At 30.7% G+C, this 52,207-nt stretch carries 56 protein-coding genes and 2 riboswitches; of the genes, 26 read left to right on the top strand and 30 right to left on the bottom strand.

Annotated features, from left to right (window positions below; genetic code table 11):
* Window positions 1-25: 25 nt before the first annotated feature.
* The 3 genes from DP68_RS07505 to DP68_RS07495 form a co-directional block, all read right to left on the bottom strand.
* Entirely contained in the window at window positions 26-1,198 is a 1,173-nt protein-coding gene (locus DP68_RS07505; protein ID WP_291547891.1) for a transglutaminase-like domain-containing protein, read from the bottom strand.
* Between the two features lie 82 nt (window positions 1,199-1,280).
* Window positions 1,281-1,925, bottom strand: coding sequence for a recombination regulator RecX (gene recX / locus DP68_RS07500; protein WP_035308025.1), 645 nt, complete (start codon window positions 1,923-1,925; stop codon window positions 1,281-1,283).
* 46 nt (window positions 1,926-1,971) lie between these two features.
* Window positions 1,972-3,204: a pitrilysin family protein gene (locus tag DP68_RS07495; protein ID WP_035308023.1), complete on the bottom strand. Its 1,233-nt coding sequence runs from the start codon at window positions 3,202-3,204 to the stop codon at window positions 1,972-1,974.
* 265 nt (window positions 3,205-3,469) lie between these two features.
* On the opposite strand from DP68_RS07495, the gene modA reads away from it, so the two are divergent.
* Complete coding sequence (gene modA / locus DP68_RS07490) at window positions 3,470-4,249, top strand: molybdate ABC transporter substrate-binding protein (RefSeq protein ID WP_035308021.1); 780 nt, start codon at window positions 3,470-3,472, stop codon at window positions 4,247-4,249.
* A gap of 65 nt (window positions 4,250-4,314) precedes the next feature.
* A complete protein-coding gene (gene modB / locus DP68_RS07485; protein ID WP_035308020.1) occupies window positions 4,315-4,971 on the top strand; it encodes a molybdate ABC transporter permease subunit in 657 nt (218 codons plus the stop codon).
* 111 nt (window positions 4,972-5,082) lie between these two features.
* On the opposite strand, the gene DP68_RS07480 is transcribed toward modB, so the two are convergent.
* Both DP68_RS07480 and DP68_RS19195 read right to left on the bottom strand, forming a co-directional pair.
* Entirely contained in the window at window positions 5,083-5,970 is an 888-nt protein-coding gene (locus DP68_RS07480; RefSeq protein ID WP_052085702.1) for a CAP domain-containing protein, read from the bottom strand.
* A 182-nt stretch (window positions 5,971-6,152) separates the two neighbouring features.
* The gene (locus DP68_RS19195; RefSeq protein ID WP_081957121.1) at window positions 6,153-7,124 is read right to left on the bottom strand and encodes a CAP domain-containing protein; all 972 of its coding nucleotides are present in this window, start codon (window positions 7,122-7,124) and stop codon (window positions 6,153-6,155) included.
* 398 nt (window positions 7,125-7,522) lie between these two features.
* Here DP68_RS19195 and DP68_RS07470 point away from each other — a divergent pair, with 398 nt between their 5' ends.
* The 6 genes from DP68_RS07470 (at window position 7,523) to DP68_RS07445 (ending at window position 14,407) form a co-directional block, all read left to right on the top strand.
* On the top strand, window positions 7,523-9,007 hold the full coding sequence (locus DP68_RS07470) for an SPFH domain-containing protein (RefSeq protein WP_052085701.1): 1,485 nt from the start codon (window positions 7,523-7,525) through the stop codon (window positions 9,005-9,007).
* A gap of 263 nt (window positions 9,008-9,270) precedes the next feature.
* Entirely contained in the window at window positions 9,271-9,939 is a 669-nt protein-coding gene (locus DP68_RS07465) for a response regulator transcription factor (protein ID WP_035308019.1), read from the top strand.
* The gene (locus DP68_RS07460; RefSeq protein WP_035308018.1) at window positions 9,936-10,949 is read left to right on the top strand and encodes a sensor histidine kinase; all 1,014 of its coding nucleotides are present in this window, start codon (window positions 9,936-9,938) and stop codon (window positions 10,947-10,949) included. The genes DP68_RS07465 and DP68_RS07460 overlap by 4 nt, the downstream gene beginning before the upstream one ends.
* A gap of 195 nt (window positions 10,950-11,144) precedes the next feature.
* A complete protein-coding gene (locus DP68_RS07455; protein WP_035308017.1) occupies window positions 11,145-11,564 on the top strand; it encodes a hypothetical protein in 420 nt (139 codons plus the stop codon).
* 61 nt (window positions 11,565-11,625) lie between these two features.
* Window positions 11,626-12,393: an ABC transporter ATP-binding protein gene (locus DP68_RS07450; protein ID WP_035308016.1), complete on the top strand. Its 768-nt coding sequence runs from the start codon at window positions 11,626-11,628 to the stop codon at window positions 12,391-12,393.
* A complete protein-coding gene (locus DP68_RS07445) occupies window positions 12,383-14,407 on the top strand; it encodes an FtsX-like permease family protein (protein ID WP_035308015.1) in 2,025 nt (674 codons plus the stop codon). The genes DP68_RS07450 and DP68_RS07445 overlap by 11 nt, the downstream gene beginning before the upstream one ends.
* 75 nt (window positions 14,408-14,482) lie before the next feature.
* On the opposite strand, the gene DP68_RS07440 is transcribed toward DP68_RS07445, so the two are convergent.
* Complete coding sequence (locus DP68_RS07440) at window positions 14,483-15,061, bottom strand: flavin reductase family protein (protein WP_035308014.1); 579 nt, start codon at window positions 15,059-15,061, stop codon at window positions 14,483-14,485.
* A gap of 328 nt (window positions 15,062-15,389) precedes the next feature.
* Here DP68_RS07440 and DP68_RS07435 point away from each other — a divergent pair, with 328 nt between their 5' ends.
* Together DP68_RS07435 and DP68_RS07430 are read left to right on the top strand one after the other, a co-directional pair.
* Window positions 15,390-15,770: a DUF4912 domain-containing protein gene (locus DP68_RS07435; RefSeq protein ID WP_035308041.1), complete on the top strand. Its 381-nt coding sequence runs from the start codon at window positions 15,390-15,392 to the stop codon at window positions 15,768-15,770.
* A 5-nt stretch (window positions 15,771-15,775) separates the two neighbouring features.
* Entirely contained in the window at window positions 15,776-17,359 is a 1,584-nt protein-coding gene (locus tag DP68_RS07430) for a 1,4-alpha-glucan branching protein domain-containing protein (protein ID WP_035308013.1), read from the top strand.
* Window positions 17,360-17,459: 100 nt separating this feature from the next.
* On the opposite strand, the gene DP68_RS07425 is transcribed toward DP68_RS07430, so the two are convergent.
* Window positions 17,460-17,957: a QueT transporter family protein gene (locus DP68_RS07425; RefSeq protein ID WP_035308012.1), complete on the bottom strand. Its 498-nt coding sequence runs from the start codon at window positions 17,955-17,957 to the stop codon at window positions 17,460-17,462.
* 234 nt (window positions 17,958-18,191) lie between these two features.
* On the opposite strand from DP68_RS07425, the gene DP68_RS19500 reads away from it, so the two are divergent.
* From DP68_RS19500 to DP68_RS07415, 3 genes are all read left to right on the top strand, one after another.
* A complete protein-coding gene (locus DP68_RS19500) occupies window positions 18,192-18,347 on the top strand; it encodes a hypothetical protein (RefSeq protein WP_291547882.1) in 156 nt (51 codons plus the stop codon).
* 40 nt (window positions 18,348-18,387) lie between these two features.
* Complete coding sequence (locus DP68_RS07420) at window positions 18,388-18,816, top strand: DMT family transporter (RefSeq protein ID WP_052085700.1); 429 nt, start codon at window positions 18,388-18,390, stop codon at window positions 18,814-18,816.
* A 307-nt stretch (window positions 18,817-19,123) separates the two neighbouring features.
* Window positions 19,124-20,509: an MATE family efflux transporter gene (locus DP68_RS07415; RefSeq protein ID WP_035308011.1), complete on the top strand. Its 1,386-nt coding sequence runs from the start codon at window positions 19,124-19,126 to the stop codon at window positions 20,507-20,509.
* Between the two features lie 260 nt (window positions 20,510-20,769).
* Here the strand turns inward: DP68_RS07415 and DP68_RS07410 are convergent, their stop codons facing one another.
* Together DP68_RS07410 and DP68_RS07405 are read right to left on the bottom strand one after the other, a co-directional pair.
* Window positions 20,770-21,966 carry a flavodoxin domain-containing protein gene (locus DP68_RS07410; RefSeq protein WP_035308010.1) on the bottom strand — a complete coding sequence of 399 codons (1,197 nt, stop codon included), beginning with the start codon at window positions 21,964-21,966 and terminating at the stop codon, window positions 20,770-20,772.
* A 29-nt stretch (window positions 21,967-21,995) separates the two neighbouring features.
* Entirely contained in the window at window positions 21,996-22,502 is a 507-nt protein-coding gene (locus tag DP68_RS07405) for a GNAT family N-acetyltransferase (protein WP_291547879.1), read from the bottom strand.
* 109 nt (window positions 22,503-22,611) lie between these two features.
* Here DP68_RS07405 and DP68_RS19495 point away from each other — a divergent pair, with 109 nt between their 5' ends.
* Window positions 22,612-23,409, top strand: a complete 798-nt coding sequence (locus tag DP68_RS19495) for a ferritin family protein (protein ID WP_291547878.1) — start codon at window positions 22,612-22,614, stop codon at window positions 23,407-23,409.
* A 178-nt stretch (window positions 23,410-23,587) separates the two neighbouring features.
* Here the strand turns inward: DP68_RS19495 and DP68_RS07395 are convergent, their stop codons facing one another.
* Window positions 23,588-24,070: a hypothetical protein gene (locus DP68_RS07395; protein ID WP_035308009.1), complete on the bottom strand. Its 483-nt coding sequence runs from the start codon at window positions 24,068-24,070 to the stop codon at window positions 23,588-23,590.
* Between the two features lie 175 nt (window positions 24,071-24,245).
* A complete protein-coding gene (locus DP68_RS07390; RefSeq protein ID WP_035308008.1) occupies window positions 24,246-25,160 on the bottom strand; it encodes a hypothetical protein in 915 nt (304 codons plus the stop codon).
* Between the two features lie 164 nt (window positions 25,161-25,324).
* Between DP68_RS07390 and DP68_RS07385 the strand changes: the two genes are divergently transcribed.
* Together DP68_RS07385 and DP68_RS07380 are read left to right on the top strand one after the other, a co-directional pair.
* Window positions 25,325-25,537 (top strand): hypothetical protein, encoded by a 213-nt coding sequence (locus DP68_RS07385; RefSeq protein WP_035308007.1) that lies wholly within the window; start codon window positions 25,325-25,327, stop codon window positions 25,535-25,537.
* Between the two features lies 1 nt (window position 25,538).
* Window positions 25,539-25,838 (top strand): spore coat protein, encoded by a 300-nt coding sequence (locus DP68_RS07380; RefSeq protein ID WP_035308006.1) that lies wholly within the window; start codon window positions 25,539-25,541, stop codon window positions 25,836-25,838.
* 127 nt (window positions 25,839-25,965) lie between these two features.
* Here DP68_RS07380 and DP68_RS07375 read toward each other — a convergent pair whose 3' ends face one another.
* A complete protein-coding gene (locus DP68_RS07375; protein ID WP_035308005.1) occupies window positions 25,966-26,643 on the bottom strand; it encodes a hypothetical protein in 678 nt (225 codons plus the stop codon).
* A 164-nt stretch (window positions 26,644-26,807) separates the two neighbouring features.
* Here DP68_RS07375 and DP68_RS07370 point away from each other — a divergent pair, with 164 nt between their 5' ends.
* Window positions 26,808-27,047 carry a GIY-YIG nuclease family protein gene (locus DP68_RS07370; RefSeq protein ID WP_035308004.1) on the top strand — a complete coding sequence of 80 codons (240 nt, stop codon included), beginning with the start codon at window positions 26,808-26,810 and terminating at the stop codon, window positions 27,045-27,047.
* Between the two features lie 57 nt (window positions 27,048-27,104).
* Here the strand turns inward: DP68_RS07370 and DP68_RS07365 are convergent, their stop codons facing one another.
* Window positions 27,105-27,674 carry a DNA-3-methyladenine glycosylase I gene (locus tag DP68_RS07365; protein WP_035308003.1) on the bottom strand — a complete coding sequence of 190 codons (570 nt, stop codon included), beginning with the start codon at window positions 27,672-27,674 and terminating at the stop codon, window positions 27,105-27,107.
* A gap of 269 nt (window positions 27,675-27,943) precedes the next feature.
* On the opposite strand from DP68_RS07365, the gene DP68_RS07360 reads away from it, so the two are divergent.
* A complete protein-coding gene (locus DP68_RS07360) occupies window positions 27,944-28,501 on the top strand; it encodes a DUF2953 domain-containing protein (RefSeq protein WP_035308001.1) in 558 nt (185 codons plus the stop codon).
* Between the two features lie 15 nt (window positions 28,502-28,516).
* Window positions 28,517-28,984: a spore germination protein GerW family protein gene (locus DP68_RS07355; RefSeq protein WP_035307999.1), complete on the top strand. Its 468-nt coding sequence runs from the start codon at window positions 28,517-28,519 to the stop codon at window positions 28,982-28,984.
* A 111-nt stretch (window positions 28,985-29,095) separates the two neighbouring features.
* On the opposite strand, the gene DP68_RS07350 is transcribed toward DP68_RS07355, so the two are convergent.
* Together DP68_RS07350 and DP68_RS07345 are read right to left on the bottom strand one after the other, a co-directional pair.
* On the bottom strand, window positions 29,096-29,434 hold the full coding sequence (locus DP68_RS07350) for an arsenate reductase family protein (RefSeq protein WP_035307997.1): 339 nt from the start codon (window positions 29,432-29,434) through the stop codon (window positions 29,096-29,098).
* An 88-nt stretch (window positions 29,435-29,522) separates the two neighbouring features.
* On the bottom strand, window positions 29,523-29,912 hold the full coding sequence (locus DP68_RS07345; RefSeq protein ID WP_035307995.1) for an ACT domain-containing protein: 390 nt from the start codon (window positions 29,910-29,912) through the stop codon (window positions 29,523-29,525).
* A gap of 177 nt (window positions 29,913-30,089) precedes the next feature.
* Here DP68_RS07345 and DP68_RS07340 point away from each other — a divergent pair, with 177 nt between their 5' ends.
* Window positions 30,090-31,298, top strand: coding sequence for a DHHA1 domain-containing protein (locus DP68_RS07340; protein WP_035307993.1), 1,209 nt, complete (start codon window positions 30,090-30,092; stop codon window positions 31,296-31,298).
* 96 nt (window positions 31,299-31,394) lie between these two features.
* Here the strand turns inward: DP68_RS07340 and infC are convergent, their stop codons facing one another.
* From infC to DP68_RS07320, 4 genes are all read right to left on the bottom strand, one after another.
* Window positions 31,395-31,883: a translation initiation factor IF-3 gene (gene infC, locus DP68_RS07335; RefSeq protein ID WP_035307991.1), complete on the bottom strand. Its 489-nt coding sequence runs from the start codon at window positions 31,881-31,883 to the stop codon at window positions 31,395-31,397.
* 110 nt (window positions 31,884-31,993) lie between these two features.
* Window positions 31,994-32,809 (bottom strand): MetQ/NlpA family ABC transporter substrate-binding protein, encoded by an 816-nt coding sequence (locus tag DP68_RS07330; protein WP_035307989.1) that lies wholly within the window; start codon window positions 32,807-32,809, stop codon window positions 31,994-31,996.
* 31 nt (window positions 32,810-32,840) lie between these two features.
* On the bottom strand, window positions 32,841-33,482 hold the full coding sequence (locus DP68_RS07325; RefSeq protein ID WP_035307986.1) for a methionine ABC transporter permease: 642 nt from the start codon (window positions 33,480-33,482) through the stop codon (window positions 32,841-32,843).
* A gap of 3 nt (window positions 33,483-33,485) precedes the next feature.
* Entirely contained in the window at window positions 33,486-34,442 is a 957-nt protein-coding gene (locus DP68_RS07320) for a methionine ABC transporter ATP-binding protein (RefSeq protein ID WP_035307983.1), read from the bottom strand.
* A gap of 73 nt (window positions 34,443-34,515) precedes the next feature.
* Window positions 34,516-34,626, bottom strand: a riboswitch (SAM riboswitch).
* A 246-nt stretch (window positions 34,627-34,872) separates the two neighbouring features.
* Between DP68_RS07320 and DP68_RS07315 the strand changes: the two genes are divergently transcribed.
* A complete protein-coding gene (locus DP68_RS07315; RefSeq protein WP_052085698.1) occupies window positions 34,873-36,294 on the top strand; it encodes a hypothetical protein in 1,422 nt (473 codons plus the stop codon).
* A gap of 583 nt (window positions 36,295-36,877) precedes the next feature.
* Window positions 36,878-37,816, top strand: a complete 939-nt coding sequence (locus DP68_RS07310; protein WP_035307979.1) for a DUF2935 domain-containing protein — start codon at window positions 36,878-36,880, stop codon at window positions 37,814-37,816.
* Between the two features lie 194 nt (window positions 37,817-38,010).
* Here DP68_RS07310 and DP68_RS07305 read toward each other — a convergent pair whose 3' ends face one another.
* Both DP68_RS07305 and DP68_RS07300 read right to left on the bottom strand, forming a co-directional pair.
* Entirely contained in the window at window positions 38,011-38,475 is a 465-nt protein-coding gene (locus DP68_RS07305; protein WP_035307976.1) for a pyridoxamine 5'-phosphate oxidase family protein, read from the bottom strand.
* A 17-nt stretch (window positions 38,476-38,492) separates the two neighbouring features.
* Window positions 38,493-39,482, bottom strand: coding sequence for a hypothetical protein (locus DP68_RS07300; RefSeq protein WP_052085697.1), 990 nt, complete (start codon window positions 39,480-39,482; stop codon window positions 38,493-38,495).
* A 232-nt stretch (window positions 39,483-39,714) separates the two neighbouring features.
* Between DP68_RS07300 and DP68_RS07295 the strand changes: the two genes are divergently transcribed.
* Window positions 39,715-40,170, top strand: coding sequence for a DUF2892 domain-containing protein (locus DP68_RS07295; protein WP_052085696.1), 456 nt, complete (start codon window positions 39,715-39,717; stop codon window positions 40,168-40,170).
* 125 nt (window positions 40,171-40,295) lie between these two features.
* Here DP68_RS07295 and DP68_RS07290 read toward each other — a convergent pair whose 3' ends face one another.
* Together DP68_RS07290 and DP68_RS07285 are read right to left on the bottom strand one after the other, a co-directional pair.
* The gene (locus DP68_RS07290) at window positions 40,296-40,769 is read right to left on the bottom strand and encodes a methylated-DNA--[protein]-cysteine S-methyltransferase (RefSeq protein WP_035307974.1); all 474 of its coding nucleotides are present in this window, start codon (window positions 40,767-40,769) and stop codon (window positions 40,296-40,298) included.
* Between the two features lie 13 nt (window positions 40,770-40,782).
* Complete coding sequence (locus DP68_RS07285) at window positions 40,783-41,997, bottom strand: voltage-gated chloride channel family protein (RefSeq protein WP_081957122.1); 1,215 nt, start codon at window positions 41,995-41,997, stop codon at window positions 40,783-40,785.
* 266 nt (window positions 41,998-42,263) lie between these two features.
* Here DP68_RS07285 and DP68_RS07280 point away from each other — a divergent pair, with 266 nt between their 5' ends.
* Window positions 42,264-42,449: a DUF6440 family protein gene (locus DP68_RS07280; RefSeq protein ID WP_035307972.1), complete on the top strand. Its 186-nt coding sequence runs from the start codon at window positions 42,264-42,266 to the stop codon at window positions 42,447-42,449.
* Between the two features lie 33 nt (window positions 42,450-42,482).
* Complete coding sequence (locus DP68_RS07275) at window positions 42,483-43,244, top strand: CPBP family intramembrane glutamic endopeptidase (protein WP_035307970.1); 762 nt, start codon at window positions 42,483-42,485, stop codon at window positions 43,242-43,244.
* Between the two features lie 117 nt (window positions 43,245-43,361).
* Here the strand turns inward: DP68_RS07275 and DP68_RS07270 are convergent, their stop codons facing one another.
* The 7 genes from DP68_RS07270 to DP68_RS07240 all read right to left on the bottom strand — a co-directional run bounded on the left by DP68_RS07270 (window position 43,362) and on the right by DP68_RS07240 (window position 51,389).
* Window positions 43,362-44,609 (bottom strand): Nramp family divalent metal transporter, encoded by a 1,248-nt coding sequence (locus tag DP68_RS07270; protein WP_035307968.1) that lies wholly within the window; start codon window positions 44,607-44,609, stop codon window positions 43,362-43,364.
* A gap of 195 nt (window positions 44,610-44,804) precedes the next feature.
* Window positions 44,805-44,970, bottom strand: a riboswitch (M-box (ykoK) riboswitch).
* 276 nt (window positions 44,971-45,246) lie between these two features.
* On the bottom strand, window positions 45,247-45,681 hold the full coding sequence (locus DP68_RS07265; RefSeq protein ID WP_035307966.1) for a hypothetical protein: 435 nt from the start codon (window positions 45,679-45,681) through the stop codon (window positions 45,247-45,249).
* A 148-nt stretch (window positions 45,682-45,829) separates the two neighbouring features.
* Complete coding sequence (asrC, locus tag DP68_RS07260; protein ID WP_035307964.1) at window positions 45,830-46,798, bottom strand: sulfite reductase subunit C; 969 nt, start codon at window positions 46,796-46,798, stop codon at window positions 45,830-45,832.
* A 14-nt stretch (window positions 46,799-46,812) separates the two neighbouring features.
* Complete coding sequence (gene asrB, locus DP68_RS07255; RefSeq protein WP_035307962.1) at window positions 46,813-47,610, bottom strand: anaerobic sulfite reductase subunit AsrB; 798 nt, start codon at window positions 47,608-47,610, stop codon at window positions 46,813-46,815.
* Window positions 47,603-48,628 carry an anaerobic sulfite reductase subunit AsrA gene (asrA, locus tag DP68_RS07250; RefSeq protein WP_035307960.1) on the bottom strand — a complete coding sequence of 342 codons (1,026 nt, stop codon included), beginning with the start codon at window positions 48,626-48,628 and terminating at the stop codon, window positions 47,603-47,605. Before asrA ends, asrB begins: the two co-directional genes overlap by 8 nt.
* 12 nt (window positions 48,629-48,640) lie before the next feature.
* The gene (locus DP68_RS07245; protein WP_035307958.1) at window positions 48,641-49,411 is read right to left on the bottom strand and encodes a formate/nitrite transporter family protein; all 771 of its coding nucleotides are present in this window, start codon (window positions 49,409-49,411) and stop codon (window positions 48,641-48,643) included.
* A 280-nt stretch (window positions 49,412-49,691) separates the two neighbouring features.
* Window positions 49,692-51,389, bottom strand: a complete 1,698-nt coding sequence (locus tag DP68_RS07240) for a methyl-accepting chemotaxis protein (RefSeq protein WP_035307957.1) — start codon at window positions 51,387-51,389, stop codon at window positions 49,692-49,694.
* A 259-nt stretch (window positions 51,390-51,648) separates the two neighbouring features.
* On the opposite strand from DP68_RS07240, the gene DP68_RS07235 reads away from it, so the two are divergent.
* Entirely contained in the window at window positions 51,649-52,149 is a 501-nt protein-coding gene (locus tag DP68_RS07235; protein ID WP_035307956.1) for a TspO/MBR family protein, read from the top strand.
* The last annotated feature ends 58 nt before the right edge of the window (window positions 52,150-52,207 follow it).

Genomic DNA, 52,207 nt, shown 5'->3' with positions numbered 1-52,207 from the left:
TTTCAATATTGAAAACGCCCTATTTCTACCACTCACCTGCGATATTTGCATCTTTATGATCTAGATCAAATCTTTTGCTATTAAAATAATTTCCACCCTTATAAAATGTAGGGTCCACATTTATCCACTTATCTTCCTCAGCAATATATATCTGATTCCAAGCATGACTTACCCAGCTTACTCCGTTAAATCCTTGTCCTGTAACTAACCTTACTGGTATATCATTTGCTCTAGCCATGGCCACATAAAGACATGCATAATCAAAACATATTCCTTCCCGAGTTTCAAATGTTGGTACTGCACCTGATTCTACTTGAAAATTGTTATTTAAAACCTTATATGCTTTATCATAATCATACTCTACATTTTTGCCAACCCAAGTATATAATGTTTTTGCCTTATCTTTACTTGTTTTGTCTTTAGCTACAAGTTCTTTTGCAAAGTTATCTATTTGCTTATTAGACTTTATTCCTTCATTTAAAGTTACACCGTTATAATATACAACAGTTCTCTTTGCTTGATTTGTTATATTTGTTGAATTACTTGATTCTTTTACAACTATTTTAAATGAATTGTTTATGACTTCTGGAAGCTTCTTTGCAAGGTTTGAATTTGTTACAGGAATTATTGTAGTTTTACATACATAATTATAAACCTTAGAATTTTCCAAATACTTATTAAAAGAATCATTTGTATAAAATATTGATGCTATATTTAATGCTAAAGTAAGAAATAAAATATAGGATATAGCCTTAGGAAACTGAAATACTCCTCCTATTATACTTTTAAAGAAACCATTTTTTTGCCTTAAGTAACTTTCTATTCCATCTAGAAGAGGATAGGATGTTATGCTATTTAATGCATTAAGTATAAATAACGCTATCCTATATATAATCATCATGATTGCAGGTATTATAAATATATATATTATAAAAGGTTTTCCTTCTATATAGTCTAATATATTAGGAGGTATTGATTCATACAGCCTTTTATATACTCCTGTATCATGCTGAATAAAGAGTTTTTTTCCGTAAACTATACCTAGAAGCAGCGATATAATAAAGGATATACTTTTGTTCATTTCTTGTATGTCAAATTTTAAACTTTTAGATGAGAACTTAAATACAAATCCCTTAACTATTGGATATATAAACACCAAAATCAAAGCTAAAGTAATTGGATTTACACTTTTCAACATGCTATCCCTCCCTTGCATAATTTGCAGAAATCTTTGATTGCGTCGCAAATTAGCACATCTCAACTAATTTCAAATGTTTCCTTTAATCTAATTGAGATGCTTCCTTTAAAGTACGATTTAAAAAGGACTTTACATCATCCCAAGGGTACCCCCTTCGCATAAGATAGTCCCCTAATTTTTTATATATTTTACGAGTATCTTCTTCTCTTTTTATAAGCTGCTGGTACTTTAACACACCTATTCTTTCTAGAGAATCTCCTTCTTTTTCCTTATCTATGCTTTGAAGCTTTTCTTTAATTAAAGACTCATCTAATCCCTTTTGCATTAAAGAATATTTTATTTTATTTCTTCCCTGACTTAACAATTTCTCTTTTACATACATATCAGCAAATTTACTATCATCTAAAAAGTTATATTCTCTTAAAAATAAAATTGCCTTTTCTATGGTTGATTTTTCATACCCCTTTGCTAAAAGCTTTTGCACAACTTGTTTTTCTGTCTTATAGGCCCTTTCTATACTATGCAAAGCGTCATTTTTGCACTTTATATAATTATCTTCTTCAATTATGGCTTTTATCTTATCTATATCTATTTTCTCTCCAGATTTAAGTCCATAATTATAAATTATTTCTGCACTACATGCAAATAAAAAATCTTCATTTACATAAACATTAACTCTATTTTTATTTCTCTTTTGTACTTCAATCTTTGTTATAATGTGTTCCAAAACATCCTCCTCGTAGCTACAATCAATACCTAATAATCATTAACTATTATTTACTACTTTTTAAAATATGAATAGTTGGATTTGAAAGTACAGTATGCGCTATTTTATATATATCTTCTTCCTTAATTTCTTCAATCTTTTTCATATCATCTAAAAATGCCTGTATACTTTCTCCGTCAATCATTTGATGTATTACATAATTACTTAAGTCGGTAGGATCTTCTAATGTAAATACGATTCCGGTCTTTAGCACCTTTTTCATAAGATTTATAGTTGCATCATCAAATGATATTCTTGCCTCATTTATATCTTCTAAACACTTATCTATAACTTTAATGCTTTCTTTTATATTTTCTTCTGCAACTGCAGTGTAAATATATAAAGATCTTACATAATCAGTAGTATCAAGATTTGTATACACATCATAAGCAAGTCCTCTGTCTTCTCGCAAATTTCTAAATAGCATAGAATTGCCGCTATCTCCTAATTTATGATTTAATATTTTAAGTGCCATTTCTTCCTCTTTAGTAAGCTTTGGAAAGGTAAATAAATAAATAATCGTACTTTGCTCTATATCCTTTTTATAGGATGTGTGGGTACCAGGGATGTTTGCTTCCACATTAACTTTTTTACTGACACTTTCCTTAGCCTCAACATCTTTAAAATACTTTTCTACTAATTTATATACAAAATCATGATCATAAGGTGACACTATACTTACATACATATCATTAGGTATATAATGACTTTTATAAAAATCCATAAGCTTTTTTCTTGTAAAACTTTTTACATGTTTTTCTGTACCTAAAGTATCATATTTTAAAGGACTATTAACGTATGATAGCTCATTTATTCTTTTAAAACTATAATCTTCTACATCATCTTTGCTTGTCCTTATCTCTGCTAGAACTACTCCTTTTTCCTTTTTTAATTCTTCCTCAGGAAAATTAGAATTTAAGATCATATCACTTACTATCTCTAGTGACTTTTCAAGCTCTTCACTTAAGGCAGTTACACTGCAAACCGTGCACTCGAGATCTGTATATGCATTATACTCTCCACCTAATTCCTCTAACTCCTTATTTATAACTTCATTGCTTCTATTTGTAGTTCCCTTAAAAAGCATATGCTCAATAAGATGGCAAATTCCCTTTTCATCATCTTCTTCATATATAGAACCTATCTTAACTCCTACATGAAGTGAAAATACCTGTGTATCTTTCTTTATAGAAACCAAATTTAAACCATTTGGTAATGTACTTAACTTTGAATCAAACATATTGTTATCTCCCTCTGCTATGCTTAAATTAATAGTTATATAGTTAATAATTAGTGAACACTTTCCTAAGTGCAAATTTTATACTTTGTTAATCAACATTATCTAAAAATATCTCAATTTTATTATAATTTATATACTCTTAAAAGTGAAATGAATATTTTACTACATATTTTTATGTTAATCTTAGTAAAATTACCTTTTATAAAATACTGTGATATAATACAAGTAAATATACCCATATTTTATAAATTTAAGGAGTGGTTTTATGAAAAAATATATCTTAAATTGTATTTTATTTATATCTTGTTTTTTTATATTTATAGGCTGTAGTAGCTCATCCACTAAAGAAACTGATAAATCTCTAGTTATGTCAGCTGCATCAAGTCTTATGGAACCATTAAATGAAATAAAAAATAATTTTGAAAAAGAAAACAATATTAAAATAAATATAAATTATGCTGCTTCAGGCACCCTTAGAAAACAAATAGAAGAAGGTGCGCCTGTAGATATATATTTTTCTGCAGATAAGGATAACTATGATAAACTTTTAAAATCTAATATAATAGATAAAAATTTAGGAGAATACACTATAAAAAATGAAATAGTTCTTATAATAAATAAAAGTTTTAAAAACCATGGAGATATTAAATCTATTGAAGATTTACGTAAAGCAAAGCTAGACAAGTTATCCATAGGAACTCCAGAAACAGTCCCAGCAGGTAAATATGGGCTTGAAACTCTTAATTATTATAACATTTTTGAAAATTTAAAGGGTACTATTGTTTATGGAAGAACTGTAAAAGATGTCCTTAATTACGTACTTACACAAAATGTAGATGGTGGAATAGTATTTAAAACAGATACCTTAGGTAAAGAAGATAAAATAAGTATTATAAACATTCCAACACAAAGTCACAGTGAAATAGTTTATAAATGCGGCATACTTACAAACTCTAAAAGCAAAGAAGATGCTCAGATGTTTCTACATTATTTAAATGAAGAATCTAGTAAAAAGATATTTGAGAGGTACGGATTTAATTATTAATTATTATCATTGTCATATGAAAGCTTCTAATAATTATTATTTATACGAAAGGTTTGAGACTTACTATGGGTAATGCAATAATTTTATCTTTAAAGATTTCCATTATATCTACAACTATAGTTCTTATACTAAGTTTAATTGCTTTAAAACTTCTTTGGAAAAATAATACCTTAATGAGAGATTGTATCGAAACAATATTAAGTCTTCCCTTAGTACTTCCTCCTTCAGTTATAGGATATATATTACTCATAGTTCTTAGTAAAAACAGCGCCTTAGGAAAGTTATTATATGAAAGCCTTAATTTACAAATTATATTTACAACTAGTGCAGGAATTATAGCAGCTATTATAGTATCCTTTCCCCTTATGTATCAAAGTGTAAAATCTTCTCTTATGAGTGTAGACAAGTCTTATTTAGAAGCAGCCCGTACTATGGGAGCCTCAGAACTGCAAATTTTTTTTCACATAATGATTCCCATGTGTTGGTCCGGACTTATTAGTGGAATTATATTAGCCTTTTGCAGATCCCTTGGAGAATTTGGAGCTACACTTATGGTTATGGGAAATATCCCTAATAAAACTCAAACAATTCCCCTAGCTATTTACTTTGCAGTAGAATCAGGTAACACTAATTATGCTAATAGTCTTGTACTTATAGTTATCTTACTAAGCTTTTCGCTTAACCTTATATTAAACTTATATTTAAAGAAAAAACATTCTTAGTATAATTCATATATTAATTTATCATATCATTTCCATAAAAATATTCATCCGTATAATAAAAGGGCTGCCTCAAAATAAAATTTGAGATAGCCCTTCTAATTAATAATTAGATTATTTTCCTATAAACATCTGTGTCCAATAATTATTATAGAAACCTACACCTATTTCAGTAAAGTTACCATTTAATATATTTGCTCTATGTCCTGGTGAATTCATCCATCCTTTTACAACTTCTTCTGGAGTTCTTTGTCCATAGGCAATATTTTCTCCTGCTGTTCTATAAGAAATTCCAAAGGATTTCATCATATCAAATGGTGATCCGTAGGTTGGGGAATTATGATCAAAATATTTCTTATCAACCATATCCTTAGATTTTATTCTAGCAACTTTACTTAATTCAACATTTAATGTTAATGGTTTTAATCCTTGTTTTGATCTTTCAATATTTGTAAGCCTTACTACTTCTTTTTCAAATTGATTTACTTGTGGATCTCCAGCTTGTCCAACATTACTTTCCGGAGTAGTTGGCTTTGGAGCTTCTGGTTGTGCTACTGGTGCAGTAGTTTCTGGCTTGTCCACTGGTTTTGTAACCACTGGTCTTGTTACTACTGGTTTAGTTGTTTGTGGTTTTTTAACTTGAGTTACTACGTTTGTCCAATCATTTGTATCAGTAATGCATTCATCATTATTTTGCACAGCAACTTCTTCTTTATTAGTTTCAGTTACTTCTTTTTGATCTTCATTACTTGTAGACGTTTTATCTTCTGATACGTTGTTGTCATTTCCCTTTGTAGCTTCTACATTATTAGCTTCTTTATTCTCTGTAACTTTTGAAATTTCTTCTTTAATGTCAATTGGGCTTTTAATCCCTTCTCCATTTTCAATTGCTATTGGCGCATTATTAGCACCTGTTAATTTTTCAGCTGATGAACTGCTACATCCGGAAGCTAAGGATGCTATTATCGCAATTGTAGATACTAAAACTGCTACTCTTTTCATAGATAATCCTCCTATATCTCTTTTCTTGGCCATTCACCAGAATCATTATAACATGTTTTTCTATAAATTTTAATAAAATTTAAAAAGTACCAGAAATTACATTTGCAATTGTCTATATATTCTAATTTTAGTTACTGATTTTTCTTTTTCTTTTGTACTAAAAATCCATATTAAAACGTATATTATTTTCCTATAAACATCTGTGTCCAATAATTATTATAGAAACCTACACCTATTTCAGTGAAGTTACCATTTAATATATTTGCTCTATGTCCTGGTGAATTCATCCATCCCTTTACAACTTCTTCTGGAGTTCTTTGTCCATAAGCAATATTTTCTCCTGCTGCTTTATAAGAAATCCCAAAGGATTTCATCATATCAAATGGTGATCCATAGGTTGGTGAATTGTGGTCAAAATATTTCTTATCAACCATATCCTTAGATTTTATTCTAGCAACTTTACTTAATTCAACATTTAATGTTAATGGTTTTAAACCTTCTTTTGATCTTTCAATATTTGTAAGTCTTACTACTTCCTTTTCAAATTCATTTACCTGTGAATCCCCAGCTTGTCCTGCATTATTCTCTGGATTAGTAGGCTTTGGAGCTTCCGGTTTCACTTCTGGTTTTGTAACTGGTGTAGTAACTTCTGGTTTATTTTCAGGTTGTTCTACTGGCGCAGTAACTTCTGGTTTGTCCTCAGGTTGTTCTACTGGCGCAGTAACTTCTGGTTTATTTTCAGGCTGTTCTGTTGGTGCAATAACTTCTGGCTTAATTGGTGAATTACTAATTTGGTCTATTATGTTTGTCCACTGATTTTCATCAGTAATACATTCATCATTATTTCGCACATCAACTTCTTTACCTTCTGTTTCAATTACTTCTTTTTCATCTTCATTATTTGTAGATGCTTTATCTTCAGATACATTAGTATCCTTTTCTTCTTTGGTTTCTGTATTAGTAGTTTCTTTATTATCCACAGCTTTTGAAATTTCTTCTTTAACATCTACTGATTTTTTAGTTCCTTCTCCATTTTCAATAGCTATTGGTTTACCATTAGCCCCCGCTAATTTTTCTACTGATGAATTACTACATCCTGAAGCTAGAGATGCTATTATCGCAATTGTTGATACAAAAATCGCTAATCTTTTCATTGATAATCCCCCTCTATCACTTTTATTGGCATTTCACGAGATTGATTATAACATGATTTTTCGCTAATTTTAACACTATTTGAAAAATACCATCAATTGCATAATTTATTTGCATTAATTCACCAGTAATAAAAGCTAATCATTCTATTCCCTAACCTCTTAATCCCATGAAAATCAAGCTTTATGAAAATAAATATATACAATAAAGGTATATATATAAGTTTAAACTCTCTTGCAGAAAAAATATTGTACTATCATTTCCACATTAAATATTATTAAATTTTCCTAAATATTATTAAATTTACCTAAATAGTGTTTAAACATAATCATGTATAGTAGAATGTAATATATACAAATACTTCAAAAGAATTATCAAAAGGGAGGATGAGAAAATTAAAATGCAAAATTTATTAAATTCACTATTTCATTTGCTGCCAATAATAATTGCTGTAATAGTAGTATTAGCAGTAATATTATGCTTTTGGCGAAGAGTACCTGCTGACAAAGCACTTGTTATTACAGGATTAAAGAAAAGAGTTTTATCAGGAAAAGGGGGTTTTATGATCCCTATATTAGAAACATCTTGTACTATATCACTGGAGAATATCTCCATGACAACAGATGTAAATGAAGCTCCTGCAAGACAAGGTATATTTGTAAATATAGTAGGTACTGCTGTAGTAAAAGTTAAAAATGATACTGAGAATATATTAAAAGCTGTTGAACAATTTTGCAGTGGTGGAGACAATAATACTGTAAATGTTATAAGAACTATAGTTGAACAGATATTAGAAGGTAAATTAAGAGGTATAATTTCTACCTTAACAGTAGAACAAATAAACGAGGATAGAGCTTCTTTTGAACAAAGAATTGAAGATGATATAAGAAACGAATTAGAATCAATGGGTCTAGTTTTAATATCTTATACAATCCTAAAAATAAGTACTCAGGGTGGTTATCTAGAAAATAGAGCAAAACCTCAAATAGCAGCAGCAAAGTCTGAAGCAGATATAGCTGAAGCAGAAAGAAAAAGAGATACAGAAATTAGAACTGCAAGTGCTACAAGAGAAGGTCAAAAGGCAAAATTAGAAGCTGAAACTGAAATAGCTCAAAGCGAAAGAGATAAAAGAATAAAATTAGAGTCATACAGAGCTGAGCAGGATAAAGCAAAGGCCAATGCTGACGTTGCATATAAGCTGCAAGAGGCTGAAAATAATGCAATACTCGCTGAACAACAAGCAGAGCTTGCTGAAAAAGAAGCACTAGTTGTAGAAAAGAAATTAATAGCAGAAGTAAAAAAACCTGCTGATGCTAAAAGATATGAAATTGAGGTTGCTGCTGAAGCACATAAAATACAAGCAATTAAACAAGCTGAAGCTGAAGCTGAGACAATAAGAGTACGAGCAATAGCTGAGGCAGATGCAAAAAAGATACAAGCTCAAGCAGATGCAGAAGCAATAAGAGCAAAAGGGCTAGCAGAAGCTGAAGCTATCAAGGCAAAAGGTATTGCAGAAGCTGAGGCAAAAGATAGACTTGCAGAAGCAATGGCGAAATACGGTGAAGCTGCAGTAGTTGAAATGATTGTAAATAAATTACCAGATGTGATGAAGGAAGTATCAAAACCATTAGAACAGATAGATAATTTAACAGTAATAGACAATGGAGGTACTCAGGGTGCATCAAAAGTATCCAAAATAGTTACTGATGTAACCGCAAATGGTTTTGAAGTATTAAAGAGCTTAACTGGCGTAGATTTATCAAAGGTGTTAAATAATTTTGTTAATAAAGATATGACTGCTAATTCTAGCGATATTAAGCCAAAGGAGCTTACTGCTGAAATAAAACATATTAAAGATGAAGCAGTATCCGCTAACATGGATTAATAGTCCGTATATATATTTTATTATGAAGGGGATAAATCTTTATTTATCCCCTTTTGATTTTTTCATTCATTATTGGTTAAAATAAATTAACGTAAACTATTGAACTCTGAAGATACCCGTCTTTATCATTTTAAATTTTTTTCATATACCTCCTTCCAAATTAGTAGATTTACAAAATTCTTTATTGACTCTATATTTTTCAAATGATTATAATCAATTATAATATGCTTAAGTTAATAGATTTTTACAAAGGAAGTGAATCCATGTCAAAAATAATTATTATAGAAGATACTGATACCATAAGAGAAGAACTTAAAACTTTTCTAACTAGGTATGGTTATCATGTTACTGCTCCAACAAACTTTGAAAATATTATTGATTATACTCTAAGGGAATCACCGGATTTGATACTCTTAGACATAAATCTGCCCATATTTGATGGATATCACATATGCAGAGAAATAAGAAAGAGTTCTGATGTACCAATAATAGTTGTTACAAGCAGGGATAGTGATATGGATGAACTTATGAGTATGAATTTAGGTGCTGATGACTTTATTACAAAACCATATAATACTCAAATTCTTCTTGCAAGAATTGCATCTATTTTAAGAAGGGCCCGTGGTTCCAACGCTCAAGACATAATTTCTTACAATGACTTAAAGCTTAATTTATCAAATAGCTCTATTACATATAAGGGTAATACCACAGAACTAACAAAAAATGAGCTTAAAATACTTTCATGTTTGATTAAAAACAAAGGAAAAATAGTCTCCAGAGATGATTTAATGGACTATATGTGGAATTCAGAAATTTTTGTGGATGATAATAATTTATCCGTAAATGTTACAAGACTACGAAAAAAGCTTCAAGAAGTTGGGATGAAAGAAAATATAGAAACCAGACGTGGATTAGGGTATATACTGCCATGAATATAAAAGATTATTTAAAAGATAGATTTTTATTTTTACTGATTAATTTTATACTATTTTTTATTATTTGCGGTATTATGGTTCTTATAAATGTCAGTTCAAATGTGATTCTCTTTACCTTTTGCATATGGTTTTTCCCCCTTCTTTCCTTTATAGCAGTAGAATACATTAAGCTAAAAAGCTTTTACACTGAGTTAACAAGTGTAATGGATAGCTTGGATAAAAAATATTTGCTTTCTGAAATGATTAAAAAACCTGAATTCATAGAGGGTAAGTTTGTATATAATCTATTAAAAGAAGCGAATAAGAACATGCATGAGCATGTAAAAATGTATAGAGATATGCAGAGTGAATATAGAGAGTATATAGAAACCTGGGTTCATGAGATAAAGACCCCTATTGCATCTACAAGATTGATTATTGAAAATAATCAAAATGAAATTACAAAAAATATTGATTATGAAATTAAGACAATTGAAGGTTATATTGAACAGGTATTATACTACTCTAGAAGCAATAATGTAAGCAAGGATTATATTATTAAAGAAGTTTCTTTACCTGCCCTTGTAAAATCCGTAATTAAAAGAAATTCTAGAGATTTTATAAACAAAAGAATATCCATCGATATTGGAAGTGTGGAGGGTTCAGTCTACAGTGATGCCAAGTGGCTTGAGTTTATATTAAATCAGATAATAGTAAACTCCATTAAATACTCTAAGGAAAAGCTATCCAAAGTAAAAGTATATTCTATTAGAAATGAAAATAATATAGTACTTAACATTGAGGATAATGGTATCGGCATTGTAAATAAAGATATAAACAGAGTTTTTGAAAAAGGTTTTACTGGAGAAAATGGCAGAAAACTTAGAAAATCTACCGGCATTGGCCTTTATTTGTGCAAGAAGCTTTCTGAGCAGCTTGGATTAGGGCTAACTTTAACTTCGCAAGCTGGGAAGGGTACAAAGGTTAGTATTATCTTTCCCCTAGGAAGAACTAATTTATTGAATTGATATTTATAGGATTCATGGCTATTGCTTATTGCTACTGCTATGAATCCATTATTTTTTTCTTTTAGAAAAGTTGTCTCTATTTTTACATTACAAAAATGTAACTTTAATGAAATATAAACTAATATGTATCCATAAAAAATTCTAGTAAGATAATAACTGTAGACAAAACATTAATTAATACAGGAGGAACTTACTATGAAAAAATTATTGATACCTATAATAGTAACTATTTTAATCATCGTTGGATGCGGCGCTTCTTATAACTACTTTTTTAGGGGTCCTAAAATCACAGAGACCGTACTAACTAAGAGTATAGATGACAATGGAAAACCCACTGCACCTACTACTACATTTACATCAAAGGATACAGTTTATTTTTCTGCAAAAGGTAAAAAGTTCGCTATAAAAAAGGTAACGGTGGTATGGTATAAAGGTGAAATATCAACAAAGAACAGATTTAAAGTAGAGGAAAATATAGAAATAAGTAGCACAGGATATTTTTCTGCTAAACTATCCCTTCCAGAAGGACTTGAACCAGGTCACTACGGTGTCACCACCTATTCTGCAGGTAGCGAGATAATCCAAACCATTAGCGAATTTGATGTGAAAAATTAAAGATTTATAAGATTCTACAAAAATGCCTGCTGGATAAATAAAGTTATGGAGGAAATAATATATGAAAAACATATTAAACGTTGAAAAAATCGAAAAATACTATGGTAACAAAGGTAATATTACTAAGGCTATTGATAATATAAGCTTTAAGGTGGATAAGGGAGAGTTTGTTGGTATAATGGGTCCCTCAGGCAGCGGTAAGACTACCCTCCTAAATTGTATTTCAACTATTGATACTGTTACTACAGGACACATTATTATAAATAATAAGGATATTACAAATCTTAAATCAAAAGCTTTAGAAAAGTTTAGAAGAGATGAATTAGGATTTATCTTTCAAGATTTTAATTTACTGGATACCCTGACCGCCTATGAGAATATAGCCTTGGCTCTAACTATACAAAATAGAAAAGCTTCTAAAATAGATGCAGCCATAAAAGAAGTTTCAGAAAAGCTTGAAATTACTGATGTACTAAACAAATATCCCTTTCAGATGTCAGGAGGGCAAAAGCAAAGGGTGGCTTCTGCCAGAGCCTTGGTCACTAACCCTTCACTAATATTGGCTGATGAGCCTACTGGTGCATTAGACTCGAAATCCTCAAGGCTGCTTCTAGACTCCTTCGAAAAGTTAAACAAAGAATTTCAAGCTACTATACTAATGGTTACTCATGATGCCTTTACAGCAAGCTATGCTCATAGAATTTTATTTATTAAGGATGGTAGAATCTTTAATGAGCTTATACGTGGAAATGATACGAGAAAGGAATTCTTCAATAAGATAATTGAAGTTGTAACTTTACTTGGAGGAGATGCAAGCGATGTTTTCTAAAATAGCAATAAACAATGTAAAAAGAAGCTTTAAGGATTATTCAATATATTTCCTAACCCTAACCTTTGCTGTATGCATATTCTATAGTTTTAATTCTATTGAAGCTCAAACATCTATGCTTGAGATAAGTAAAAGCACTAAAAGTTATATGGTAACCCTAAATAAGCTTATAGCAGGAGCATCAGTATTTGTGTCCTTTATTTTAGGTGGACTTATAATTTATGCTAATAACTTTTTAATAAAAAAACGCAAAAAAGAATTAGGCATATATATGACCTTAGGTATGTCAAAAGGTAAAATTTCTAGGATTTTAATATTGGAGACTTTTTTAATCGGTGTATTATCTCTCATTGTTGGAATTTTACTTGGTATTGTAGTTTCCCAAGGCTTATCCGTTATTACCGCTAAGCTTTTAGTAGTTGATATGAATAAATACAAATTTATTATATCAGTAAACGCAATAATTAAATCTTCCATATACTTTGGAATAATATTTCTTCTAGTGATGATATTTAATCAGATTATTATTTCTAAATATAAGCTTATAGACATGCTAAATGCAGCAAAGAAAAATGAAGACATAAAGCTTAAAAACCCTATTGTTTCAATATTTATATTTTTACTATCTGTAGCAGCACTTATAGCTGCATATACTATGGTATTAAAGGTTGGACTAGCTCCTAATAATATTATTTTTATAGCTTCTATTGCACTAGGAATTATAGGAACTCTATTGTGCTTTTTCAGTCTTTCTAGCTTCTTAATCCATATGGTGCAAAGAAACAAGAAAATATATCTTAAAAACTTAAACATATTTGTGCTTAGGCAAATAAACAACAAGATAACTACTAACTTTTTGTCAATGACTACAATATGCCTTATGCTCTTTTTAACTATCACACTTTTATTTAGCATGTTTGGCTACAAAGGTAACCTTGATTCAATGCTTAAAGGAAATACTTCTTTTGATGCTTCAGCTAAACTAGATCTTGATATAAAAGATCAAAAGATAATGAATATTAAAGAATCTCTTGATAAAGTGAACTTTAAATTTGAGACTTACGAAAAACACACCTTTTTTACTCAATACAAGCTTAAGGTGTCGCTAAACGATTTATTAAGCAAATATTTAAATGAAAAAGAAGCAAAAGAACTTCAATCAGCCTATAGAGATGGTCCTGTAACAAGTGTAAAAATCTCTGAATACAATTCAATAAGACAGCTTCTGGATCAAAAACCCATAGACTTAAAGGATAATGAAATTTTAGTTGTATCCAACTATGAAGATTTTAGTAATGCTTTCTCTGAATTTATGAAAAATGAAAAATCTGTAATTATAGAGGATAAAACTTATAGCATTAAAAATAATGTCCCAATAAAAGAGAATCTAGTTAGCTCTACAGCTAGTTTGGAATTCCTTTATTTCATAATCCCGGACAACTTTCAGGGCGAGTTAAAGTTAGATTCATCCTGCTTTAATGTAATGTTTGAGGGTAATAACTCTGAAAAATCAAAGGAAAAATTCGCTAACTTGTTTGATGAGCTGAAGGAGTACAAATTTCAAGAGGAAGATTTTATGCTTATATATGCAAATACACTAGAACAGTTGTATGGAATAGTATATGGAACATCAGCAATCATTGTATTTTTAGGTATATATTTAGGCATAGTATTTTTGATATCCAGTGCTGCGGTATTAGCATTACAGCAGTTATCAGAAGCAAGCGACAGTCTGAGTAGATATAATTCTCTTAAGAAAATAGGTGCTACTGAAAAAATGATAAACAAAGCAATACTAATACAAAACCTTATATATTTTATGATACCTTTAGCTTTGGCAATCATACACTCAATAGTTGGAATAACCGTGGCTAATGAAATGCTTAGAATGGATAATAAAAGTATCTTCGGAAGTTACTCCCTTATGCTAGCCTTAACACTCACTATGATATATGGTGGATACTTTTATGCAACTTATGTTGGGTTTAAAAGTATAGTTAAAAATAGCGATTAGTATATTAAGTTGTAAAGCAGGGTGAATGGTCACCCTGCTTTTTGTATGTACTATTAATTATGGAATTTAAAATATCTACTTCTTTTTCTTTTTCTTTTGCACTGAAAATCCAAACTTACCTATTGATTTTTCAGGCAATGGATAATATTCTCCATGACAATAACTCATCAAATTTGCCTTCTCATAATGTATCTTTCCCTTTTCATCTATAAGAAAATCTTCTACCTGTACATTGGTAACTTCCCCCAAAAATAGATCATGAGAGCCTAGTTGTATAATATCTTTTAATTTACACTCTAATGCCACAGGACATTCCTTTATAGATGGAACCGATATAGTTTCACTTTCCTCTATATTTAAATTAAAGTGTTTTAGTTTATCTAAATCTCTTCCAGACTTAACTCCACAAAAGTCTACTGCTTTTACCAAACCTTTAGATGGTAGATTAACTACAAATTCTCCTGTTTCTTTTATATATTCATAAGAAAGCCTTTCAGGTCTTATAGCAAGTGATATTATAGGAGGTCTTGTGCAAGCGGTTCCTACCCACCCCGCTGTAAATACATTTACCTTTCCCTCTGAGTTCTTAGAAGTTACTAAAACTACAGGAACAGGATTCAACATAGCGCTGCCCTTAAAATTTGTTCTACTCATAATTTACCTCCAAAACTTTTAAAAAGTTGCCTGCAACTTTTTAAGGTATTGGGAATTAGGTACTTGCTCATAAGAATTGATAAAACTTCACAATGGTGAAATTTTCGCTTTTCGTAGTACCTAGAATCTTTATCCTATATCCTTAAAATTGCATAGCGATTTCTTATAAATTATATACTAAGTAAAGGAGTTTTTAAATATATGTAGAACTTAATAAATACAATTTGTTTTGCATAATTTATAAAAATATGTGATTTCATTACAAATCACTACATCTCAATTCATTGAGATGTTTCATTAATTACAAAGATATGGGGTGAATTACTTAATGAATAGCACAAAATCAAAAATTGTTCTTATGGTACAAAGTGCACGTAGAGTTTATTGCTATTTTTCAGTGTCTCCTTTATTTATAAAGGAATTTAGTGATAAGCACGGGGAGGCACTGTGGAACGGGTCAAAACCTGTTCTTAAGGTTTATGAGTTACATGGGAATGAAGAAAATGAAATTGAAAGCATATTTATAGATACTTTTGCTGATAATTGGTATATAGATTTAAATAAAGATGCTATAGATATTTTAGTAAAACTTAAAAGACTTCTTCCAGATAATACTTATATAGATGTTGCTACTTCTAACAAAGTTACAACTCCACGAATGGTAGAATCTCAAGATACATCAGTTTACTACAAGGATATTAAGGAGTGATTTTTTTGAAAAAAGGATACGTAGCTATGGTGCTTCACAGCCATATGCCATTTATAAGACATCCAGAAATAGATGATGCCCTAGAAGAGAGATGGCTATTTGAAGCTATGAGTGAATGTTACATACCTTTAATTCAAGGTTATGACAAGCTTTTAGATGAAGGTATAAATTTTAACATAACTATGTCCATAACCCCTCCTCTTATGGCAATGCTTCAGGATAACTATTTAAATAAAAAATATGAAGAATATTTGACAAAAAGCATAGAGCTTTCGGAAAAAGAAATCTTAAGAAACAAAGGAAACAAGGAGCTAGAGCACTTAGGATTATTTTATAACCAAAGGTTTAAGGGGCTTTTAAAAACATATAAAGCTTATGATAAAAGACTTATGAATGCTTTCAAAAAATTTGATAAGCTAGGAGTTCTTGAAATAATAACTTGCTCTGCAACTCATGGACTTTTACCCTTACTTTCTATAAATCCTGAGACTATAAAAGCTCAAATTTATACTGGAGTAAAATCTTATACAGATTGTATAGGCCACGAACCTTCTGGAATATGGCTTCCTGAATGTGCTTATAGCTATAATTTAGATGATGTACTTAAAGAAAACGGACTAAAATATTTCTTAGTTGAAAATACAGGTATATTAAATGCTTCACCAAAGCCTTTATATGGAACCTATGCTCCAATTGCAACTCCTAACGGATTATGTGCTTTTGGACGTGATTTAGAATCCTCTCATCAAGTATGGAGCAATTTTATAGGCTATCCTGGTGATCCTGATTATAGAGAATTTTATAAGGATATAGGCTATGAGCTTCCTATGGAATATATCCAACCTTATTTAAATAAAGCCGGCATAAGAGTTGATACAGGGCTAAAATATCACAGAATAACAGGTGCTACAAACAATAAAGAATATTATGTACCAGAAAACGCTTTAGTTAAATCTAAAAGCCATGGTGGCCACTTTGCACACTGCAAACATCACCAAATAGAAAAAGCAAGTTCTGATATGGATATACCTCCTATAATAACTTGTCCCTATGATACTGAATTATTTGGTCACTGGTGGTTTGAAGGCCCTGATTTTATATATGAATTCTTAAAAAGATCTTCAGAAAATTGGACTTCCTATGAACTTACAACTCCTAAAAAATACTTAGAAAAGCATACTAGGGTTCAGTGTTCAAGTCCCTCTCCTTCTAGCTGGGGTGAACATGGAGATTACTCAGTTTGGATTAATAGTTCAAATGATTGGATATACAAGGATTTACACGAAGCTGCAGAGAAGATGATAAGACTTGCAAATAGCTTTAAAAAGCCTACTTCGCTGCAAAAAAGAGCTCTTAACGAAGCTGCTCGTGAACTTGTTTTAGCCGAATCTTCAGATTGGCCATTTATAATAAAAAATAACACTTCAGTACAATATGCAGTAAATAGATTAAATACTCATATAGAAAGATTTAATAAACTTTATGAACAAATAACTAAGAACACAATCGATATAAAGTATTTAGATAAAATAGAATCTATTGATAATATATTCCCTAATATGGACTATTCCATATATAAGAGTTTTTAGTTCATGTTTATTAATCTATGATTTTACAGATATAAAATAAAAAAGCTTTGCATTAAAGAACTATTAATTAAATTCTTTAGTGCAAAGCTTAATTTTTTATCTATCTACTAAATATTGTTTTTAACTGTTGATTTCTTTCTATAAAAAGCGCTAATGGCAAACCAAGACCATAGCATGCTAAAATTTGTCCAAACCCTACTTGAAGCATAGTTATTGCAATCGGCCATTTTAAAGTATAGTTCAAAAGCCAACCTACTATAATTGCATTTACTACTACTGGCGGCAGTGGTGCTAAATACTTTTTAAACTTTAAATTACTCCTGCCAATTAAGTAAGTCATAAAAGCTGCTATGAGCGAAGCCAAAGACCCAAATATTATGTCTAGCGGTCCAACAGGACTTAGTAAATTTGATATTAAGCATCCTACAAAAAGACCTGGTATAGCTGCCGTTGAAAAAAATGGCAGTATTGTAAGAGCTTCTGCAACTCTAAATTGAGATGCTTGATAACTCATAGGGTAAGTTAAGTACATTGTAATAACTGCATATACTGCAGCAATTATAGCACTTAGTGCTAAATTTCGTGTATTTTTTTTCATATTTAATACCTCCATAGTTTTATTTTAAGGCAGGATGGTTACGAACTGCCTGTACATATATGAGTTTAATACTTGATAAGTTTAATGCAAATTGCTCTATAAGTCAATTTAAAAATATATCTTCCAATCAATCCAGCTCCTCAAATTAAGCAAATAAATTATTTTATGATTTATTATATATTTTAAACATTACATTTATCCTATCTTCATAAAATACATTAGGGGGTGGATGTTATGAAAAAATTATCTAATTTTTATAGGCTCCTTTTTACTTTAATATTTATACTGATAATCGAAATTATATTAATTTATATTGGCCATAAAATGGAATCTGAGAAAACTCTTAGAGAATATAAACTTGAAACGTCAATAATTTGTTATGATAAATAACATTTAAATGAATATACATGAATTTAAGGAGATGATACACATGAAAGAAATAATCCCCTACATATTTGCAATACTTATAGGTTTATTTACTACCGCTGAATCTTATATGACTTCAGAACTTGGAGAAATGACTACTCCATCTATATCTACATTTTATAATCTTTTTGTAGGGACAATTATGTTTGCTGTTCCCCTTATTTTAAGTAACAATATAAATAAGTCTATAGAAATCTTAAAAATAAAGCCTCTTTTACTCACAGGAGGAATTTTTGGAGCACTTATAATATATTTTATAGCTAAATCAGTACCTTTACTAGGTTTAACAGTTACTCTTACTTTATCTATAGCTTCTCAAACACTTAGCAGCTTTTATCTTGATACATTTATATACAAACATGCTTCACTGGGAATGTATGAAATAATTGGAGTTATATTTACTTTAGTAGGTGTGTGGTTTATGGTAAAATAGCATATTATATCTTGATATTAAAATTATATTTTGCTATAATTTCAAAATATAAGTCTATTCATTATTAACTAATTAAAACTAGCTATTACTACAATTGCTTATAATACTATGAAAATTTTATATAATTGACAATTAAAAAATTATAGTTGTCTAAGTGCCGAAGGTAAACACTTTGAAAAGCTTCATCAAAGTGTTTTTTTGTTTACTCTGCTTCGTGCATAATTTGTAATCTTTTTTAGTTCTATGTCAAATAACAATGTCCTAATTAAATTAAGTTATTTTATTATATTACACAGGAGGAATGTCAATGAGTTCACAGTCATATAGTTTTTTTATCAGCCTTATTAAGGACAAAAACTTCAAAAATAATTTGTTAAAGCTTGCATTACCTATAACTATTCAAAACTTCCTTACTTCTTCATTAAATATGATTGATACTATTATAATAGGAAGGCTTGGCGAAAAAGAAATTGCAGCAGTAGGTATTGCAAATCAATATTATTTTTTATTTAATCTATTAATTCTTGGGATTGTAGGAGGATGCGGCATATTTATATCTCAATTTTGGGGGAAGAGAGATCTAGATCACATCAAGAAGTTCCTGGGATTAGGATTTTTAGGACTTGCTATATTATCTGCGGTATTTACCTTAGTAGCTTTAATTTTCCCAAAACAAATTGTTCTTATATTCAATAGTGATCCCATGGTCATAGAACATGGAGTTAACTTTTTAAGAATTGTAAGTTTAAGTTATATTTTCACAGCAATAAGCTTTAACTATGCTTGTGCCTCTAGATGTGTGGGTAAAGCAATAGTTCCAATGATAGTTAGCGGCATAGCTGTTTTAATAAATGCTATTCTCGATATTATATTTGTATTTGGATACCTAGGACTTCCTGCTATGGGGGTTAAGGGTGCCGCTCTTGCTACCTTGATTGCAAGAATAGTTGAAGTCACACTAATGATTATATATATATATAGAACTGGTGGTGTACTTGCTGCAAGCCTTAAAGAAATGTTTAACTTTGATTTTAAACTAGTAAAAAACTCTTCGAAAATAATACTTCCAGTTGTATTAAATGAGGCTTGTTGGGCACTAGGTAATATTGCATATGTAGTTGCTTATGGAACGATAGGAACTGAGGCTTTAGCTACAGTCCAAATAACCTCTAATATACAAAACCTATTTATGGTTATAAATCTTGGAGTTGCAAATGCAGCTTCAGTTATGATAGGAAATGCTATTGGCGCCTGTGAGGAAAGTAAAGGCAAGCTTTATGGAAGACGCTTTGCATTTATATCAATAAGCTTAGGAATTATTATGGGGGCAATGCTTGCAATTAGTTCACCTTTTATAATAAACTTCTTCAAGGTTTCCCCTGTAGTTAGGACAAGCGGTATTTATATATTATATATAATTTCAGCTACCATGTTCTTAAAAATGTTTAATACAGTGTTTGCCATTGGAATACTTCAAGGTGGTGGAGATTCTAAATATTCTTTTAAACTCCAAATGGCAACTCTTTGGGTGATAGGAGTTCCATTAGCTTTTATAGGTGCATTATTTTTAAAACTTCCAGTTCATATGGTGGTAGCTCTAGTATGTATTCAAGAAGTAGTAAATATTTCAATAGCTATACCAAGACTTTTATCTAATAAATGGGTCAGAAACGTTACAGAATGTGTTGCATAGAAATACGACGACATTTTAAGATAATGTTGAACCTACCGTATGGGATTTGCATCTAGGAAAGTGTTCATTTCGCTAAGAGCGGCTAATATTTATAAATTAAAACTCCCTAAGCCTCCTAAGCTCCCCGTAGGCTCAGACAGTAGGAGGCTCTTAACGGTATTTTGAATTTATAAATAAAGCCACCCTAAAGCTCATTCAATGCTTTCTACGATGCAAATTCCATACTATATGTTCAACATTAAAAATGTCGTAACTTCCCTTTAGAATTCTTTTAATAACTTTTCCCCAAAGCTCTTTCCAAACTGTACACATTGCTGCAGTTCTTCCTCAGTTGGTGTGTACTTTATACTTAATGGTTCCTCTAGCACCTTTACTTTAGCTTTTTCCAAATGCTCTTTGAGTATCTTAGGAGATTCTCCACTCCAACCATAGCTTCCAAAAGAAGCTCCTACTTTGTTTATGAATTTAAGTCCCATTAACTCATCAATATATTGACTAAGAGTAGTTAATATTCCATTATTTATGGTAGATGAGCCAAGTAATATCCCTCTTGATTTAAAAATCTCCGTAATAACATCATTTTTATCTGCAGTTGCAGAATTATAAATTTTGTAACTTAATCCTGCTTCAGCGATACCACGTCCTATATAATCGGCCATTTTATGAGTTGCTCCATACATCGAATTATATAAAATAACTACACTTTTTTCTGAATTTCCCTTTGCCCATTCACAATACTTTTGGACAATGCCCATAGGATTTTTTCTCCATATAACACCATGAGCTGGAGCTATTATATCAATAGGCAAATTCATTTCCTGTAACTCTTCTATTTTTTTAGTAACAAGTTTACTAAAAGGCGTTAATATATTTGCATAGTATTTTAATGACTCTTGCCAAACCTCATCTTCATCCACCATATCATTGAATATATCTGAAGATGCATAGTGCTGCCCAAAAGCATCATTTGAAAATAATATATCTTTTCCATTTAAATATGTAAACATGCTATCTGGCCAGTGAAGCATACTTGCTTCCACAAAATTAATATCATTTTCGCCTATATTTATCTTATCTCCTGTGCCTACAACTTTAAAATTCCAACTCTCATTTCCATGATAATGCTTTTTAGTAGTTTCTAGGCCCTTCTTTGATACAACTATAGTTGCATTAGGACAATATTTCATAATATGTGGTAATGCTCCTGAATGATCTGGCTCTGCATGATTTACTACAACATAATCAATTGTACTAGGATCAACTACTTCCTTTATATTTTGCAAAAACTCATCTGTCAGTTTCTCTTTAACAGTATCTATAAGTACCGTTTTTTTATCTTTTATAATGTAAGAATTATATGTACTTCCCCTATGTGTTGATAATTCCCCTCCGTGAAAAGCTCTTACTATCCAATCAATTCCTCCAACCCAATAAACATCTTTTTTTAATTCCCTCATGAAAAACCTCCTATATAATAATTATATAATTATTTTTCAAATTCCTTAGCTAAATCAGTTAGATGTTCTCCTGTCAATCTATACACAGTCCATTCATCCATTGCCACTGCATTCATGTGCTTATAAAACTTAATTGATGGTTCATTCCAATCAAGACACCACCATTCAAATCTTCCACATTTTCTTTCAACGGCTAGATTTGCTAAAAAGGAAAGCATAATCTTACCTATCCCTTTTCCCCTCATATGAGGTTTTACATATAAATCTTCTAAATAAAGCCCTGGTCGTCCTAGGAACGTTGAAAAATTATGAAAAAATAATACAAAGCACACAGGCTCACCTTCATATTCTCCAATGACAACTTCAGCAGTTTTGCGCTGAAACAATGATTCTCTTAATACTTCTTCTGTAGCCACTACATCATCTAACATTTTTTCATATTCAGCTAATTCTTTAATAAATTCTAAAATTAATTCAGTATCATTTTTTTCAGCAAATCTCAATTTGAAATTGTCAAGCTCTGTGTCAATATACATATACTATTCCCCTAACTATTATTTATATTTATAATTTTTCTATATTGTAACACTCCATTAATAATTTTCATACCATATTAATGTACTTAATTTCTTAGGAGGAAAGTAAATGTATTTTTACAACTGTCCCTTTTTCCAAAATGAATATAGATTTGCCGTTCAAGAAGAGGATATTATTGGGCAACCAGATATATTTGGTGTGCCAGATGTAATGGGTGAGGAAGAAGGTATACTAGAGCATCAGGGCTTGCCAAGTCAACAACAAGGTATGCAAGGTATGCCTAGCCAACAACAAAGTATGCATGTTCAGCAGGGTATGCCTAGTCAACAACAAGGTATGCAGGGTCAGCAGGGTATGCCCAGCCAACAACAAGGTACGCAGGGTCAGCAAGGAATACCTAGTCAACAACAAGGTACGTCGATGGCTCAACAGGATATTACATCCGCTGAATTAGGTGAGTATACCTATCCAGGTAACCTTAATACAGCAATTGGTCTTATAAGAAATGCAGTATCTGGCGAAAGGGAAGATGAGCTTTTCTATAATTATTTAATAAGCGTTGCCCCTACACAAGAGGCAAGAAATATAATTATAACCATTAGAAATGACGAAAGAAAGCATAATAGAATGTTTAGAAGAATTTATTTCGACTTAACAGGAAGAAGGCTCCCTATTTCAACTGAAAGTCAATTTGAAAAACCTACTTCTTATTGCGATGGAATTAAAAAAGCATTACTTGGAGAGCTTGCTGCTGTTCAAAGATATAGAAGAATTGTATTTGCCCTTCAAAATAGAATTCAGCTAAATATGTTAGGTGAAATCATAACAGATGAGCTCAGACATGCAAGCCTTTACAATTTATTATACTCAGATGGAAGATGCTTTAATTCAGGATCTAGGTTCTAGATTAAAAGTCAACATCAAAATTAAGATATTTTGAGTATATTTTCTTAATATTTATTTAGTCGCTAATCATCAATCACTAGCCACTATAGTAAACTGCTTAATAACATTTAGCGGCTAGTGATTACAGCCTATCGACTTTTTTAATGAATTTAAATTGTCTTAGCATTTGCATCCCCTCTTATTCAATAAATATATTAAAACTTTTTAACTCCTCAATAAATTCATCAAAGCTTAGTACACTGGTATTTCCTAATATAATTTTAGCACCCCGTTGTATTTTCTTATCATCAGTAACTAAAACATATTCCTTATCAATACAAATACATATCAACTCATAATCATTTTTAGAAAGTTTATTCTCATTTATATAATATATATTTTTTTTATAATCATATCTAATATCTGCGTTAGGGATCAATTTCTCTTTTATACTACAGCTACTTGCTTCTATTATGTGATCTAGTAATTTTAGAAACTTATTTGTAAGTACAGGTACTCCATTAAATTCTTTAAACTCCTTAGTAGACAGCTCTCCTGCTATATGCTTAGAAACTTTAAAATCAATGTTTTCTGTATCTTTTATTGCATCTATTACTTGAGGACATTTTTTCCAAAGCTTTATAATTATATTTGCATCTAATAAATATTCTTTATCTTCCATGTCATCATCTCCCTCATTCTATTAATTTCTCCCATATAAATAAAAATATCAAAATATCATAAAATTAAATTAATCCCTAACGATAATTTAGTGATAATCACACTTTTATCTATTAGAGATTAATCAATGATACTTTTATATTTATTATATAGGTCTGAAAAGAAAATTAATATTCTTATATTTCATGGCTAACATTGGTATAAACCTTTCCCATATAGTCTTCTACTATTACTTCTATCTTTTCTCTGCTATGTTCATTAGAATCTGTGTCATACTCAATGTTACCTTCATAATGTATTTCTTCTAGTTTTATTTCTTCTGGCATTCTAATAGGTTTTCTATAAGAGGCATTGTTATTCTTTATGCTTCCATTTTCTAATATTTTATTTTCATTCTTCAATTGATTGTTACTATAAACTTTTACTGTTATATTCTTTATTTTAAGTTTATTCCCATCAATTTCCGAAGTACCTCTCTCAAAGCTTAAATCATATCTATTCGAGATATCTACAACAAATTTCAAATCTACCTGTCCCTTTGAAAATGTCTTCGTATTAGGCATAGCATTTATATTAATTCTTTTATGAAATTTATCCAAAAACGGGATATATTCAAGTTTCTCATTGATTATATTTTTATTATTTTTGGCAACTACTTTAAACTGATAATTGTTTAAATAAGGAATAGTTAATGCACATGCATAATTTAAATTTCCTAAATCCTGAGCCTTAATCTCATTCCACTTAACCACATTTTGAGTCTCTCCTTCCACTGCCCCATAGAAAAGATAAACCGTGTAGTCATTACTAAGCTCGCGTAAACTCCATTTAAAATCAATCTTTACCTCTTTTAGATCCTTACTTAAACTAAGCACATTGTGCTCTGCATTATATATCCACTTTTTTTGTTCATAAAACTCATTAAGCGTTCTTGAAACATTAGAGCTAATATCATTTATTCTATTATCTAAGTGTAATGTGGTATTTCGTATTGAGTTAATTTCATTTTTAATGTAAGATACATCAAAAAATAATTTTACATTTAATATAAAAATTAATATTATAATACCGTAGAATATTCTTTTTTTCATTTATACATCCCCTCTTTAATTTATAAAGACTAATAGTTAATTACAATTTATATATAAACCTCTACAAATTCAATGACTTACACTCCAAAAAATTACATGATTAATAATTTTAAAATTACGCACAATAAATTGCGGTTAGATTTTATAAATTGGAGGTAATTAATATGAGAAAACTTTCTGAAGCAGAAGTATTATCTTTAACATCCTTGCTTAAAATGGAGAAAGATGGTTTAGCAGTTTCAAAAGCTATGCAGGGTTTAATATCCGATAAAGAATTAAAACAACAAGCTGAAGCAGGCATATTAGCAACAGAAGGCAGAATAAAAGGAATTCAACAATTTATCAACGAAAATAATATAATACAGGAGGTACAGTAATATGACTTTATTAAGTAATATAGTTCAAAATACTACAGATATTAATGATGAAGTTATATCTCATGATATGTTAGCTGGCTCAACAGGACTCGCTAATGCATATCTTAATGCAGCTTTAACAAGTGCTACTCCAGAACTTAGAGCAATGTATTCATCATCTTTAAGTGAGGTGATTGCTGGCCACTCTGGAGGCTTAGAACTTGCAATAAATCGTGGTTGGGAAAATCCTTATATTTCTCCTAATCAGCAGCTATCTGATAGTTATAAAAAGTCTCAAGCAATGATTAATCAAAACCAGTAAAAAGCCTTACTGTGTTTTAGGCCAAAGGTGCTAGATACTAGTATAAGATGGAACTTTTCACAGCAAAGTTTCTACATTTTCTAACACATTGTACTTAGCACCTATTGCCTAAAACATGTCTATAATTTTATTTAAACTTACATTTTATTATATAAACATAATCATTTTTTAAAAGTCTTTCAATTGCTTTGTTTTTAATAACTTCATCATCTGCATTAATCTCATCAATAGAAATGCTTGACATACTATTTCCCTCAGTTCCAGCAATAGCTGCTAAAATTATCTCTTTTTCAGTAACTATTTTACTTCTTTGAATACTTGACCAAGTTAGCCCTCGAATAATTTGAGAAAATTTAATATTAGTGCTTCCTTTTCCACCACCTGTGTTAGATGATGTAGAAAATGTCCATTTTTCTTCAGATTTGCTTCCCATAACCTTTTGAGTTGAAAAAATCATTTTAATATTTTCTTCTTTAGTCAATTGAATATCGTTTTTCAATCCAAAAGACTTATTTTTAAAACTCCCCTTTTCATAATAATCCACCCAAAGTTCTAAAGAACCTATCTTTTTATCTTTAATATTAGCGTCAAATATAAAATATTTATCTACATCTAATCCTTGAAGTAATTCTCTTTCTCTATCCGTAAGTTTTGTTTCTACAATCTCTCCACTGCTTTTAACTATATCATTCTTATTTTCTTTACCTGTATCATTACTATTACAGCCTTGAAAATATAAAGTAAACATTAAAATTACTGCTAGACTTAAGGCTTTAACAATTCTTAGATAACCTTTTTCTTTCATTGAATCCCCTACCTTTTATTTTCTCTTCACTCTCCAGTCGCTAAAGATTAGAGCTTAACGACTAGAGATTCTAAATAAAACTATGATATAATTTGCTTAATGGTGCATATTAGTTTCCTAGTATTTAGTACCTTATTCCTATTTCAAGGACGGTGGACTAGCTTATGTGTTATGTTTATATATTAGAATGCTCTGATAAAACTTTATATACTGGTTGGACAAATGATTTAAATAAAAGAATAAAAACTCATTCTAGTGGCAAAGGTGCAAAATATACCCGCTGCAGGCTTCCGATAAAACTTGTATATTTTGAAGAACACGATGATAAAATTTCTGCCCAAAAGAGGGAATATGCCATAAAGCAATTGTCTAGAACTCAAAAATTAAGCTTGATAAATAAATAGAATCTATATTTAATATTTCAACTATCTTATATTAAATCCCTTCAAAACTTCATTATTTTATTTGGATTTTAGCTCTTCATACTTAAAGCATTCCACTATATGATCATTAATTATTCCCATAGCTTGCAAATACGAATATACTATAGTTGGTCCCAAAAATTTAAATCCTCTTTTCTTTAAATCCTTGCTTATTATTTCAGATAATTCATTTTTAGATGGAATATGAGATTCCACCTCCCAAGAATTAACTATAGGTTGATCCCCAACAAAATTCCATATATATTTACTAAAGCTCCCAAACTCATTTTGAACCTCAATAAACTTTTTAGCGTTATTTATAGAAGCTCTAATCTTTTTTTCATTTCTTATTATTCCATCATACTTTAATAACTCTTGGACTTTTTCTTCATCATACCGAGCCACTAAATTAACATTAAAATTATCGTATACCTTTTTATAATTTTCTCTTTTTCTTAAAATTGTAATCCAACTTAGACCTGCTTGAGCAGATTCCAATACTAAAAATTCAAAGTGCTTGTTATCATTGAATTCAGGAACTCCCCATTCTTCATCATGATATTTTATATAAAGCTCATCCTCGCCACACCACAAACATCTCTTTTTCATAATTCTTCACCTCCAATAAATGTTATATTTTTACCTTACTCACAAATTTACCTTGATATTAAATTTAAAATTACATTTTATTATAATAACATCAAATATTGATAACTTATCAATAACTTACAACTAATACTTTGATTAATACTTCCCATACTATATATAAAAGCATAATTAATCAATTATGCTTTCAAATTGATATGTGTTGGCTTATAACAAAATTATAATTTTCTATAGACCATGCATGCTTCTTATAGTAAACGGAGATGTTGTATATGTATATACTTTCAAACTTCATACTTGTACTTGTGTTTTTATCTTTGATACTTGCAGCATTATTAATTACCGTACCTTTAAAAGTTTCATTTGCATTTAGCTCTCAGGAGTGTACAAATTTCAATATAATTACAACATGGTTAAAACCATTATTAAAATTAGTCATAGTTAAAACTGATAAACAAATGTTTTACACACTATATTTACTTAATAAAAAAGTTTTAACTAAAAATCTTACAAATAAAACACTTAATCATGCTAAAGATTATATTGAAAAAATACAACTTACACGTAATTTAAAGCCTCATTCCATTGATATTGAAGCTTCTTATGGCTTTAAGGATCCTTCTATCACTGGAATGGTTTGCGGTGCTATTAATTTAGCATCAACTTATTTTGGTATAAATGTTATATACAATAATCCTGATTTCAATATGAATTACGACTACTTCAATATAACGGGTACAGCTCAAATAAGTGCAATTTCAATAATAACTACGTTTTTTAAATTAAGAAAATTAAATTTAGCAATGCAGCCTTTGAATGCTAATAAATAAAGGGAGGATTTTATTATGAATGATACTACAAACTTTTCACAAAATCTAGGTACATTATTTTCAGACCTTCACAATTTTGTAGATACAGATTCAGTTTTAGGTAAACCACTATCTGTAGGAGATAAAACTTTAGTTCCTGTAATGTCTGTTACACTTGGTTATGGAAATACTGGCATGTCAACAAAAATGCAAGCAGTAAATAGTACTAACGCTTCTAATGGTGTTGGTTTAGGTGCTAGAGTTTCTACAAGCTCAGTTATAGTTATAGATAAGGATAATGTATCAATGCTTCCTGTAAACGAAAAAAGTACTATGGGACAAATGATGGATAAAATTCCTCAGGCACTATCAACTTTAGGCCAGAACATGATGCAACCTGGTATGAATCAAAGTCAGGGCCAAAGTCAATCACAAAGTAGTCAAAATTCTACCCAAAACAAACAACAAAATAGCTCTAGCAGCTCATCAGGAAGTATGTCCTAATAGGTGCTAGGAAGATTTTAAATTAGTGATACCTTGTATAAATATATTTAATGGAAACTTCTCATTGCTGAAGTTTCCATTTTCCTTAGTACTTTACTCCTAATGCCTAACTTACTCCCATTCTTTCCAGACTTCTGGTTCATAGCCTATAGTTGATTGCTTACCATTTCTTACTATTGGTGTTTTATAAAGCTTTGGATTATTTAAAAGTATTTCTTCTTTAACACTATCGTTTCTTATATTTTGAAGATTTGACTTTTCATATTCCTTAGATTCTTTATTTATTAAATTTGAAAGTCCTACTGCTGCTTTAACGCTTTCAAGTTCTCTTTTACTTAATGCTTTTATTGTCAAATCTATAAATTGATAATTAACTTTTCTTTCTTTGAAGTATCTTTCTGCTTTTTTTGTATCAAAACACTTCTTAGTTCCATAAATTTGAATGTTCATTTAGAAATTTCTCCTTTGTACTAGTTTGTAAATAATAACTTTGCTATATATTTAAGTGATAACTTATTTATTATATTTAAAATATGTTTTATTTAATTACATGATATTCATTACTCAATAATACGCTTATTGCATTTTTAATATGGCTTTCCTTAACTAAAATATAATCTGTGTCATAGGTTGAAATAGCAAATATACTTATACCTTCCTTAGCTAGCAAACTGCTGATTTTAGAAAGTATACCTATGAGTGAAAAATCTAACGGCCCCTCGATCTTTAATGCCTTCCATTCTTTTTCACATTTTATATTACTTGGGATACTTTCTTCATTACATACAATAGATAACTCATCTGCCGTTTTAGTTATTGAAAAAAATGTGCCTTTTAATCCCCAACTTGGAATAGCTTCATTAATATCTAATCTACATACCCCAAACTTATCTTTTAATAAGCTAAGTGTTAACTTATTTTCTATCATGATTTTTCAACTCCATTTCTTGTGTATCTATTATCCATATAAATATTATATGAGAACTTTATTATATATTAAAATTATAGGTTATATTTTTATATATTTCCACCAAAAGGATAAACTATAATTATACTTTGTGATAAAATAAAAGGATATTGCCACATTTTTAAGGAGTGAATACTATTGGAAAAGCTTTATTATGAAAATCCATATATGAATGAATTTACTGCTGAGATATTAAATATAGTTGAAAAAGATAATAAATATCATGTTGAATTAGATAAAACCTATTTTTATCCCGGTTCAGAAAATATGCCTTGTGATACAGGAGAAATAACTTCTATCCCTGTAATTTATGTCTATGAGAATGCTGAAAAAGTATATCATGTGCTTGAAACAAAGCCTATAAAAATTCATAAGGTGAAATGTACTATAAATTGGAGTAAAAAATATAATTGTATGCAGCATAATCTTGGAAAGGCTTTACTTTCTCATTACTTTTTAGAACTATTTAATGCAAATACAGTTAAATTTCACTATGAGGATAATTACACTTATATTGATATAGATAAGATTATTACCTTTGATGAAATCAAAAGAGTTGAGGAAATGGCTAATAAAATAGTTTTTAATAACATTAGCATCGAAAGCTTTTATGCAACAAAATCAGAGCTAAAAAAACTATCGGTTAAGAAAGTTTCCCCAAAGGGAAATGAAAAGATTAGAGTAGTTAAAATTGAAGATATTATTATAGCTCCGTATGCCGAACTACTTACAAATTCCACTATAGAGGCTCAAGTAATTAAAATTGTTAAGTGGGAAACCTTGGGAAAGAATACTCGAATAGAATTTTTATGCGGCTCACGGGCAGTTTCTGATTACATTTTAAAACATGAGTACATAAAATCTATGTTTAATTTATTAAAATGTGGTAATGAAAAAGATGCCCTAGCAAAAGTGCAAAATCTTAGAAATGAACTCAATGATGCTCTAAGTGAAAAGGGAGTCTTAAAGGCACAGGTTGCGGAATATGAAGTTAAAGAAATTTTAAATAGCTCTGAAAATATAAACGGAGTTAAGATAATTAAAAATATATTTGACAATGGCGATTTAAAGTACATAAACTTATTAGCTTCTAAATTAGTATTCTATCCTAAGACTATAGTTTTATTTGCAATAAAAACTGAAGATAAAGCTCAATTAATTTTTATGTGTTCAAAGGATTTAAAAGTTATAAGCATGAATTTACTTTTAAAGGATGCAATAACTTTAATTGATGGAAAAGGCGGTGGAAGCGACTTTTCAGCACAAGGTGGAGGAAAAGATAATAATAATTTAACTTCCTGCATTGAGTATGCCTACAAGAAAGTGTGCACCCATCTTCAGGATTAATTTCATCATAGTAAATATCAAAAAATAGCTAATCCCTAGTATCTAATAATGTTTAGACACTAGGGATTTAGTGACTATACTAAATTGCACTGCAATTTATTTTTTCGGTGCTAAAATCATAGTCATATTGTTTCCTTCAAGTTTTGCTGGTTTTTCAATAGTTCCAATTTCTCCTATTAACTCAACAAATGACTCCATAATTTTATACCCTACTTGAGTATTATTATTTTGTCTTCCTTTAAACCTAATGGAAACCTTAACTTTATCTTCATTAGTTAAAAACTTTTTAGCATTATTGGCTTTAATTTGAATGTCACCCACATCAATTGTTGGACTTAATCTTACTTCTTTAAGATTAACAACCTTTTGATTTTTTCTGTTTTCCTTTTCCTTTTTAGATTGCTCATAAAGGAATTTACTGTAGTCCATTATTCTACATACAGGTGGATTGGCATTAGGAGAAATCATAACTAAATCTAGTTCTCTCTCTTCAGCTATCATTAAAGCATCTCTTGTGCTTACAATTTTGCTTTCTTCTCCATCAATTAATCTAATTTCCTTTTCTCTAATCTGCTCGTTTAGCATAACATCCTTACTAATAATACCGCCTCCAAAATTTGATTTTATACAATATCTCTAGTATACCTTATTATTTGTCATATTACAAAGAATATATTCTAAAGGCGAATTTATTTTTAAAATGATGGAATTATTGCCCCTTTATAATTTTCTTCTATAAACTTTTTAATTTCTGGTGTGTTAATAGCCTCAACTAAAGCTTTAATATATTCTTTATCCTTATTATCTTCTTTTACTGCAATAATGTTAGCATATGGTGAATCCTTTGCTTCAATTGCTAAAGCATCTTTAGTTGGATTTAATCCTGCTGGCAGAGCATAGTTTGTATTTATTACTGCTACATCAACATCTTTTAAAGTTCTTGGAAGCTGAGCTGCTTCTAACTCTTCTATTTTTATATTTTTAGGATTTTCAGTAATATCTAATTTAGTGATTAATTCTCCTTCTTTAAACTTAGCAATTCCTTCTTTTTCAAGTAATCTTAAAGCCCTTGATCCATTTGTTGAATCATTTGGTACTGCTATTGTTGCTCCATCTTTTAAATCTTTTAAATTTTTAATTTTATCAGAGTATACTCCCATTGGTTCTAAGTGAACTTTCGCAACAGAAGCTAAATGAGTACCTTTTTCTTTATTAAATTGCTCTAAGTAAGGAATATGTTGAAAGAAGTTTGCATCTAATTCTCCTTGTTCAACTGCTGTATTTGGAATAACATAATCATCAAACACCTTGATTTCTAAAGTATAACCTTTTTTCTCTAGTATAGGTTTTACCTTTTCTAATATTTGTGCATGTGGTTCTGGAGTTGCCCCAACAACTATCTTCTTTTTCTCTGCAGGCTGAGCTGCTTCCTTATTGCCACATCCTGTTAGGCCAATTGCCCCTAAAACTACTGTACTTGCAAGTATTGCTGATAATATTCTCTTTTTCATTATAAAATGCCCCCTATTTATTAAAATATTTTTATTTGTTTACTTTTTTATATATTAAAGTTCCTATGCTTTGAAGCACTTGAACTAAAACTACTAAAACTATTACTGTAGCTATCAAAACATCATTTCTAAACATATGGTATCCATATCTTATTGCCACATATCCAAGCCCACCTGCACCAATAGCTCCTGCCATTGCCGAAAATCCTACTACACTAATTACTGTAAGAGTTATCCCCGATACAATAGAAGGAAGTGCTTCTGGCAGCATTACTTTGAATATAATTTGTGAAATACTGGCCCCAAAGGATTTTGCAGCTTCAACCACTCCTTTATCCACCTCTTTTAAAGCTGCTTCTATAATTCTTGTTACAAAAGGTGCTGAACCTATAGTCAGTGGTACAATTGCAGCAGGGGTTCCAATGGACTTTCCTACTATAAACCTTGTCACTGGTATAAGTATTACCATCAAAACTATAAAAGGAAATGATCTTAAAATGTTTATTATTGTATCTAAAATTTTATAAACTGCTTCATTTGGCTTTAATCCATCTTTAGCTGTTATTATCATTATAATTGCTGGTATAAATCCTATTAATACTGCTAAAGCTGTAGAAATTAAAACCATGATTAAAGTTTCACCTAAAGCTGGAAGTAATATTTGAGTTACCATACTTTATAGCACCTCCCAATGTACATTTTTTTTATCTAGATAAGAAGTAACTTGATTCTTCTTATCTTCTGTAGTATTAATTACAAGGCTTCCAAGTACTATTCCATTAAACTTCTCAAGTTTTCCCCAAACAATGGACACGTCTATGTTAAGTTCTCTAGCCATAGCTGTTATTACAGAACTCTTACTTATCTCCTTTGGGAAGAATAACTTTATATTTATCCCCTCTTCTGGCAATATCTCTTCTTCTCCCAAAAGATTTTCTAAATCTTTACTTGGATTTAGGAATACTTCTTCTACCTTTCCAGATTGAATTAATTTTCCACCTTCCATTAATGCAACTTTTGAGCAAGCTTCTTTTATAACCTCCATTTGATGAGTTACTATTACAATTGTTATGCCTAATTTATTATTTATCTCTCTTAATAATTCTAAAATGGACTTTGTTGTCTTAGGGTCTAATGCTGAAGTAGCTTCATCACATAATAAAACTTCCGGATTAAGAGTTAATGCTCTTGCAATTGCCACCCTTTGCTTCTGTCCTCCACTTAGCTCCTTTGGCATACTTTGAGCCTTATCCTCTAATCCTACAAGAGATAAAAGTTCTCTTACTCTTTTATTTATATCTTCCTTACTATATTTCCAGGTTTCCATAGGAAGAGCTATATTTTGCCACACATTTTTTCTATTTAACAAACTGAAATTTTGAAATATCATACCTATGTTTTTTCTAAACTCTCTAAGTTCTCTTTCTTTAAGCTCTTTTACTTCTTTGTTATTTACTATTACGTTTCCTGAATCATAACCTTCAAGTCCATTTATACATCTTAAAAGTGTTGATTTCCCTGCCCCACTGTGTCCTACAATTCCATATATTTCTCCCTTTTCTATAGTAATACTTACATTTTGCAAAACCTGATCTTCTCCAAAAAACTTATTAACATTATTTATTTCAATCATTGCTGCACCCCCTACTATCTAATAAAAAAATAAAGACCTAAGGATAACCTTAGGTCTGAAAAGATCCCGTCTACCCTCATCTCTCAGCTTACGCTGCAGGATTTAGCACCTTATATATATCACAATAATATATATTGGTTGCCGGGTTTCATCGGGCCAGTCCCTCCACCACTCTTGATAAGTCCTATTCGCTTTTATTGTTTTTTATTATATTACCATAGTCAAAGGTTGTCAATAACTTTTTTTTCTAATGATTCTGTAAAATGTGACATTATCAATTCTCCATCATATATTATAGTACAAGCTTGGGATGTTATCTTAATTTTATATGGAAACATCTCAATGAATTGGGATGTGCTGATTTGCAACGAAATCAAAGATTTCTACAAATCATGTAAATCATGCATAACTCATATAAGGAGTGATGTTTATGAATAGATTTGAAAAAATAACACCTTTTAATGGTTTTTATGAAGACCGTAATTTAGGACATCAGAATAATTATGCCTGGGCTATGGGGGAATTAGGCGATTATATATATGTTGGGGTAGGAAAAAATATAGTTTATACAGTTTTAAGATTCGTCTTTAATCTACCTGAACAATATATACCCGAAGTATTTATCCCAAGGCCTTCCATAAACCCAGGAGCTGAAATTTGGCGCTATAACAAAGATGGATCTGAAAATTGGACACAAGTTTATAAGTCTAATCCTCAAGATGGCATAGGCGATTTTAGATATATGATTAACTTCACTACAGCATCAGGAAAAAAAGTATTATTAGCTGCTGCTAATTCATTCTCGTCTGCAGTCAAAATGTTAATGTCCGAAGATGGTGAAAACTGGGAGGACGTAAGTGATGGTCTTACAGAAGGCGACACAGCAAGAGCCATGGTAGAGCATAACGGAAGAATGTATTTAGGCGTAATGAAAGGACTTGGCGGAAGTTTAGAGACTATTTTATATGAAACAAACGAACCTGAAAATGGGTGGACACGAGTTCAAATAGGAACAGGAGCAAATAATCCTCGTGGAGAAATTGCTTCAATGGAAAGCTTTAATAATCATCTTTATATTGGTACGGCTCCTCCTGGAGGATTTGAAGTTTGGAGAACTAATAGAGTATCCCCTATAGAGGATGATTGGAAACTTGTTGTAGATAAAGGTGCTGGTGAAGCCTTAAATCAATTACCTTTAAGCATGAAAGCTTTCAAAGGAGATTTATACGTTGGAACAGGAATATGGTTTGGAGTTTTCAGTATAGACCCTAGCCAAAGGTTTGTTCCCCCAAAAGGCTTTGATCTTATACGCGTTTCATCTAATGACGCTTGGAAGGTAGTTATAGGAAATGAAGCTATTTCTCCTACAAATCCAACTACTAGAGGAATTAGAAGACCCAATATTCCAGCTGGTCTTTGGGATATTTCTAATGCTTACTGCTGGCAGCTTGATGTTCATAACAATAGGCTGTATTTAGGCACCTGGGATGATTCAATATTATTTGCCACTTTATTGAAAACTTTAATAGCAAGATTTCCTAGCATTATATCAAGATTATCTGCCTCAAATACAGAAAATCAGGCAGCCTTAAATATTGATTCCTTAGACTTCGACTACAATTATGCACCACTAATAGAATCCCTTATACAATCTTTAGCTACTATAAAAGGTACCTTTGGTGGGGACTTATGGGTTTCCAATGATGGCTCTGACTGGAGATATATAAGTTTAAACGGCCTTGGAAATCCTCGTAATTATGGTTTGAGAAATCTACTTCCTTCAAAGAATGGTAAACTCTATATTGGAACTGCTAATCCCTTTGAAGGATGCGAAGTCTGGGTTTCAAGATAGTCAGTATAACTAACAGGATATTGCGACGTTTTTAATGTTAAATCTTCCGTATGGGTTCTGCATTGTTAATGAAACATCTCAGCTTACTGAGATATGCTAATTTATAATAAAATCATAGATTTCTATAAATTATGCAACGCGTTCACTACGCAAATGAGCTCCAATATCTGTCAATTTAAATCTCCTAAACTTTCTAAACTCGCTTACGCTCAAACAGCAGAAAGTTCTTTACGCTGATTTAAGTTGACAGATAAAAGCTTCTAATTGCTTGTTCAATGCTTTCTACAATACAGAATTCATAGTAGAAAGCATTGAATAAGCTCCAGAGTGACTTTATTTATAAATTTAAAATACCGTATAGAGCCTCCTACTGTCTGAGCCACAGCGAGTTTAGGATGCTTAGGCATTTTGAATTTGTAAATATTAGCCACTGTTAGCGAAATGAACGCTTTCCTAGATGCAAATTCTATACGGTAGGTTCAACATTATCTTAAAATATCATACTATTTCTATAATATGATGAACCTTTAGTAACCTATTCAAATATACTAATTATGTAAGTTATAAAATAAAGGAGAAAATCATGCTTTCTAACGAGCAATTTGTAAAAAATTCATTAGAACTAAACTTATTCTTCTTACGAATAATGAAGGAACATCTAATCTTTGTAAGTGCTTTCCTTATGCCTAAAGACGCTTACTTAATGGGTAATATTAATACTTTAAAATCCAATCTTGAAAAGTTGCTTGGACATACAATAATGTTATCAAGAGGAGTTATATCTCCAGCTGTGGACGAAACTGGTGATATAGTTACAAAATATACATTGAAAGCTGAAGACACTACAGAATTTTATACCGGCTTACCAATTGACACAAAATTTACAAAGGCAGAACTTGCACTCCCTAAATTCAATGCTATGGAGACTACTAAAGGACTTACCGAAAAAGTATTTTCATTAAATCAAAAAATCATGGATGTCATGAATACCGTTATTAAAATAAAATCAACGCTAAAAGAAAATGTTTTTAAATGCAAGATGTTTATAGGACTTTACCCTGCACTTACAGAACATGTGCTAGAAGAAGCATTGTTTTATTTTAGTATGCTTACAAAGCTACAAAAAAGAGTTGATATGGACATAAATAAAGAAATCGTTAAACAGGAAAGCTTCTGGAATGAAATTATGGCAGAACACTCAAAATTTATAAGGGGAATGTTAGATCCAACAGAAGAAGTATTAATTGAAATGGCTGATAAGTTTGGCGATGAATTTGATGAGTTAAATAAGAGAGCATTAAAACTTTTTGATGATATGTCAAAAATTAAAGAAGTAACTAGAGATAGCTTAAAAGCTACTACAAAACTTAGAGATTTCAAAATTCAAGGAACAGAAGGCATACTTTCTTGCAAAGTAAAATCTATAATATTGCCCCTACTTTCTGATCACGTTTTAAGAGAAGCAAATCATTACTTAAAGGCACTTAAAAGCTTGGATATAAATAGTAAGACAAAAAAATAAATTTTAGTGAACTTTAAAGGATATTACGACGTTAAATCTTCCGTATGGGTTCTGCATTTAAGAAAGCATTGAATGAGCTTTAGAGCGACTTTATTTATAAATATTAGTCGGTCTTAGCGAAATGAACGCTTTCCTAGATGCAAATTCTATACGGTAGGTTCAACATTATCTTAAAATGTCGTAATATTTTTATATTATCTTCTTGCCTTACCTGTAACATTTTCAATAGATATTTTTATAACTTTTACCCTGTTATTTGCTTCTTTAATATGTTCTATTCCTGGCTCCATATAGTCTTTCGAATACTTGTCCAATATTCCTATAAGTGCATTATATTTTTCCTCACTATACACTTCTTCAGCCTTTCCAAAAACTATTGCGCTCTCATAATTAGTTGTAAATTTTTCAGCTATAGGCTGAGTTTTTCCCACAACACAAAAGGATGTCTTGCTATTATTTTTAATGTTATCAAGTTTATGTCCTGTTACTGCACAATGAAAATAAATTGCATCATTGATATAAACATAGCTAAGGGGTACACCGTAGGCATATCCCTCTTCATTTACTGTCGATAAAATTCCATACTCACCTTTTCTTAATATTTCTATAGCATCTGTTGTATCTATACCTCTGTCTTTTCTTCTGATTTCTCTAAACATTTTTATCCTCCTCTATTTTACTCCTTTTTATCTTCCAAACACTTTTCTGGGTTAAGTCTTATAAATTCCCATTTGCCATCCTTAATTTTTCTATATTGCGCTATTTCCACATCTGTATCGTTGGTTAACTGTATAAATTCAATTAAATAATCATGCCCATCTGTACCTTCAAAATATATCTTTTTTACATATCCATCCTGCTTGGTAGGCTGAAGTTTCTTTACAAGTGAACACCAATTTCCATACCTAATAAGTACGGATGCCTCAGCATTATGCGCCCATCCATGATAAGCTGCACATAAAAAATCTTCTCCATAAAAATCTATATTCTCTATTTTATATCCGTTTCCTTCTTGCGAAAGGTATATATATCCATAATAATAAGAAAAATATGTTCCATCCTTTTCTGATCCTTCTATAGTTTCAATTTCTATAAAATATCTTAAACTTGTAGGATAACTTAAATCAAAGGGCACTCTTTTCAACTTAATCAAGTTTATATGCGCTATATTTTTAAAAGATTTAAGATACTTTTCATAACTTAATTTCCCCTTATAACTTGATGATAAAAATGCATAGGCTGCAGGATATGGATATTTAGCATTGCCTATTGTTCCGCATCCGCCCATTTTATTTTCATCTAAGTTTTCTGATTCTCTTAAAATGCTAAAGTAATTTATTATAGTACCTTCTGGAGTCTTTAAAAGGTATTCAGGAAGTGTATTTTTTGAAGAGTCTTTTTCTGAAAACAAATCAAAGAATTTATAATCAAAATTCTTATCATTTAAAATACTAAGTTTAGATGGACGAAAGTATCTTTCAGTATCTGTCTTTGGATAAGTTATATTATGTTCTTCTTTTTCAACAGGCTGCTTTTGAAATTGTCCACCCATAACCATAATTGCTTTATCTCTAGAACCATAAAAGTTTAAATATAAAAGCCCTCCTAATAAAATTATTAAAAGTGAACTGATTACTGTGAAAATTCTTCCTTTAGCTTTTGTCATATTTCCTCCAATTAAATCAATAAGCTTCTTTTAAAGTATATTGATTTGACTCAGGAAATATTATAACAACTTCGGTTTGTTCAATAATTTGCATAGACTAAAATTACTATAAATGAAATTATGTAACGTCATAAATATAAAAGTATTTATTTAACACCTTTCTTACTATTATGTATATGCATCTTTTAAATGCATAAAATAACCCTATTAAATTAGAAAGGTGAGATTTTTAATGGATATATTAACTGCTATTGAAAAATTGCTTACAGAAGACATATATACAGATGATAGGCTTATTCCTAAGAGTGTAAATAGAGTTGCTTTAAATACAAATATAAAGTCTAATGAAAAAATACTTAATGGAATTTATAAAAATATAGTTTATTATAAAACAAAAGATAGAACTGAAATTTCTAAAAGAATAGATGAACTACAAAGCGAATGGGATACAGAAAGAATTTTAGAAGCCAATGCTGCTGCAGTAATACTTGCAAGCTTAATTTTGGGTAAATTCGTAAATAGAAAATGGCTTATTCTTTCCTGTGGAGTTTCAGCCTTTCTCCTTCAGCATGCTATCCAAGGCTGGTGTCCTCCACTTCCTATAATAAGATCACTAGGCAAAAAAACTCCCTATGAACTTCTAGCTGAAATTACAGCACTTAAAATTCTTAGAGGAGATTTTGACTAGGTGATATTTTAATATTGAACATATAATATGGTATTTGCATTGTAGAAGACATTGAACAAGTATTAAAGATTCTTTGCGTAGTGAACCATCTTCCTAAATGCAAATATCATTCTTAAGATTCAATATCAAAACTGTCCAAATTTCTTTTCATGCTGAAGCAGCCACTCTTTTCTCCAAACCCCTCCTGCATAACCTGTAAGCTTACCATTTGTTCCAACTACCCTGTGGCAAGGTATTATTATTCCTAAAGAATTGTTGTGATTGGCGTTTCCAACGGCCCTAACTGCCTTAGGATTTTCAATAGCTTCCGCAATATATTTATAACTTACTGTGTCTCCAAAAGGTATTCTTGTAAGCTCATTCCAAACCTTTTTTTGAAATTCAGTACCTTGAATTTCTAGTTTTACAGTGAAACTTTTACGCTGTCCTTTAAAGTATTCATCCAGTTCTTTTATACACTGTATTAGTACTTCTGGCTGTCTTTCTGATGTATCCTCTTGTTTTTCAACAAAGTCTACAGATAAAATCCCGTTCTCATTTGATATAACTTCAATTATTCCAATTGGTGAATTATAGTAAGCCTTATATGCATTTTTCAAAGTGTATTCCTCCTTATTTTTTATTCTTAACACTTCCTACCGTAGTTCCTTTAGGCATTTGAAGTATCTTACTTTTAGTTACGCCAATTAATTGGGATGTATATATTCCATAATGTCCTGAAAAAAGATAACTTATTACACATGCCATAAATATGTAAATCATTCCCTGTCCCCCAAATAATTCTAGTCCAAGTACAAAGGATGAAATAGGAGCATTGGTAGCACCACAAAATACCGCAACAAGTCCAAGTCCTGCTAAAAATGAAGGTGATAGATTTATTATGGAAGATATAGCATTGCCAAAGGTTGACCCTATAAAAAACAAAGGGGTAACCTCTCCTCCTTGAAATCCTGCACCTAAAGTTATGGATGTAAAAATAAGCTTCCATAAAAATGCAAGTGGGGATACTACAGTTTCAAAAGAGCTCAGTATCATTGGAGTTCCTAGTCCTAAATAATCACGAGTTCCTACTATATATGTAAGAATTATTACTATAAGTCCACCTGCAAAGCTTTTAACCATTCCGCTTTTAAAGTATTTAGAAAATACTCTCTTTAAACTATGCACCATTTCGCTAAAAGCTATACTTATAATTCCAAATAGTATAGACGCAATAATTACTTTTGCTGTAACAATCAAAGTCATATCTGGTATTCCAGTAAGGGCATAATGACTATGCTTAGCACCTAAATAAGTTGCCACTAAATTTCCTACAAAGCTTGCCGTAAAACAAGGAATTAATGCTTCATAATGCATATGGCCTATTACTACAACCTCCATTCCAAAGATTGTACCAGCAAGCGGCGTTCCAAATACAGAACTAAACCCACTGCTTATTCCACACATTAGAAGAAGCCTTCTGTCAGCTTTATCAACTTTAAATATCTTTCCTATAAATTCAGCTATACTTCCTCCCATTTGAACAGCGGTTCCTTCCCTACCTGCTGAACCACCAAACAAATGAGTTATAATCGTACCTAAAAAAACTAAAGGCGCCATTCTTAAAGGTACTTCTCCGTCTCCCTTATAAATCTGCTCAAGTATTAAATTATTGCCTTGTGAAGACGTTTTTCCAAACCTTATATATATAAAGCTTACTAATGCTCCTCCAATAGGCAGCAGATATAAAAGCCATGGATACTCACCTCTTTTATCTGTGGCAAACTCTAAGCTCCATAGAAATAATACAGACAATGGCCCCACTACAAGCCCTACTACGCTCCCCATAGCTATCCACTTTATGAAATTCAACGTAAGAGCTGCATGCTCTTTCCCTTGTGCCAGGTTTAGAACTTTATTTTTAAACTCATTCAAAACTTTCTTCCTTCCTCCATTGATTGAGATTTCAACATTATCTTAAAATGTCATAATTTTATTATACTATTCTAGTATAAATAACTTAATAAATTATGCAAAGAAATTTTTTTATTAGTGATATTACATATAGGTCAATTAGTATATATAGATAGAGGATAAAATTAAGGGGGAATTTTATGTTTAATAAAGGTGAAGATAGGTTCCAGGTAGTTTACAAACAGGGAAAACTCTCGGGCTATAAGATAATCGTTGATAAGAAAACAGGAGTAAACTATTTGTTTACCTACGATGGATATGCCGGTGGACTTACTGTCCTTTTAGATAGAGAAGGAAACCCTGTAATTTCTCCTGCAGAAAAATAATAAGTATTTCTTCAGTGTTTAAGGAGTGATTTTATGTCTCAAGAAGCTTTAACTAATCAAACTATAGAACAACATTCTATTTTAAAATCAATATTTTTGCACCTATTCCCAGGATTACTTTCACTTACTTTTTACTGCCTTACTGCCCCTATTGCAGTGGCATATGGATTTCCATCTATGTTTGCTTTTATACTTTCTATGATTTGTACAGCCCTTCCCTTTGAACTTGGATACTTACTTTATCAGGGGGAACAGATTAATGGAGAAATGTCCTTAAAAGAATTGTTTGACTTTAAGAGAAAATTATCTTTGGATGAATATCTTTTATTGATACCTGCTCTAGTAATTTGGGGAGCTGTATGTCTTGGTTTTATAGGACTTGTAATAGATCCAATAATTATAAATAAAATTTTTTCTTTTTTACCCGAATGGTTTAATGTAAATGACATTATATACAATGCGCCAAAATACTCTACCACTACTTTAATAGTTACATTTATACTTTGCTTTATTGTGTTAGGAATCATTGCACCCTTGATAGAAGAATTATATTTTAGAGGATACCTGCTTCCTAGAATTTCAGAGTATGAATCTGTTTCACCTATTATAAATGCCATATTATTTTGTATATATCATTTTCATGCTCCATGGCAACTTTTTAGTAATTTACTTTTTTATTGGCCATTTGCACATTTAGTTTGGAAAAGAAATGACTTAAGGCTTTCACTTTATATCCGTGTAATACTTGGGATTGGACTAGCACTTAGCTTAATTCCACTTATTTGGGTGGAATAATAGATTCAAATAATTAGAATAAAAAGAGCCTACTATGATATAGGAGGCTCTTAAAAAATATATAACTTTATGCATATTAGACAATTCTAATATTAGTTTATAACGTCCTATCTAAATTTACCTCCATAATATTATTAACTTCTCTAATACCGGATATATAAATAGTACCGTAGATAAAGTAATAATAAATATTACTGTTATATATACTATTATATTTTGAAGCTTATTATTTGTATATTCCTTCATAATCTCATTATTATTTACTAACAATATCATGAATATAAGAATTACTGGACACAACATACCTGCAATTTGTTGAGTAACGAGCATGATGCCTACAAGAGACAATCTAGGTATTAGTACTAAAGAAGAGCTAAATATAATCATGAACGTAAATATACCGTAAAAAGCCCTTGCTTCTCTAAAAGAATTATCTAATCCGCTTTCAAGTCCAAATGCTTCACAAATAGCATAGGTAGTTGATAATGGAATTACCATTGTAGCTAATACTGAAGCACCAAATAATCCAAGGGCAAAAAGTATTGTAGCATAATTACCCGCAATAGGTTTTAGAGCCATAGCAGCTTGCTCTGCACTATCTATTTTAATACCAGCCTTATATAGAGTTACCGCTGTACAAACAATTATGAAAAATGACACTAAGTCTCCCCAAAGAGCACCTAAATATACGTCTAATTTTTCGTACTTATATTCCTTTATGCTAATGCCCTTATCTGCCACTGAGGATTGAAGGAAGAATTGCATATATGGTGTTATTGTTGTTCCTATCATTCCTATAAATGTTAAAATGTAATCTTTACTAAAATCTATTGTAGGTGTCCCTGTTGCTTTCATAACCTCTCTCCAGTTCGGATGAGCCCTTATACATGTTATAATATAAGTAAAAAATATAAATGTAAATGCTAAAAAAACCTTTTCTGTTTTCTTATAGGAACCTTTTGTTATGAGTAACCATACTAAAACTGCCATAATAGGCACAGTAATGTATTTGCTGATGCCAAATAGCTCTATACTTGCAGCAATTCCAGCAAAATCTCCAACGCATACTCCAAAGTTAGCTATAAATAATACACTCATTGCGAATAATGACCATCGCACACCATAATTTTCTCTTATTAAATCTGATAGTCCCTTTCCCGTAACTACAGCCATTCTAGCGTTCATTTCTTGAATTACAGCTAAGCTAAAGGTTATTAGTAAAAGTCCCCATAGCATTTTATAGCCGTAGGAAGCACCTACAGTTGCATAAGTGGCTATGCCACCTGCATCATTACCAGCATTAACAGTTATAAGTCCTGGTCCTATAATACTTAGTATAAATAAAAGTTTATTCTTTTTCTTCATAAAATTGCCCTCCCTATTTTGTGAGAGAACATTCTTTTACTTCCACTAATGGAGGCAGAACTTCTCTGCACTTATTAATTTTTAATAGTTGTATTCTACTTGTCCATAAATAACTAGGGTCTGTCTCCATTAATTTCACCTCCTGATAAAAAATAAAAAGAGCCTCAAAAAAGGCTCTATAAAACAACAACTAGAAAACTATATCCTTCGTTGAGCTTTAGCACTATACAGCTTTGGAATAGTTCCAGCTACATTAAGTAAAACCTTAATTCGGCAGTACCTGTTGACCCATTGGCATCTTTCGATATTTTTGGGCAGTAGCATATATCTAATATAGGAGCCTCACCTAACAATATACTATTAAGTTAAAAGATTAATTTATACCTTATTTAAAATAATTCTTTTTATAGCACTTGTCAATATTATTTAATCAATATTTCCTACTGTACTTTCTGTAGGATTTATTTTTTGAACTAAAAAACTAACTTCTACACTCTTTATATTATGAGATGATATTCCTTTATGTGCATCATTAAAATGGCTATTAGATACCTTTGCCTCTGTGTTTATGTATATCTTATAATTTTTTTACAAATAGTTATCAATTTATTGATTCTGGTATAATATATAAAAATTTTTATTGAACTACCTTAAATTGTAATTTTTCTAACAATACTTCTACATCTCCCTTAAACGTAAAGCACATCAACTTATCTTCTTTTTCAAAAATAATAAAAAATGACTTAGGTCCTTCTTCTTTGGGAAGTACTATAATTGCTTGGTCTACTATATTATTTATCCATTCATTTTGTAATACTAACGGTGATTCTAAAGAAACTTTAATTGCATATCCTTCTTTTGGTATGGGATTAAGCTTTGCATATATTCCATCTATTCCTTGAAGATAGCTTATTACCAAATTTTCAATTTCACTATTAGAATGAACTGTTTTTATCAGTTGATCTTTTTTTATATCATAAATTTCTATATTGTTATAATCCTTTGCATAAATACTTGCCGGAAATATAAATAAAATAGCTAAAATTGCTATGATTTTTTTAATTACCTTCATCCCAATCACCTCAAGATTAGTGTACCCTAAAATTAATTAAAAAATATTGTTCTCATAGCTTCTAGTAAATTTTTTTAATCAAAGTGCCACCCACATGACAAGTGGCAAGTTGATTAAACTTGCCACTTGTCATGTGGGTGGCACTCTCCTATTTAGCGTACTTAATTCCGCTCCAGTAAATATTATCTGCAACTTCTGCAATTTCTGGTAATTTTACATCTTTAAGAGCCCATTTCTTAAACTCTTCATAACCTGTTCTATCTACGATGTAACCTATATGCTCTTTTCCTTCTGGAGCATCTTTATCTATATATTCATTAATATAATCATAAGTATTTAATATTATTTTTATTATGCTTTCTTCATCTACCCATTTTATAAAATCCTCTGCAAGACGTGGATTTTTCTTTCCTGTTCTACCCATGATAGCAAGCTTGTAATATTTTTCATCACTTCTTGTCCAAGCATTATTTGGGCATTTTACTACGCATTCGCCGCAGCCCAAACACTTTTCGTGATCTCTTTCTACCTTAAAGTTTTCAAGTTTTAAAGCTCCTGTTACTCTCTTTTTGCAATTAGTTACGCAACGACCGCAGGATATACATCTGTGAGCATCATACTGAGGCATTGTCATACCCATTATTCCAAAGTCCTGCATTCTTGCTTTTATACAATCATTCGGACATCCTGTTAATGCAATTTTAACATGATAATCATTTGGGAATATTGCCTTTTCTATTTTTGCTGCAAACTTTGAAGTATCATAATTTGCAAAAGGACATACCTTGTTTCCTACGCAAGCTGATACATTTCTAGTACCTGCAGCTGAATATCCCTTTTCTTTATCATTTTGATTTATCTGAAGTTCATCTATTACAGGTTGAATTAATTTATTTACCTCGTCCATCTTATCAAAATCAATTCCTGGTATTTCAAAACCCTGTCTAATAGTCACATGTACATTTCCATTTCCGTACTTTTCAGCTATTTCATATATTACAGGTAAAACCTTTGAAGGAAGATGTCCCCCTGGTACTCTCACTCTTAAAGCTGTCTTATTTCTTTCTTTAGTTACTCTAAAGGCGTTTTTCTTTAAAGCTTTAGTATTTATATCCATAGTTAATCTCCCTCCTAATCTATAAGCTTTTTACCTTCTGTATAATTAAATACAGGGCCATCTAAACAAATATATGTTTCTCCAATTTTACAATGTCCGCATTTTCCAAGTCCACAGCACATCTTTCTTTCCTGAGAAATCCAGATATTCTTTTCTTCTGTTCCAAGTTTTAAAACCTCTGCCACTGCAAACTTCATCATTACAGGTGGTCCTACAACTATAAACTGAGCATTTTCTTTATCTTTTAAATTTAAAAGTGGTATATATTTTGTAACAAGTCCAACGTTACCTTTATATCCTTCTTCTGCAGAGTCCACAGTAATTGTTACATCTATGTTACTTTTCCATGCTTCTATGTCATCTTTAAATAGCACGCTATCTACATTTTTAAATCCTGCTATTAAGCTAAAGTTTCCACATTCTTCTCTGTTTTTGTGAAAATAATCTATAACTCCCTTAACAGGTGCAAGTGCTGTTCCACCTACAACTATAACTAAATCCTTATTTTTATAGTTTTCTACATCAAATCCATTTCCATAAGGTCCTCTCATAAAGAAGCTTTGGCCTATTTCATACTTGTGTACTTCATCTGTAACTACTCCGACCCTTCTTATAGTTAATTCTACAAAGCCGTCGCCTATTCCACAAACAGATATTGGAGCTTCACCGTACTTTGGAATTGAAACCTCAAAGAACTGACCAGGCTTTACCTTAGCTTCTCCCTTGTACTCCATTCTAAATGTATATTCTATGTCAGTATGTTTCTTTATATCTAATATTTCAGATTTAAAAGGAATGTATGGATTATTCATTAGCCTTTCCTCCTTCTAGAACATCACTTAATTTATTTACGCAATTTGAGAATGATATATATTGTGGGCATGCGTCATCACATCTTCCGCATCCTACACACATATGATACCCAAATCTCTTATTAAAATCATAAACTTTATGAAGAACTTTAAATCTCATTCTTTGTCCCTTATCTTGTCTAAATCCATGTCCACCTGCCATAGTTGTGTAACCATCTACTTGACAAGATGCCCAAACTCTTCTTCTTTCTCCTGCATTTTTATTATCTCTGTAGAATATATCCTGCATTGAGTTACATGTACAAGTTGGGCAAACAAAGTTACACTTTCCACAAGCTATACATCTTGCGTTATATTCATTCCATAACGGTAATTTAGCCACTTCTCCAAGATCTATGTTGTTTTCATCTGGAATGTTTACATCTATATCATTACTTTCTACATAAGCTGGAGTAACATCTAAAGCTTCTGCTTCTACTCCCTCAAAGTATATTGAAAGATTATTATCTTTTACATCGATTTCAATGTACTCTCCTCCATCATTTACTGCCATATCATAATCAGTTGTCTTATTTGTACCCATGGATGTACAGAAGCAATTTTCAAAGGAATTTTCACATCCTATTAAAACAAATTTTACTTTATCTCTTAATGCCTTATAATAAGGATCTTCTGCTCCATTTTTTAAGTAAATTTGATCTACCCTTTTTACACCATGCATATCGCAGCTTCTTAAAAACACTAATATCTTTTTATCATCTATTTTAGGTTCCATCCACTGATCTTCAGTAAAGTAAAATAATGTTTGAGTTGTTGGAAGTATAACTTCCTTATATGAAAAATGTGATTTATCTACTAAATTTATATTTTTTCCATCTTTAACTTCTTCATATCTTATAGAATCTGTATCTGAAAAGTTTCCTTTACCAACTAAGGTTACTGGTGCGTAAACTTTATACTCTTTTGATAAACTTTTGATAATATTGTTAAAATCTTGTCTTCTTATCTTTAATCCCATTATATCCACCTCTTACTTTCTTTGTTTTGCTATATTAAAATAGGTAAGCGCTACAAAAACTATTCCACCTATCATGTTTCCTATTGATACAAATATAAGATTGTGGAAAAGCCCACCTAATGTCACTGCTCCACTGTGTGGAATTAAAAGTCCTATTGAAAGTAATGTCATATTTGCTACTGAGTGCTCAAAACCTGATGTAATGAATGCAAATAGACACCAAAATATCATAATTAATTTTGAAGCTTCTTCTTTCATCTTAAATGAACACCATACCGCTAAACATACGAGCAAGTTACAAAGTATTCCCCTATATAATAATTGATCCCAAGGTAAGTTCATTTTTGTTTCGGTAGTTTTTACTATAAAGCTTGCTATTGGTCCTGATGCAAGTCCACTTTTTACATACATAAGTGCTAAAAGTGCTGAACCTATGAAATTTCCAATATATGATACAATCCAAACTTTAAAGGTCTCCCCCCAAGTTGTTTTTTTATCTAAAGAAGATACTGTCATGACCATGTTGTTCCCTGTGAATAATTCTGATCCTGCCATTATTACGAGACTTAATGCAATTCCAAATGAAGCTCCCATTAAAACTTTAGTAGCTGGTGAATTTGCTGCACTAAAAATTCCACCTATTGTAAAGATAAGTATTATACCAATTCCTACATAAATTCCTGCTAATGCTGATGATATTGTATAACCAAAAGGATTGCTTTTTAATAATTTTGCTTTTGCCTCTCCTGCATTTCCAACTTTGTTAATTTCTTCACCAAACATGATAGATCTCCTCTCTAATCAATTTACATATATGATTTTAAATGATAAAAACATAAAAGTATGTGATTTTTATCACATACTTTTATATTTTCTAAATATTTTTTATAATTTTTTGATTATTAAATTTTAAATAAAATGTAACATTTATTATTTGTTTCGTATAAGTTCTTGCAAATTCCTGAGCTGCTGTACTAAAATATTTTTGCGTTCCAAGGCTTAAAATATTTTAGAAATTCAGCTCACTGAATTTCATCCTTCAGCAGTTTTAATGAAGATACATTTATACTTTAAATTTTGCAACCATTCCTTGAAGCTTATTGACACTTTCACTTGTGGTATTTATAAGTTCAAGCACTTCATTTGATTTATCAAAAACTTCAGTAGTACTTTCTGCAATACTTTCAGTACCTTGTGCTGTTTCATTATTTGATGCAGCTACTTCGCCAATGGATTTTGTTACACTTTCCATTGAAACTGTTATCTCATCTAATACTTTACTTAAACCTGAAACAAAGTCCTCCATGTAAGCAGCATTCTTATAATACTGCTCCCCAGTATTTACTAAAGATTCATAATCCTTTATTACATTTTGTTTAATAAAGTCTAAAATCTCACTTGAACTTTCACTTAAATTTCCCACAGAATCCATTACTCGTTTTGTGACTTGTTGAATTTTACTTACAGCATTCTTTGAATCCTCTGAAAGTTTTTTAATTTCATTAGCTACAACTGCAAACCCTCTACCAGCTTCCCCTGCTCTTGCTGCCTCAATAGATGCATTTAGTGCAAGCAGATTAGTTTGTGAAGCTATTTGTAGAATTGCATCGGTAAGTAAACTGATTTCCTCTACTGCCTTTGATTGCTCTATAGCATCAGTTAATTTTTTATTGGCTGCCATACCTATTGTTTGTGCAGTTTGCTGAGCAACTACTGCATTTTGTTTTAACTCTTCTGCATGCTTACTGATTTCCTTTATAACTTCAGTTCCATTTTCAGCTTTAGAAGAAATATCTTCAATAGCCTTTTCAATTTCTATAGCTGATGCATCCATTTCCTCTGTTGAAGCTGCAGATTCTTCCATGCTTGCTGCCATTTCTTCTGTGGTTTTCAGTACATTACCAATTTGCAATGTAAGATCTTGTATATTATTATTTGTTTTATTAACTATATTACCTACCTGAGAAGATTCGCACGTAATTGTAGATATTATATTTCTAAAAGAATCTTGAAGTAAATTTATATTTTGCGCAAGCTCTCCTATCTCATCATTACTTTTAACTTCAATATGTTGAGTTAAGTCTCCTTCGCTATTTGCCATTTCACGAAGTTTGGTTAATACATTAAAAATAGGCTTTACAACTTTCTTAGAAACATATGACCATGCCATAATAAGTATTATTATAGCTATAATAATTGAAACTCCCATTATACCCATTGTTACATATATGTCTCTTTGTATATCTGCAATAACATTTTTTATATTTTCATTAGAGGTATTCTTAAAACTATCTACTTGTTCATTTACCTCCTTTGCCATTTTATCAAATTTAAGCATTGTAGCATTTCCTTTACCAGGACCTCCAGTAATATATGCATTAGCCATAATTTTTCCAGTTTCATAATAAGGCTCAAAGGATTTTTCAATAGACTGTATCTGACCGCTATTTTCAGGATTAATTTTTATAAGTTCCTGTAAATTTTTTTTGGCACCCTTTGCATGCTCTTCTGCATTTTCAAAACCATCATTATACCCTTCTGCTCCTCTTGTTGCACTAATATCTGTAAGCCACTGTTGAACTTGAACAACATTTAACTTTAACTCCTCTGCCTTCGAAAGGGTAGCAAAGTATTTTTCATTCATTTGTTTTACTTCTAATAAATTATTTTGTACAGCCCTAATTTGGGCAATTGTGATACTTGTAAAAAGAATAAACATCATAAAAATTGGAAATATGATTTTTATTTTTATACTTTTCATTTTTTTCATCCCCTTTTAATTGCTAAACACTTGATATAATCCTGCATTTTTTTATTGTAAACTAATTTAGTTACATATGTATCTAATATTTTTTACAATTTTATAAACAATCAAAGTTTTATTTATGCCTGTACTATATTATTCGTAGCAACTAACGATAACTAAACATAACACTCGCTATGTAAGTGGCACTTTTATTGCATAAACTAAGATCTAAGGAATATATTTATATTGGTTAATATTAAAAGGAGTAGTTACAATGACAAACATATTTAAAGTCAATAATAAAAAAAGTATTCTGTTGTTGATTATCGTCATAGTTCTAACAGAAGGAGCTGGAATCTTATCTGGATTTCTAGGAATGTCAAACAGCGAAAATTATGCAAACTTAATAAAGCCAGCATTCTCTCCTCCAGGATGGGTCTTTGCAGTTGTGTGGCCAATACTATATCTACTTATGTCCATTGCTCTTTATAGAATATTATTATTAAAAAAGGAAGGGAAAGATGTTACACGAGCACTTGTATATTATTTCATTCAATTTGGCTTGAATTTACTTTGGACATTCATATTTTTTAGATTTAACCTTTATGGACTTGCTTTCATAGAATTGCTTGTACTTCTTGTGTTTATTCTTTTAACCACCTTTGAGTTTGCAAAACATGATAAGATATCAGCTTATCTTTTAATTCCCTATATACTTTGGGTATCTTTTGCAGGAGTTTTGAATTTTTCTATATGGATGCTTAATGAAATGTGAGAAAAAATCCAGAGCATTTTTTCTAGGTGTTAGGTACAAGGTACTAGGAAATGTAGAA

Source organism: Clostridium sp. HMP27 (assembly GCF_000765165.1).
Classification (GTDB): domain Bacteria; phylum Bacillota; class Clostridia; order Clostridiales; family Clostridiaceae; genus Clostridium_AK.
Note: the sequence above shows the minus strand (reverse complement) of the source record. Positions and strands in the feature narration are given on the sequence as shown.

Coding starts and splice junctions, on each gene's coding strand:
- DP68_RS07425 (WP_035308012.1), bottom strand. CDS start 17,957: ATGAAAAAAAATACACGAAATTTAGCACTAAGTGCTATAATTGCTGCA.
- DP68_RS07390 (WP_035308008.1), bottom strand. CDS start 25,160: ATGAAAAAAAGAATATTCTACGGTATTATAATATTAATTTTTATATTA.
- DP68_RS07450 (WP_035308016.1), top strand. CDS start 11,626: ATGAAAAACATATTAAACGTTGAAAAAATCGAAAAATACTATGGTAAC.
- DP68_RS07440 (WP_035308014.1), bottom strand. CDS start 15,061: ATGAGTAGAACAAATTTTAAGGGCAGCGCTATGTTGAATCCTGTTCCT.
- DP68_RS07295 (WP_052085696.1), top strand. CDS start 39,715: ATGGATATATTAACTGCTATTGAAAAATTGCTTACAGAAGACATATAT.
- DP68_RS07360 (WP_035308001.1), top strand. CDS start 27,944: ATGTATATACTTTCAAACTTCATACTTGTACTTGTGTTTTTATCTTTG.
- modA (WP_035308021.1), top strand. CDS start 3,470: ATGAAAAAATATATCTTAAATTGTATTTTATTTATATCTTGTTTTTTT.
- DP68_RS07320 (WP_035307983.1), bottom strand. CDS start 34,442: ATGATTGAAATAAATAATGTTAATAAGTTTTTTGGAGAAGATCAGGTT.
- DP68_RS07265 (WP_035307966.1), bottom strand. CDS start 45,681: ATGAAGGTAATTAAAAAAATCATAGCAATTTTAGCTATTTTATTTATA.
- DP68_RS07405 (WP_291547879.1), bottom strand. CDS start 22,502: ATGTATATTGACACAGAGCTTGACAATTTCAAATTGAGATTTGCTGAA.
- DP68_RS07480 (WP_052085702.1), bottom strand. CDS start 5,970: ATGAAAAGAGTAGCAGTTTTAGTATCTACAATTGCGATAATAGCATCC.
- infC (WP_035307991.1), bottom strand. CDS start 31,883: ATGCTAAACGAGCAGATTAGAGAAAAGGAAATTAGATTAATTGATGGA.
- DP68_RS07355 (WP_035307999.1), top strand. CDS start 28,517: ATGAATGATACTACAAACTTTTCACAAAATCTAGGTACATTATTTTCA.
- DP68_RS07350 (WP_035307997.1), bottom strand. CDS start 29,434: ATGAACATTCAAATTTATGGAACTAAGAAGTGTTTTGATACAAAAAAA.
- DP68_RS07410 (WP_035308010.1), bottom strand. CDS start 21,966: ATGAGGGAATTAAAAAAAGATGTTTATTGGGTTGGAGGAATTGATTGG.
- DP68_RS07285 (WP_081957122.1), bottom strand. CDS start 41,997: ATGGGGAGCGTAGTAGGGCTTGTAGTGGGGCCATTGTCTGTATTATTT.
- DP68_RS07465 (WP_035308019.1), top strand. CDS start 9,271: ATGTCAAAAATAATTATTATAGAAGATACTGATACCATAAGAGAAGAA.
- DP68_RS19500 (WP_291547882.1), top strand. CDS start 18,192: ATGAAAAAATTATCTAATTTTTATAGGCTCCTTTTTACTTTAATATTT.
- asrB (WP_035307962.1), bottom strand. CDS start 47,610: ATGAATAATCCATACATTCCTTTTAAATCTGAAATATTAGATATAAAG.
- DP68_RS07435 (WP_035308041.1), top strand. CDS start 15,390: ATGAATAGCACAAAATCAAAAATTGTTCTTATGGTACAAAGTGCACGT.
- DP68_RS07325 (WP_035307986.1), bottom strand. CDS start 33,482: ATGGTAACTCAAATATTACTTCCAGCTTTAGGTGAAACTTTAATCATG.
- DP68_RS07315 (WP_052085698.1), top strand. CDS start 34,873: ATGAATAGATTTGAAAAAATAACACCTTTTAATGGTTTTTATGAAGAC.
- DP68_RS07365 (WP_035308003.1), bottom strand. CDS start 27,674: ATGAAAAAGAGATGTTTGTGGTGTGGCGAGGATGAGCTTTATATAAAA.
- DP68_RS07395 (WP_035308009.1), bottom strand. CDS start 24,070: ATGGAAGATAAAGAATATTTATTAGATGCAAATATAATTATAAAGCTT.
- DP68_RS07470 (WP_052085701.1), top strand. CDS start 7,523: ATGCAAAATTTATTAAATTCACTATTTCATTTGCTGCCAATAATAATT.
- DP68_RS07495 (WP_035308023.1), bottom strand. CDS start 3,204: ATGTTTGATTCAAAGTTAAGTACATTACCAAATGGTTTAAATTTGGTT.
- DP68_RS07415 (WP_035308011.1), top strand. CDS start 19,124: ATGAGTTCACAGTCATATAGTTTTTTTATCAGCCTTATTAAGGACAAA.
- DP68_RS07345 (WP_035307995.1), bottom strand. CDS start 29,912: ATGATAGAAAATAAGTTAACACTTAGCTTATTAAAAGATAAGTTTGGG.
- DP68_RS07455 (WP_035308017.1), top strand. CDS start 11,145: ATGAAAAAATTATTGATACCTATAATAGTAACTATTTTAATCATCGTT.
- DP68_RS07505 (WP_291547891.1), bottom strand. CDS start 1,198: ATGTTGAAAAGTGTAAATCCAATTACTTTAGCTTTGATTTTGGTGTTT.
- DP68_RS07460 (WP_035308018.1), top strand. CDS start 9,936: ATGAATATAAAAGATTATTTAAAAGATAGATTTTTATTTTTACTGATT.
- DP68_RS07445 (WP_035308015.1), top strand. CDS start 12,383: ATGTTTTCTAAAATAGCAATAAACAATGTAAAAAGAAGCTTTAAGGAT.
- DP68_RS07240 (WP_035307957.1), bottom strand. CDS start 51,389: ATGAAAAGTATAAAAATAAAAATCATATTTCCAATTTTTATGATGTTT.
- modB (WP_035308020.1), top strand. CDS start 4,315: ATGGGTAATGCAATAATTTTATCTTTAAAGATTTCCATTATATCTACA.
- DP68_RS07235 (WP_035307956.1), top strand. CDS start 51,649: ATGACAAACATATTTAAAGTCAATAATAAAAAAAGTATTCTGTTGTTG.
- DP68_RS07385 (WP_035308007.1), top strand. CDS start 25,325: ATGAGAAAACTTTCTGAAGCAGAAGTATTATCTTTAACATCCTTGCTT.
- DP68_RS07420 (WP_052085700.1), top strand. CDS start 18,388: ATGAAAGAAATAATCCCCTACATATTTGCAATACTTATAGGTTTATTT.
- DP68_RS07245 (WP_035307958.1), bottom strand. CDS start 49,411: ATGTTTGGTGAAGAAATTAACAAAGTTGGAAATGCAGGAGAGGCAAAA.
- DP68_RS19495 (WP_291547878.1), top strand. CDS start 22,612: ATGTATTTTTACAACTGTCCCTTTTTCCAAAATGAATATAGATTTGCC.
- asrA (WP_035307960.1), bottom strand. CDS start 48,628: ATGGGATTAAAGATAAGAAGACAAGATTTTAACAATATTATCAAAAGT.
- DP68_RS19195 (WP_081957121.1), bottom strand. CDS start 7,124: ATGAAAAGATTAGCGATTTTTGTATCAACAATTGCGATAATAGCATCT.
- DP68_RS07330 (WP_035307989.1), bottom strand. CDS start 32,809: ATGAAAAAGAGAATATTATCAGCAATACTTGCAAGTACAGTAGTTTTA.
- DP68_RS07280 (WP_035307972.1), top strand. CDS start 42,264: ATGTTTAATAAAGGTGAAGATAGGTTCCAGGTAGTTTACAAACAGGGA.
- DP68_RS07300 (WP_052085697.1), bottom strand. CDS start 39,482: ATGACAAAAGCTAAAGGAAGAATTTTCACAGTAATCAGTTCACTTTTA.
- DP68_RS07270 (WP_035307968.1), bottom strand. CDS start 44,609: ATGAAGAAAAAGAATAAACTTTTATTTATACTAAGTATTATAGGACCA.
- DP68_RS07375 (WP_035308005.1), bottom strand. CDS start 26,643: ATGAAAGAAAAAGGTTATCTAAGAATTGTTAAAGCCTTAAGTCTAGCA.
- asrC (WP_035307964.1), bottom strand. CDS start 46,798: ATGGATATAAATACTAAAGCTTTAAAGAAAAACGCCTTTAGAGTAACT.
- DP68_RS07305 (WP_035307976.1), bottom strand. CDS start 38,475: ATGTTTAGAGAAATCAGAAGAAAAGACAGAGGTATAGATACAACAGAT.
- DP68_RS07275 (WP_035307970.1), top strand. CDS start 42,483: ATGTCTCAAGAAGCTTTAACTAATCAAACTATAGAACAACATTCTATT.
- DP68_RS07310 (WP_035307979.1), top strand. CDS start 36,878: ATGCTTTCTAACGAGCAATTTGTAAAAAATTCATTAGAACTAAACTTA.
- DP68_RS07370 (WP_035308004.1), top strand. CDS start 26,808: ATGTGTTATGTTTATATATTAGAATGCTCTGATAAAACTTTATATACT.
- DP68_RS07380 (WP_035308006.1), top strand. CDS start 25,539: ATGACTTTATTAAGTAATATAGTTCAAAATACTACAGATATTAATGAT.